Annotated in this window: 38 protein-coding genes; 15 read left to right on the top strand and 23 right to left on the bottom strand. The window is 71.1% G+C overall.

Annotated elements, in window-relative coordinates; genetic code table 11:
* Window positions 1-560 (bottom strand): ATPase domain-containing protein (locus VNT59_RS10870; protein ID WP_325498426.1); only part of this gene is annotated, 560 nt, incomplete at its 3' end.
* A gap of 146 nt (window positions 561-706) precedes the next feature.
* On the opposite strand from VNT59_RS10870, the gene VNT59_RS10865 reads away from it, so the two are divergent.
* Window positions 707-1,219 (top strand): helix-turn-helix domain-containing protein, encoded by a 513-nt coding sequence (locus tag VNT59_RS10865; RefSeq protein WP_325498425.1) that lies wholly within the window; start codon window positions 707-709, stop codon window positions 1,217-1,219.
* On the opposite strand, the gene VNT59_RS10860 is transcribed toward VNT59_RS10865, so the two are convergent.
* The gene (locus VNT59_RS10860) at window positions 1,201-2,136 is read right to left on the bottom strand and encodes a LysR substrate-binding domain-containing protein (RefSeq protein ID WP_325498424.1); all 936 of its coding nucleotides are present in this window, start codon (window positions 2,134-2,136) and stop codon (window positions 1,201-1,203) included. The two genes, VNT59_RS10865 and VNT59_RS10860, sit on opposite strands and share 19 nt — an antisense overlap.
* 110 nt (window positions 2,137-2,246) lie before the next feature.
* Here VNT59_RS10860 and VNT59_RS10855 point away from each other — a divergent pair, with 110 nt between their 5' ends.
* The 4 genes from VNT59_RS10855 (at window position 2,247) to VNT59_RS10840 (ending at window position 6,462) form a co-directional block, all read left to right on the top strand.
* Complete coding sequence (locus VNT59_RS10855) at window positions 2,247-3,212, top strand: tripartite tricarboxylate transporter substrate binding protein BugE (protein ID WP_325498423.1); 966 nt, start codon at window positions 2,247-2,249, stop codon at window positions 3,210-3,212.
* 27 nt (window positions 3,213-3,239) lie between these two features.
* On the top strand, window positions 3,240-4,181 hold the full coding sequence (locus tag VNT59_RS10850) for an N-formylglutamate amidohydrolase (protein WP_325498422.1): 942 nt from the start codon (window positions 3,240-3,242) through the stop codon (window positions 4,179-4,181).
* Window positions 4,182-4,263: 82 nt separating this feature from the next.
* Window positions 4,264-4,938: a response regulator transcription factor gene (locus VNT59_RS10845; protein ID WP_325498421.1), complete on the top strand. Its 675-nt coding sequence runs from the start codon at window positions 4,264-4,266 to the stop codon at window positions 4,936-4,938.
* Window positions 4,939-4,983: 45 nt separating this feature from the next.
* The gene (locus VNT59_RS10840; protein WP_325498420.1) at window positions 4,984-6,462 is read left to right on the top strand and encodes a sensor histidine kinase; all 1,479 of its coding nucleotides are present in this window, start codon (window positions 4,984-4,986) and stop codon (window positions 6,460-6,462) included.
* Here VNT59_RS10840 and VNT59_RS10835 read toward each other — a convergent pair.
* Genes VNT59_RS10835 through VNT59_RS10820 form a run of 4 tightly spaced genes read right to left on the bottom strand, consistent with a single transcriptional unit; the run spans window position 6,447 to window position 9,109 of the window.
* Complete coding sequence (locus VNT59_RS10835) at window positions 6,447-7,106, bottom strand: glutathione S-transferase family protein (protein ID WP_325498419.1); 660 nt, start codon at window positions 7,104-7,106, stop codon at window positions 6,447-6,449. The two genes, VNT59_RS10840 and VNT59_RS10835, sit on opposite strands and share 16 nt — an antisense overlap.
* Before the next feature lie 19 nt (window positions 7,107-7,125).
* Window positions 7,126-7,761: an SPOR domain-containing protein gene (locus VNT59_RS10830; RefSeq protein ID WP_325498418.1), complete on the bottom strand. Its 636-nt coding sequence runs from the start codon at window positions 7,759-7,761 to the stop codon at window positions 7,126-7,128.
* On the bottom strand, window positions 7,761-8,525 hold the full coding sequence (locus VNT59_RS10825) for a biotin--[acetyl-CoA-carboxylase] ligase (RefSeq protein WP_325498417.1): 765 nt from the start codon (window positions 8,523-8,525) through the stop codon (window positions 7,761-7,763). Before VNT59_RS10825 ends, VNT59_RS10830 begins: the two co-directional genes overlap by 1 nt.
* A gap of 53 nt (window positions 8,526-8,578) precedes the next feature.
* Window positions 8,579-9,109, bottom strand: a complete 531-nt coding sequence (locus VNT59_RS10820; RefSeq protein ID WP_325498416.1) for an SET domain-containing protein — start codon at window positions 9,107-9,109, stop codon at window positions 8,579-8,581.
* A 122-nt stretch (window positions 9,110-9,231) separates the two neighbouring features.
* Here VNT59_RS10820 and VNT59_RS10815 point away from each other — a divergent pair, with 122 nt between their 5' ends.
* Genes VNT59_RS10815 through VNT59_RS10795 form a run of 5 tightly spaced genes read left to right on the top strand, consistent with a single transcriptional unit; the run spans window position 9,232 to window position 19,155 of the window.
* On the top strand, window positions 9,232-12,174 hold the full coding sequence (locus VNT59_RS10815; RefSeq protein WP_325498415.1) for a DNA topoisomerase III: 2,943 nt from the start codon (window positions 9,232-9,234) through the stop codon (window positions 12,172-12,174).
* A gap of 55 nt (window positions 12,175-12,229) precedes the next feature.
* A complete protein-coding gene (locus VNT59_RS10810; RefSeq protein ID WP_325498414.1) occupies window positions 12,230-15,796 on the top strand; it encodes a TonB-dependent receptor domain-containing protein in 3,567 nt (1,188 codons plus the stop codon).
* Entirely contained in the window at window positions 15,777-17,618 is a 1,842-nt protein-coding gene (locus VNT59_RS10805) for an adenylate/guanylate cyclase domain-containing protein (RefSeq protein WP_325498413.1), read from the top strand. Before VNT59_RS10810 ends, VNT59_RS10805 begins: the two co-directional genes overlap by 20 nt.
* Window positions 17,619-17,661: 43 nt before the next feature.
* Complete coding sequence (locus tag VNT59_RS10800; RefSeq protein ID WP_325498412.1) at window positions 17,662-18,165, top strand: YbhB/YbcL family Raf kinase inhibitor-like protein; 504 nt, start codon at window positions 17,662-17,664, stop codon at window positions 18,163-18,165.
* A gap of 33 nt (window positions 18,166-18,198) precedes the next feature.
* Window positions 18,199-19,155, top strand: a complete 957-nt coding sequence (locus VNT59_RS10795) for an AraC family transcriptional regulator (protein WP_325498411.1) — start codon at window positions 18,199-18,201, stop codon at window positions 19,153-19,155.
* 181 nt (window positions 19,156-19,336) lie between these two features.
* On the opposite strand, the gene VNT59_RS10790 is transcribed toward VNT59_RS10795, so the two are convergent.
* The 10 genes from VNT59_RS10790 to VNT59_RS10745 all read right to left on the bottom strand — a co-directional run bounded on the left by VNT59_RS10790 (window position 19,337) and on the right by VNT59_RS10745 (window position 31,619).
* The gene (locus tag VNT59_RS10790) at window positions 19,337-20,782 is read right to left on the bottom strand and encodes an NAD-dependent succinate-semialdehyde dehydrogenase (RefSeq protein WP_414708377.1); all 1,446 of its coding nucleotides are present in this window, start codon (window positions 20,780-20,782) and stop codon (window positions 19,337-19,339) included.
* A gap of 35 nt (window positions 20,783-20,817) precedes the next feature.
* A complete protein-coding gene (locus VNT59_RS10785) occupies window positions 20,818-22,728 on the bottom strand; it encodes a thiamine pyrophosphate-dependent enzyme (protein ID WP_325498409.1) in 1,911 nt (636 codons plus the stop codon).
* 41 nt (window positions 22,729-22,769) lie between these two features.
* Entirely contained in the window at window positions 22,770-23,753 is a 984-nt protein-coding gene (locus tag VNT59_RS10780; RefSeq protein ID WP_325498408.1) for a tripartite tricarboxylate transporter substrate binding protein, read from the bottom strand.
* Between the two features lie 77 nt (window positions 23,754-23,830).
* Window positions 23,831-24,847 carry a xanthine dehydrogenase family protein molybdopterin-binding subunit gene (locus VNT59_RS10775; protein ID WP_325498407.1) on the bottom strand — a complete coding sequence of 339 codons (1,017 nt, stop codon included), beginning with the start codon at window positions 24,845-24,847 and terminating at the stop codon, window positions 23,831-23,833.
* Window positions 24,837-26,765 carry a molybdopterin-dependent oxidoreductase gene (locus VNT59_RS10770; protein ID WP_325498406.1) on the bottom strand — a complete coding sequence of 643 codons (1,929 nt, stop codon included), beginning with the start codon at window positions 26,763-26,765 and terminating at the stop codon, window positions 24,837-24,839. The genes VNT59_RS10775 and VNT59_RS10770 overlap by 11 nt, the downstream gene beginning before the upstream one ends.
* On the bottom strand, window positions 26,758-27,672 hold the full coding sequence (locus VNT59_RS10765) for an FAD binding domain-containing protein (protein WP_325498405.1): 915 nt from the start codon (window positions 27,670-27,672) through the stop codon (window positions 26,758-26,760). The genes VNT59_RS10770 and VNT59_RS10765 overlap by 8 nt, the downstream gene beginning before the upstream one ends.
* 4 nt (window positions 27,673-27,676) lie before the next feature.
* The gene (locus tag VNT59_RS10760) at window positions 27,677-28,825 is read right to left on the bottom strand and encodes a zinc-dependent alcohol dehydrogenase (protein WP_325498404.1); all 1,149 of its coding nucleotides are present in this window, start codon (window positions 28,823-28,825) and stop codon (window positions 27,677-27,679) included.
* 186 nt (window positions 28,826-29,011) lie between these two features.
* Window positions 29,012-30,232, bottom strand: a complete 1,221-nt coding sequence (locus VNT59_RS10755; RefSeq protein WP_325498403.1) for an MFS transporter — start codon at window positions 30,230-30,232, stop codon at window positions 29,012-29,014.
* 85 nt (window positions 30,233-30,317) lie between these two features.
* Window positions 30,318-30,725 carry a hypothetical protein gene (locus VNT59_RS10750; RefSeq protein WP_325498402.1) on the bottom strand — a complete coding sequence of 136 codons (408 nt, stop codon included), beginning with the start codon at window positions 30,723-30,725 and terminating at the stop codon, window positions 30,318-30,320.
* Window positions 30,726-30,845: 120 nt separating this feature from the next.
* A complete protein-coding gene (locus tag VNT59_RS10745; RefSeq protein ID WP_325498401.1) occupies window positions 30,846-31,619 on the bottom strand; it encodes an SDR family NAD(P)-dependent oxidoreductase in 774 nt (257 codons plus the stop codon).
* A 97-nt stretch (window positions 31,620-31,716) separates the two neighbouring features.
* Between VNT59_RS10745 and VNT59_RS10740 the strand changes: the two genes are divergently transcribed.
* Window positions 31,717-33,168 carry an amidase gene (locus VNT59_RS10740; protein ID WP_325498400.1) on the top strand — a complete coding sequence of 484 codons (1,452 nt, stop codon included), beginning with the start codon at window positions 31,717-31,719 and terminating at the stop codon, window positions 33,166-33,168.
* An 18-nt stretch (window positions 33,169-33,186) separates the two neighbouring features.
* Here VNT59_RS10740 and VNT59_RS10735 read toward each other — a convergent pair whose 3' ends face one another.
* From VNT59_RS10735 to VNT59_RS10720, 4 genes are all read right to left on the bottom strand, one after another.
* Entirely contained in the window at window positions 33,187-34,563 is a 1,377-nt protein-coding gene (locus VNT59_RS10735; protein ID WP_325498399.1) for an aldehyde dehydrogenase family protein, read from the bottom strand.
* Window positions 34,560-35,360 carry a type 1 glutamine amidotransferase gene (locus VNT59_RS10730; protein WP_325498398.1) on the bottom strand — a complete coding sequence of 267 codons (801 nt, stop codon included), beginning with the start codon at window positions 35,358-35,360 and terminating at the stop codon, window positions 34,560-34,562. The genes VNT59_RS10735 and VNT59_RS10730 overlap by 4 nt, the downstream gene beginning before the upstream one ends.
* Window positions 35,361-35,363: 3 nt before the next feature.
* Complete coding sequence (locus VNT59_RS10725) at window positions 35,364-36,497, bottom strand: iron-containing alcohol dehydrogenase (RefSeq protein ID WP_325498397.1); 1,134 nt, start codon at window positions 36,495-36,497, stop codon at window positions 35,364-35,366.
* Window positions 36,498-36,566: 69 nt separating this feature from the next.
* Window positions 36,567-37,925 (bottom strand): glutamine synthetase family protein, encoded by a 1,359-nt coding sequence (locus tag VNT59_RS10720; protein WP_325498396.1) that lies wholly within the window; start codon window positions 37,923-37,925, stop codon window positions 36,567-36,569.
* Window positions 37,926-38,049: 124 nt separating this feature from the next.
* Here VNT59_RS10720 and VNT59_RS10715 point away from each other — a divergent pair, with 124 nt between their 5' ends.
* On the top strand, window positions 38,050-38,892 hold the full coding sequence (locus VNT59_RS10715; protein WP_325498395.1) for an EamA family transporter: 843 nt from the start codon (window positions 38,050-38,052) through the stop codon (window positions 38,890-38,892).
* Between the two features lie 3 nt (window positions 38,893-38,895).
* On the opposite strand, the gene VNT59_RS10710 is transcribed toward VNT59_RS10715, so the two are convergent.
* Window positions 38,896-39,153, bottom strand: coding sequence for a hypothetical protein (locus VNT59_RS10710; RefSeq protein ID WP_325498394.1), 258 nt, complete (start codon window positions 39,151-39,153; stop codon window positions 38,896-38,898).
* 248 nt (window positions 39,154-39,401) lie between these two features.
* Between VNT59_RS10710 and fusA the strand changes: the two genes are divergently transcribed.
* The 3 genes from fusA to VNT59_RS10695 all read left to right on the top strand — a co-directional run bounded on the left by fusA (window position 39,402) and on the right by VNT59_RS10695 (window position 42,585).
* The gene (fusA, locus tag VNT59_RS10705) at window positions 39,402-41,450 is read left to right on the top strand and encodes an elongation factor G (protein WP_325498393.1); all 2,049 of its coding nucleotides are present in this window, start codon (window positions 39,402-39,404) and stop codon (window positions 41,448-41,450) included.
* A 61-nt stretch (window positions 41,451-41,511) separates the two neighbouring features.
* The gene (locus VNT59_RS10700) at window positions 41,512-41,988 is read left to right on the top strand and encodes a peptidylprolyl isomerase (RefSeq protein ID WP_325498392.1); all 477 of its coding nucleotides are present in this window, start codon (window positions 41,512-41,514) and stop codon (window positions 41,986-41,988) included.
* A 15-nt stretch (window positions 41,989-42,003) separates the two neighbouring features.
* A complete protein-coding gene (locus VNT59_RS10695) occupies window positions 42,004-42,585 on the top strand; it encodes a restriction endonuclease (protein ID WP_325498391.1) in 582 nt (193 codons plus the stop codon).
* 41 nt (window positions 42,586-42,626) lie between these two features.
* Here the strand turns inward: VNT59_RS10695 and gap are convergent, their stop codons facing one another.
* Window positions 42,627-43,640 carry a type I glyceraldehyde-3-phosphate dehydrogenase gene (gap, locus tag VNT59_RS10690; protein ID WP_325498390.1) on the bottom strand — a complete coding sequence of 338 codons (1,014 nt, stop codon included), beginning with the start codon at window positions 43,638-43,640 and terminating at the stop codon, window positions 42,627-42,629.
* Window positions 43,641-43,686: 46 nt separating this feature from the next.
* Window positions 43,687-44,409 (bottom strand): transketolase-like TK C-terminal-containing protein (locus tag VNT59_RS10685; protein ID WP_325498389.1); only part of this gene is annotated, 723 nt, incomplete at its 5' end.

Raw genomic sequence — 44,409 nt, 5'->3', positions numbered from 1 at the left:
AGCGCCTGGCTCATCAGGCGGGCCTGCAGGCCGGGCAGCGAATCGCCCATCTCGCCTTCGATCTCGGCCTTGGGCGTCAGCGCCGCCACCGAGTCGACCACGATCAGATCGACGGCGCCGGAGCGCACCAGGCTGTCGCAGATTTCGAGCGCCTGCTCGCCGGTGTCAGGCTGGCTGATCAGGAGGTCCGAGAGATTGACGCCCAGCTTCTGCGCGTACTGCACGTCCAACGCATGCTCGGCGTCGATGAAGGCGCAGGTGCCGGCCTGGCGCTGCATTTCGGCGATGACCTGCAGCGTCAGCGTCGTCTTGCCCGAGGATTCGGGGCCGTAGATCTCGATCACCCGGCCGCGCGGCAGGCCGCCGACACCGAGCGCGATGTCCAGGCCCAGGGAGCCGGTCGAAACCACCTGGATGTCCTCCAGCTTCTCGCCTTCGCCCAGCCGCATGATCGTGCCCTTGCCGAACTGCTTGTCGATCTGGGCCAGCGCGGCCTGCAGCGCCTTGGCCTTCTCGGTGTCGGCGGCGCCGAGGCGGGTTCCCTTGACTTGCGCGTCCATATGGGTGTTCTCCTTTGGGAATCAACGGGTTGTGTGCGTCTCATCCAGTGGGTTTGTTTCCAGCCTGGATGCTTGACCAGTACTCTAACGGCTCGCCTTGGAAAAAGTAAACGCATATTTTGGTCAGTTTGCCTTACCATCTCGCCGTGCCCCATCCTCCCCTGGACAACGCCTGGCGCCTCACGCACCTGGGCCGCCTGCTCGGCCACGCCATGCGCCGCTTCGACGAACGCGTGCTGGCGCTGATGGCTCACAACATCGACGTGCCGCTGGCGCTGTCCAACCTGGCCGCCCGCGCCCAGGTGAGCGCCGCCCACATCCACATCACCCGCCACCTCGCGCTGGAAGGCTCGCGCCTCACGGCGCTGGCACGCAGCGCCGGCATGAGCAAGCAGGCGATGGGCGACCTGGTGGGCCAGTGCGAAGCCTGGGGCCTGGTTTCGCGCCAGCCCGATCCGCGGGACGCCAGGGCCCGGCTGGTCTGTTTCACGGCCACCGGACTGGCCTGGCTGCAGGCGTTCCGCGACGCGGTGGCGCAGGCGGAAGCCGAATTCCGCCTGGAGGTCGGCGAGCAGGTGGCCACCGTGGTCGCGATCGGCCTGGAAGCATATGCCGGCGGCGCCGACCAGCCGCTGCCGCGCTATCCGGCCAGTGCCTGAGGCCCGCCGGCCGGCTCGACGGTCGCGTCGGCGCAACCGAGCAGCCACCGGCGAAAGCAATCCAGCGCGTGGCGCTGGCTGCGCCGCTCGGGATAGCAGAACCAGTAGCCGAGATCGCTGCGATAGCCGCCGCCCGGCAGCGGCTCGCGCACCACGCCGGCCGTGATCTCGTCCTGCACCAGGCAGCGCGGCACCAGCGCCACGCCCATCCCGGCCATCACCGCGCGGATCATGGTCTGGAACTGGTCGAACTGGGGCCCGGCGAGCGGATCCAGGCCGCCGACGCCGTGGGTCTCGCTCCAGCGCTGCCACGCCTCCGGCACCGTGACGTGCCACAGCAGCGTGTGCTGCGCCACGTCGGCGGGCGCCTCGATCCGCCAGGCGGCGGTGGCCAGCCGCGGCGCGATCAGCGCCACGTCCTTGCCGGTCAGGTAGTGCGCCTGCGCACCCGGCCAGTGGCCTTCGCCGAACAGGATGGAGCAATCGAGTTCCGGCCGCTCGAAGTCGTAGCTGTGGACATAGGGCACGAACTGCAGCGTGATCTGCGGGTGCAACTGCTGGAACATGGGCAGCCGCGGAATCAGCCACTTGGCGCCGAACGTGGGCAGGCTCGACAGGTGCAGCACGCCGGCGCCTTCGTCGCTCGTGATCAGCTCCAGGGTCGCGGCTTCCAGCTGCCCGAGCAGCGCGCGCACGGTCTTCTCGTAATGTTCGCCGGCCGGGGTCAGCGCGAGCCGCTTGCGGGCTCGCCCGAACAGCGGCACGCCAACCCAGGCCTCGAGTTCCTTGATCTGCTTGCTGACGGCGCTCTGCGTCAGGTGCAGGGCCTCGGCCGCGCGCGAGACGCTGCCGAACCGCACGACCGCGGAGAACGAGCGCAGCAGGTGCAGCGGCGGCGAGAGGCGGCGCAGGGACAAGGATTCGCCCTAAAACATTCCGAGCCGGAATGTTATCAGCTCCATCAATCGATTTTCAAGTGGCCGCAAATACAATACTCTTTGCAGTAACTGAGAGGAAATCCCCCCAAATGCAACGCCGCTCCCTGCTCACCGGCATCGCCGCCATGACTGTCGCTCCTGGAATATCCTTCGCCCAGGACGGCAAGCCCCTGCACATCATCGTTCCGTTCCCGCCCGGCGGCGCGACCGACATCACGGCCCGCAGCCTGCAGGACCCGCTGTCGCGCATCCTGAAGCAGCCCGTGATCCTCGACAACCGCGGCGGCGCCGGCGGCTCCATCGGCATGGCCGAGGCGGCGCGCGCCAACCCCGATGGCCTGACCTTTGCCGTCGCCACCCTGTCCACCCACGGCGTGAACCCGGCGGTGTATCGCCGGCTGCCCTACGACCCGATCAAGGACTTCGTCGGCGTGACGGAAATCGTCAAGGCGCCCGGCCTGATGGCGATGAACGCGAATGCGCTGCCGGTCAAGAACTTCGCCGACCTGGTGAAGTACCTCAAGGCCAATCCGGGCCGCGTGTCGTATGCGACGCCCGGCAACGGCACCATCGGCCACATGTGGGGCGAGCTGTTCAAGAGCAGCACCGGCACCTCGATGGTCCACATCCCCTACCGCGGCACCGGTCCGGCCATCAACGACGTGATCGGCGGCCAGGTGGCGGTGTATTTCGACCAGGTGGCTTCCTCGCTGCCGCACATCAAGTCCGGCAAGCTGCGCGCCCTCGCCGTCTCGTGGCCCACCCGCCTCGACGTGCTGCCCGACGTGCCGACCTACGCCGAACTCGGCTACCCGATCAACAACGATCCGTCCTGGTTCGGCCTGGTCGCCCCGACCGGCACGCCGGCCGCCGCCGTCCACCGCATGCAGCAGGCGGTGGTCCAGGCGCTGAAGGAGCCGGCCGTGCGCGAGCGCCTGGCCGGCCAGGGCCTGTATCCCTCCGGCACCACGCCCGACGCGTTCACCGCGCAGGTCGGGCGCGAGATCGCCAAGATGAAGAAGGTCGCGGCCTACGCCAAGGTCTTCCTCGACTGATCCAGGGGCCTCGCGCCCCTTCCTGCCTTGCACGCTGCACTCAAATTGATTCACGAACGCTTCCAGCCCACGCTGCAGGCGGTGGCCGGCGCGCCGGCCGCCGCGTCCGCGGCCGGCACGGTGAGCCGGATCGCCGGCACCACGCCGCTGGTGCTCGATTCGCCGCATAGCGGCACCGACTACCCGGACGACTTCGCGCCCGCCCTCGACCTGGCAACGCTGCGCCGGGCCGAGGACACCCACGTCGAGAAGATCTACGACTTCGCGCCGGCGCTCGGCGCGGCCTGGATCGAGGCGCACTTCCCGCGCATCTACCTCGACGCCAACCGCGACACGACCGAGCTCGACACCAGCCTGCTCGACGGCGAATGGTGCGAGCCGATCGCCACCGACCCGGCGATGCTGTCGAAGATCCGGCTCGGCAAGGGCCTGATCTGGAAATTCACCGACGAAGGCGTTCCGGTCTACCAGCGACAGCTGACCGTCGACGAGGTCCGGCGCCGCATCGAGCGCTGCTGGCGCCCGTACCACGCGGCGGTCCAGCAGGCGATCGAGGCCGCGCACCGCCGCCACGGCTACAGCATCCACATCAACTGCCATTCGATGCCGGCCGTCTCGGCCAGCCACGCCACGAATTTTCCGGGGCTGGTCCATCCGGACTTCGTGGTCGGCGACCGCGACGGCAGCAGCGCCGCGGCGGCCGTGTCGCACCTGATCTGCGATCACCTGCGCGGGCGCGGCTACAGCGTCTCGTACAACCACCCGTACAAGGGCGTGGAGCTGCTGCGCCGCTACGGCGATCCGGCGCGAAACCGGCACAGCATCCAGATCGAGCTCAATCGCAAGATCTACATGGACGAAGAGACGCTCGCCATCAAGCCGGACGGCATGGCCCGGGTGCGCGAGGACCTGCAGGACCTGATGCGCATCCTGCTGGCGACGGATCCGCGCGACGCCGCGCCGCGCTGACCGGCCGGTCGGCGGTCCGCGGATGGCCGCCTAGAATCTCCCGAGGGGACGCCGCCGGAGCGCGCCCCGCCGGGAGGCCGCGATGCGCATTCTCATTGCCGAAGACGACCAGGTTCTCGCCGACGGCCTGCTGCGCAGCCTGCGCGCCTCGGGCGCCGCCGTGGACCATGTGGCCAGCGGCACCGAGGCCGACGCCGCCCTGCTCGCCAACAACAACTTCGATCTCCTCATTCTCGACCTCGGGCTGCCGCGGATGCATGGCCTGGAGGTGCTGCGCAAGCTGCGCGGCCGCGGCTCGACGCTGCCGGTCCTGATCCTCACCGCCGCCGACGCCGTGGAGGAGCGGGTCAAGGGGCTGGACTACGGCGCCGACGACTACATGGCCAAACCCTTCAGCCTGCAGGAACTCGAGGCGCGGGTGCGGGCCCTGACGCGGCGCGGGATGGGCGTGTCCAGCAGCACGATCCGGCACGGCCCGCTGGTGTACGACCAGGCCGGCCGCATCGCCACCATCGACGGCAAGATGGTCGAGCTGTCGGCGCGCGAGCTGGGCTTGCTGGAAGTGCTGCTGCAACGCGCCGGCCGCCTGGTCAGCAAGGACCAGCTGGTGGAGCGGCTGTGCGAATGGGGCGAGGAGGTGAGCACCAACGCGATCGAGGTCTACATCCACCGGCTGCGCAAGAAGATCGAGAAGGGGCCGATCCGCATCGCCACCGTGCGCGGGCTCGGCTACTGCCTGGAGAAAATCCAGTCCTGACATGAGCCAGCCCCCCCGCCAGCGGACCGTGCCGGAGCGCTGCCCGTGAAGATCTTCCAGCGCGAGCAGCGCTCGCTGTTCGGGGAAATCCTGGACTGGATGCTGACCCCGCTGCTGCTGCTGTGGCCGGTCAGCCTGGCGCTCACCTGGCTGGTGGCGCAGAGCATCGCCGGCAAGCCCTTCGACCGGGCGCTGGAATACAACGTGCAGGCCCTGGCCCAGCTGGTCACCGTCAGCCAGCAGCGGGTGGTGTTCAACCTGCCGCAGCCGGCGCGCGAACTGCTGCGGGCCGACGACTCGGACATGGTGTACTACCAGGTGCTGGGCGCGCGCGGCGAGCTGCTCTCCGGCGAGCGCGAGCTGCCGCTGCCGCCCGACGACGAGCCGCCGCACGTGGGCGAGGTGCGGCTGCGCGACGACGAGGTGCGCGGCGTCGAGGTGCGGGTCGCCTACACCTGGGTGAAGCTGGACCTGCCCGGCGCGCAGCCGGCGCTGGTGCAGGTGGCCGAGACGCGCGAGAAGCGGTCGGTGCTGGCCACCGAAATCATCAAGGGCGTGATGCTCCCGCAGTTCGCCATCCTGCCGCTGGCGGTGCTGCTGGTCTGGCTGGCGCTGGTGCGCGGCATCAAGCCGCTGTCGCAACTGGAGGAGCGCATCCGCGCCCGCAAGCCCGACGACCTCAGCCCGCTGGACGAAAAGACGGTGCCGCTCGAGGTGGCGCCCCTGGTCTCCTCCGTGAACGACCTGCTGACGCGCCTGAAGGATTCGATCGCCACCCAGAAGCGCTTCCTGGCGGATGCGGCGCACCAGCTCAAGACCCCGCTCGCCGGCCTGCGCATGCAGGCCGACCTGGCGCAGCGCGAGGCGGCGAACGCCGAGGAGCTGAAGCAGTCGCTCAAGCAGATCGGCCGCTCCAGCATGCGCGCCACGCACACCGTCAACCAGCTGCTCGCGCTGGCCCGCGCCGAAAGCGGCGGCCAGATGATCGCGCGCCAGCCCTGCGATCTGGCGCGGCTCACCATCGACGCCGTGCGCGATTGCCTGCCGCGCACGATGGACCGCCACATCGACCTCGGCTACGACGGCGCCCAGCCCGGCGCGCCCGGCGTCCAGCTCGAGGGCAACCCGACGCTGCTCAAGGAAATGATCCGCAACCTGCTGGACAACGCCATCAGCTACACGCCTTCCAGCGCGCAGCAGCCCGGCGTGATCACGGCACGGGTGCTGGCCGACCCGTTCGGCCACGTGCTGCTGCTGCAGGTGGAGGACTCCGGCCCCGGCATTCCGGCGGCCGAGCGGGAACTGGTCTTCCAGCCGTTCTACCGGGCGCTGGGCACCAACGTCGACGGGTCGGGGCTGGGACTGCCGATCGTGCTGGAGATCGCGCGCCAGCACAGCGCCGAAGTCACGCTGGAGGATGCGCATCCGGGCCAGCCGCAACCGGGCACCCGGGTCAACGTGCGGTTCGCGCTGCACGTCGGCGCCGCGCCGCGCAGCGGGCTCGCCGCTCAGGGCGCCTGGTAGACGTTCAGCTGCAGGCGCTCGCGCGCGATCGCGCGGGCGACCGCCGGCAGTTGCGCGATCCGCTGCACATGGGCCCACAGCACCGGGCATGCCTGCGGGTCGTGGCCGGCGAAGCCGCCCCAGCGCAGCAGGGTCAGCGCGTAGGCGTCGAGCGGCCCGAACCGGTCGCCGCCCAGATACGCCCGGCCGGCGGCGGCCGCCTGCCCGGCCAGCGCCTCGATCTCGCCGAGCAGGGCGCCGTATTGCGCCGCGGCGTGCGCCTTGATCGCCGCCTGCGCCTGCGGGTCGACGGTGAACTTGAACGGCATGAACACGTGCGTGAAGGTCGGATGCACGGTGTTGTTCATCCAGGCCAGGGTCTCCAGCACCCGCACCCGCGCCAACGGCTCGCGCGGCAGGAACTCGCACTGCGGAAAGCGGTGGTCGAGCCACGTCACGATCGCCAGGATCTGCGTGATCACCTCGTCGCCGTCGACCAGCACCGGCACCTGGCCGCGCGGATTGATCGCGCGGTACTCGGGGCCTTGCTGCTCGCCCTTGTGCAGCTTCACCAGCACCGGCTCGAATGGCGCGCCGGCGGCCTCCAGCAGCGCGTGCGGCACGAAGGAACAGGCGCCGGGGGCGAAATAGAGCTTGAGGGTCATCGCGTGTCTCCTTGAGGGGTCAGCGGCAGGGCCGCAGCTTGATGGCCGACAGCAGCGGCCGCACGGCCGCCAGGCGCGGCGGCGCGGCCACCAGCTTGAGCAGCTGCGCGCGCGTTTCGGGATGCTCCTGCAGCACCCGGGCGCTGCGCACGCCCTGCTCGGCGAGCGCCTGCAGCCGGGCGTTGGCGGCCGCCTCGCTGGCGAAGCGGCCGAGCGCCAGGCCGGGTTCGAGCGCGGGGTCGGCCAGCGCTTCGAAGCTGACGCCCAGCTGCCGCAGCTGCGCCCGCTTGCGAGCCAGCTGCTCGCCGTTGTCGTACTTGCCCATGTAGACGAGCCAGCTGCCCGGCTGCACCGCCGGCTCGACCGACCAGGTTCCGGCGGGCCAGGCCTGCAGCGCGGTCTTCACCGGCCCCCATTGCGCCTCGTCGAGCGGGCCGGCGAGCAGGCATTCGGCCGTGGCGGCGGCACCGGTTTCGGGCCGGCGCGCTTCCGGCTCGCGCAGGATCTGCACCGCTTCGGGCCGGATCTGCTGCTGCAAGCGCTGCGGCTCGGCGTTCTGCATCGGCGCCAGGCCCCATGCGCCCAGCAGCCCCTGCGACCACGCGAAGTAGCCGGCATTGGCAAGCAGCAGCGCGAGGACCAGCAGCCGCAGCATCAGGCGGGACGGACGCTCACTTCGGAACTGACGACGGTGTGCACGGCCAGGCCAGTATGCACGATCAGGGCGCCGAACTCGTTGGTGCCCAGCGCCTGGCCCTCGCGGCCGTCGCTCAGGACGACGCGGCGGCCGCGCAGCGCGTCGCGGGCCTCGAAGCCCGGCCGAAACGGCGCGAAGCCGGCCCGCTCGAAGGCGAGCAGGCCGCCGACCAGGGGCGCCGCGATCCGTTCCAGGGCCCCGCCGGCGTCGATCGCCGGCACCAGCGCTCGCAGCCCGGCCGGCGGGGTCGAGAGCGCGTCCGCGGCCGCGGGTGGCTCCAGGTTGATCCCGACGCCGACCACGGCAGAGCGGCCGGTGCCAGGCCCGTTGGAAGCCGTTTCGATCAGGATGCCGGCCAGCTTGCGGTCCTGCAGCCACAAGTCGTTGGGCCACTTCAGCCGGATGTCCGGGTGCAGGCTCTCGGCCAGCGTGACGCCGACCGCCAGCGAGAGGCCGGACCAGTCGGCCGGCGCCAGCGGCAGCCCGAGCGAGCAGGTCAGGGAGGCGCCCGGCTCGCTCTGCCATGCCCGGCCGAGGCGGCCGCGGCCGGCGCTCTGGCGCGCCGCGACCAGCAGCACCGGCTCCAGCCGGCCGGCGCGGGCTCGCCGCATCAGCTCGCTGTTGGTCGAGTCCAGCTCGGGCACGACCTCGACCGTGAAACCGGGCAGCAGCGGCGTGACGGCCTGCCAGATGGCTTCGGCGGCGCGCGCCAAGCTGTTCATGACCGGCCCGGCGGCCGCTGCCGGGTCGGCCGTGGGCGGGAGCCCGCCGGCAATCACTTGCGCTGCCCGCGCTTGGGCGCCAGCAGCGTCCCGCGGCAGTTCTTGGCGCCGCACCAGCAGGGGTACTCGGCCTTGAGCTTGGGCGTGTAGCGCTCATCGATGATCAGGCCGTAGTCGTAGTTCAGCTCCTCGCCCGCCTCGATGTTGCGCAAGGCCTTGATGAACACGCGGCCGCCATCCTCGTCCGCCTCGCAGTTGGGATCGCACGAGTGGTTGATCCAGCGCGAGGAATTGCCGCCGTGCTTGGCATCGATCACGTGCTTGTCGTCGACATGGAAGTAAAAGGTGTGGTTGGGATCCTTCGGATCGTGCGGATGGCGGCGCTGCGCCTCCTTCCAGCTGATCACCTCGCCCACGTATTCGATGATCGTTTCACCCTCGGCGATCGGCTGGACGGCGAAAACGCCCTTGCCGTGCACCCCGGAACGCCTGACCTGGATGCGGCGCGAGCCGGCGCTGTCATTGGGCGCGGCGGCGCGCCCGGGAGCGCCGGCCCGGCGGCCGGCGGCGGTTTTTTCTGCCATGGGTGAAAGTCTGTTAATTTGAATGTGCACACGTACGCGCGTGCGCGCGTACGCGCGTGCGAAGCGCAGATTGTAAGGACGGCGGCGCCCGCAAGGCGGCCGCACTGGCAGGAACCAAGAAGATGGCGAAGACACTGGTCATAGCGGAGAAGCCCTCGGTGGCGCAGGACATCGTCCGCGCGCTCACGCCCGTGGCCGGCAAGTTCGACAAGCACGACGACTACTTCGAGAACGACACCTACGTCGTCACCAGCGCCGTCGGCCACCTGGTGGAGATCCAGGCACCGGAGGAATTCGACGTCAAGCGCGGCAAGTGGAGCTTCGCCCACCTGCCCGTGATCCCGCCGTACTTCGACCTGAAACCGGTCGACAAGACCAAGTCGCGCCTGAACGCGGTGGTGAAGCTCGCCAAGCGCAAGGACGTGGCCGACCTGGTGAACGCCTGCGACGCCGGCCGCGAGGGCGAGCTGATCTTCCGGCTGATCCAGCAGTTTGCCGGCGGCGCCAAGCCGCTGGACAAGCCGGTGCGCCGGCTGTGGCTGCAGTCGATGACCCCGCAGGCGATCCGCGACGGGTTCGAGAAGCTGCGCAGCGACAAGCAGATGGAGGGCCTGGCCAACGCCGCCCGCTCGCGCTCCGAGGCGGACTGGCTGGTCGGCATCAACGGCACCCGGGCGATGACCGCCTTCAATTCGCGCGACGGCGGCTTCTTCCTGACCACCGTCGGCCGGGTGCAGACGCCGACGCTGGCGGTGGTGGTGGAGCGCGAGGAGCAGATCCGCAAGTTCGTCAGCCGCGACTACTGGGAGATCCACGCCAGCTTCCTGGCGGAGGCCGGCGAGTACCAGGCCAAGTGGTTCGATCCGAACTGGAAGAAGAACCCCGACGATGCCGAGCAGAAGGCCGACCGCGTCTGGTCGCAGCGCGAAGCGATGGCGATCGCCGACGCCGTGCGCGGCAAGGCGGCCACCGTCACCGAAGAATCGAAGCCGACCACGCAGGCGTCGCCGGGCCTGTTCGACCTGACCTCGCTGCAGCGCGAAGCCAACGGCCGCTTCGGCTATTCGGCCAAGACCACGCTGGCGCTGGCGCAGAGCCTGTACGAGCGGCACAAGGCGCTGACCTATCCGCGGACCGACTCGCGCCACCTGCCGGAGGACTATCTGCCGGTGGTGCGCAACACCATGGGCATGCTCGCCGGCAGCGGCATGAAGCACCTGGCGCCGTTCGCGCAGCAGGCGATGGACGACGGCTACGTCAAGCCGAGCAAGCGCATCTTCGACAACGCCAAGGTCAGCGACCACTTCGCCATCATCCCGACGCTGCAGGCGCCCAGCGGCCTGTCCGACGCCGAGCAGCGGCTCTACGACCTGGTCGTGCGGCGCTTCCTGTCGGTGTTCTTCCCGAGCGCCGAATTCCTGGTGACGACCCGCATCTCGCAGGCGGTGGGCCACAGCTTCAAGACCGAGGGCAAGGTGCTGGTCAAGCCGGGCTGGCTCGCGATCTGGGGCAAGGAAGCGGCGGCCGAGGTCGAAGGGGCCAAGGAAGGGGACAAGGGCCAGAGCCTGGTGCCGGTCAAGCCGGGCGAGATGGTGCGGGCCGAAACCGTCGAGCCGCGCGGGCTCAAGACCCGGCCGCCCGCCCGTTACAGCGAAGCCACGCTGCTCACCGCGATGGAAGGCGCCGGCAAGTTCATCGAGGATGACGAACTGCGCGAGGCGATGCAGGAGAAGGGCCTGGGCACGCCGGCCACCCGCGCCGCCATCATCGAAGGCCTGATCAACGAGAAGTACATGCTGCGCGAGGGGCGCGAGCTGATTCCCACGGCCAAGGCGTTCCAGCTGATGACGCTGCTGCGCGGCCTCGGCGTGGAGGAACTGTCGCGCCCCGAGCTCACCGGCGACTGGGAATACAAGCTCGCGCAGATGGAACACGGCAAGCTCTCGCGCGACGAGTTCATGCGCGAGATCGCGGAGATGACCAAGCGCATCGTGCGCAAGGCCAAGGAGTACGACCGCGACACCGTGCCCGGCGACTACGCCACGCTGCAAACGCCCTGCCCCAACTGCGGCGGCGTGGTCAAGGAGAACTACCGCCGCTACGCCTGCACCGGGGCCAAGGGCGACGCCGAAGGCTGCGGCTTCTCGTTCACCAAGATTCCGGCCGGCCGCGCCTTCGAGCAGGACGAGGTGGAGCAGTTCCTGCGCGACAAGCGCATCGGCCCGCTGGAAGGCTTCCGCTCCAAGGCGGGCTGGCCGTTCACGGCGGAAATCGCGCTGAAGTACAGCGACGAGGACAGGAACTGGAAGCTGGAGTTCGATTTCGGCAAGGAAGACAACCCGGCCGAGACCGGCGAACTGGTGGACTTCGGCGGCCAGGAGCCGCTGGGCGCCTGCCCCAAGTGCGGCGCGCGCGTGTTCGAGTTTGGCAGCAACTACGTCTGCGAGAAATCGGTGCCCACGCCGCAGCAGCCGGCGCCGTCCTGCGACTTCAAGAGCGGCAAGGTGATCCTGCAGCAGCCGGTGGCGCGCGAGCAGATGGCCAAGCTGCTCGCCAGCGGCAAGACCGACCTGCTCGACAAGTTCGTCTCCATGCGCACGCGCCGGCCGTTCAAGGCCTTCCTCGCCTGGGACGGCGAAGCCGGCAAGGTCAATTTCGAGTTCGAGCCCAGGGCCTCGAAATTCCCGCCGCGCAAGGGCGCCCCCGGCAAGCCGGCCGCCAAGGAGCCGGCGGCCCGCTATGCGCCCGCGGCCAAGGGCGCGGCGAAGAAGGCGCCGGCCAAGAAGGCCGCGCCCGCCAAGAAGGCCGCGGCCAAGGCCCCGCGCAAGCCCGGCGCCGGCCTGAAGCCCAGCCCGCAGCTGGCGGCGGTGATCGGCGCCGAACCGGTGGCCCGCACCGAGGTGATCAAGAAGCTGTGGGACTACATCAAGGCCCACGGGCTGCAGGATGCGCAGAACAAGCGCGCCATCAATGCCGACGACAAGCTGCTGGCGGTGTTCGGCAAGCCGCAGGTGACGATGTTCGAGCTGGCCGGCATCGTCGGCCGCCACTTGTCGGCAGAATAGCGCCAGCGCAGGGAGCAGTTGGCAGGACCGGGCTGGAGGGGCCCGAGGAGAAGTCATGAAGCTCAATCCCGGCCGCGGACAGGTGCCGTGGCTGCTCGCGGCCGGACTGCTGGCCGCGGCCCCGGCGCCGGCGGCCGTACCGGCCGGCGCCGCCGCCGAAATCCTCACGCTGCAGGGCGCCGGCGACCAGCGCCCGGCCGGCCACGAACAGTGGTCGCCGGCCCAGGTCGCGCAGCCGCTGGCGGCCGGCGATTTCGTGCGCACCCGCGAAGCCGCGCGCATGGCGCTGCTGTTCGCCGACCAGACCCAGGTGCGGCTGCACCAGAACACGGTGCTGCAGGTCAAGGCCGTCGCCAGCCCGGCCCGCCCGCTCACCTCGATCCTGCTGGAAATCGGTCGCGCCTGGGCGCAGACGCGCCGCCCGCCGGCCAGCCGGCTCGAGCTGCACACGCCGACGGCGACCGCCGGCATCCGCGGCACCGACTGGGACATCGAGGTCGATCGCGACGGCCGGACGCTGCTCACGGTGCTGTCCGGCAGCGTGACGCTGTCCAACGCGCAGGGCGAGATCACCGTCGGCAGCAACCAGGCCGCGCTGGCCGAGGCCGGCAAGCCGCCGGTGCGCATCCAGCTGTCGCAGCCGCGCGACCGCGTGCAGTGGGTCAATGCGCTGGCGGCCGATCCGCTGCGCATGCTGCCGCCGCAGGACGTGCCGCCGGCGCTCGCGGACGCGCGCGCGGCGCTGGCACGGCGCGACCTGCCGGCGATGCAGCGGGCGATCGAAGCGGCGCGCGGCCACGCCGGCGCCGCCTGGGTGGCGACCTTCGAGGCCGCGCGCGAGATCCTGGCGCAGCGCAGCGACCTGGCTGCCGCGCGGCTGCGCGCGACGCTCGCCGCCGGCGATGCGCCCCCGGCCGCCTACGCCCTGCTGGCCGACGTCCAGACGGTCGACGGCGAGCACGCCGAAGCGCAGTCGACGCTGGCCGCCGGCCTGCGGCGTTTCCCAGGCGTGCCGCAGTTGCGGGCGCAGGCCGCGCACGTGCTGCTGCTGGCGGGCCGGCTGCGCGCGAGCGCGCAGGCGCTGGCGCCGGTGCAGGCGGGCGATCCGGCGGTGCTGTGGCTGGAACGCGGCGCGCTCGCACGGCGCGAGGGCGACGCGGCAGGCACGCTCGCGGCCTACACCCAGGCCACGCGGCTCGCGCCCGACGACGACCGCGGCTGGTTCGGCCTGGGCAGCGCCCACACCGAGCGCGAGGACAGCGTGCCGGCCCGCGCCGCCCTGGACCGTGCGCTGCAGTTGAACCCGCACGGCCCCGGCTACCGCGGCGAGCTCGGCACGCTCGAGACCTTCCGCCATTCGCTGCGCGCGGCCGGCGCCGCCTTCGACGCCGCGCTGGCCGACAACCCGGCCGACTACGTGGCGCTCACCGGACGCGGGCTGCTGCGCGTCAAACAGGGCGAGCCGGCGGCGGCGCTCGACGATTTCCTGCGGGCCGGCGTCATGGAGCCGCGCTATGCCCGGGCCAGGACCTACACGGCCGTCGCCTACTGGCAGCTCGGGCGGCGCGAGGATGCGCTGGTCACGCTGCGGCAGGCGGCGGCGCTGGACGACAAGGACCCGGTGCCCTGGCTGTTCCTCGCGCAGGTCTACGCCGACCTGTTCCGCGCCGGCGAGGCGGTGCAGGCGGCGCGCGAGGCGGGCCGCCGCATGCCGTACCTGAAGTCGCTCAACCAGCTGGCGAGCGACCAGCAGGGGCGCGCCAGCCTCGGGGCCTCGCTGGCGTTCTTCGGCATGGAGGACTGGGCCTTCGAGCTGGCGCACGAGGGCGAGTACCCGTACTGGGGCGGCAGCCACCTGTTCCTCGCCGACCGCTACCCGGGCGAGTTCAACAAGAACTCGGAGCTGTTCCAGGGCTTCCTGGCCGACCCGCTGGCGTTCGGCGGCAGCCCGCGCTTCTCGACGCTGCTGCAGCGGCCCGGCGCCTACGGCGTCGCCGGCTTCACCTTCGACCACGACGCCTACCGGCTGCGCGGGCCGTCGCTGGCGGTGAACGGGCTCGTGCCGGGCGAGACGCCGGTGGCCTTCTTCGCGAAGGCGCAGGGCGCGGCCGTGCGGCGGCTGCCGGTCGATCTCGGCCTTTCCCGCGAAGCCTTCGACGGCCGCGCCGGCGTCGGCACGGTGGCGATCGGCGCCCGCCCGACCGAGCGCCTGGGCACGCTGCTGTACCTGACGCAGACCGACATCCGGCTGTCGAGCCAGCGCCCGGCGGACCTGTTCGGCGACGGCACGCTGGCCACCGGGCAGATCGACAACACGACCCGGCAGGCCACCTTCGGCCTGTCGTACCGCTGGTCGCCGACGGCGCAGACCTGGCTGAAGTTCGGCTCGGGCACGGACCGCTCCGGGATCGACGGCCTGCAATCCCGGTTCGCCAACGAGCTGGGCGCCGGCGCGCTGGGCCTGGTCGGCTCGCTCGCCAAGCGCACCACCGACGTCCAGCTGCGGCACACCTTCGATCCCGACGGCGACAGCCGCCTCGCGTTCGGCGTGGAACACGTTCGCGAGCGGCAGTCCAACCAGATGGCCGGCGCCGGGCCGGTGCAGCTGAACGTGTTCGGCCTGGCGCTGCCCGACACCATGGTGTTCAGCGGCTTCAACGAGATCCGCCGCCGCTTCTCCGCGCTGACGCTGGCCGGCGAGCGGCAGCTCGGGCCCGACCTGCGCCTGGACGCCGCGCTGGCGGCCAACTGGCTGCCGCAGGACGTGCACGGCGAGAACCGCATCGGCTTTCTCGCCCTGGGCGCGGCCGACCGCGCGACTGCCGACCAGCGCGGCACGGGGCGCAGCGTCACGCCCCGGCTCGGCGTCGTGGTCCGCCCGCGTCCTGGCCTGACGCTGCGCACCGCCTACCAGGACTGGGTGCGGCCGCTCAGCGTCAGCACCCTCAATCCGGTGCACACCGCGGGCATCCCGGTGGAAGACCGGCTGGTCGAAGCCGGCGGGCGCCAGCGCCGCCTGGTCGCGCAGGTGGCGGCCACGCTCGGCGAGCGCACCTTCGTGGCGACCCGGCTCGACCACCTGCGGGTCGCCAACCCGGTCTCGCCCGGCGTCGACCTGCGCACCCCCAGCCTGCCGTTCCTCGAAGAACTGCGCAACGCCCAGGTGGTGAACCTGTCGACCGCCGACCTGATCGAGGCGGCGCCCTCGTTCCAGCGCGGCACCGTCCGCGCGGCGACGCTCGCCGTGAACCACATGTTCACGCCGCACGTCAGCGGGCACCTGAAGCTGCTGCGGATGGACACGAGCAGCAGCGACGACGCGGCCGCCACCGCCGGCGGCAAGCAGATCCCTTACCTGCCGCGCTCGACCGTGGCGCTGGGCGCGACGCTCGCCAGCGCGAGCCGCGTCTACCTGAGCGGGCGCCTCGTCCACCGCGGGCGGCGCTTCGAGGACCCGGAGAACCTGGTGGCGCGCCCGGCCGGCACGACCCTGGACCTCATGGGCTTCTGGGAGACCGCCGACAAGCGCTGGGTGATCGGCGCCGCGGCGCTCAACCTGCTGGGCGCCACATCGGATCGCCAGTCGCGGCGGCTGCTGCTCGATGCGCGCTACCGCTTCTGAGGACCGCCGGCGCGAACGCGCCGCGCGCATCGGCGCCGCGCTGGCGGCCGCCGTGCTGGGGTGGGCGCTCTCGCTCACGGCGCCGGCGCGACTGCTCGAGGGCAAGGTGTTTGACCTGTTCACGACGCTGGCCGCGCCGGGCGCCAGCACCTTGCCGATCACGATCCTGGCGGTGGACGAGCCGAGCTTCCAGGAACTGCAACAGCAGTGGCCGTTTCCGCGCAGCCTGCATGCCCAGCTGCTGCGGCGGCTGGCGGCCGACGGCGCCGCGGCGGTCGGCTTCGACATCGTGTTCGCCGATCCGGGCGCCCCAGGCGAGGACGCCGCCTTCGCCGACGCCATCGCGGCCGCGCCGCCGGTGGTGCTGGCGAGCGCGCGCGAGATGCTCGACAGCGCCAGCGCGACGCTGTGGACCCAGGTGCGCCCGCTCGATGCGCTGCTGGCGGCCGGCGCCACCGCCGGCGACATCCACGTGCAGCCCGACCCGGACTACGTGGTGCGGCGGCGCCCGGCCGGCGCGGCCACGATGGCCGAGGCGCTCGCGCGCGCGGTGGCACCCGCCGGCGCGGCGCCGCCGCGCGGTGAGCTGATCGAATACCTGGGCCCGCGCGGCACGATCGACACCCGCTCGTACTACCAGGCGGTGCGGCCCGGCCTGCTGCCGCCCGGCTTCTTCCGCGGCAAGATCGTGCTGGTCGGCCGCAGCACGCGCAGCGCCGCCGAACTGCGCACGGCGCAACCCGACACCTTCAACTCGCCGTTCCTGCTGGGACCCGACAGCGCCTTCCCCGGCGTCGAAATCCAGGCCACGCTGCTGGCCAACCGGCTCGCCGGCGGCGGCATCCGCGAGCTCGATCGCGCCTGGCCGCTGGCCGTCGTGCTCGCGCTGGCGCTGGGGCTGGCGCTCAGCCGGGTCACCGCGCACCCGGTCGCCGGCATGGCCGCCGCGGCGGCAACGGCCGCCGCGCTCGGTGCGGGCTCGTGGCTGCTGTTCGACCGGGCCCGGGTGTGGCTGCCGCCGGTCCTGCCCATGCTGTCGGTGGGCGCGGCCGCCGCGGCCGCCGCCACGGTCGAATTCCTGGCGGTGCGCCGGCGCGGGCTGCACGTGCGCCGCCTGTTCTCGCACTACGTGCCGCCCGAAGTGGTGGCGCAGCTCGTCGAGCGCCCGGAGCTGCTGCGCCCGGGCGGCGAGGCGCGCGAGGTCACCGTGATGTTCACCGACCTGGCCGACTTCACGGCGCTGTCGGAACGGCTCGACCCGGCGCAGGTGGTCGAGCTGCTGACCGCCTACTTCGACGCCATGACCGCCGTGATCCACCGCTGGCACGGCACCATCGACAAGTACATCGGCGACGCGATCATGGCGTTCTGGGGCGCGCCGCTGCCGGACGACGGCCACGCCGAGCACGCGGTGCGGGCCGCCATCGAGATGCAGGCCGCGATGGAACCGCTGCGGCGCGAGCTGCGCGCGCGCGGGCTGCCGCCGGTGGCCATGCGCATCGGCCTGCACACCGGACCGGTGGTGGTCGGCAACGTCGGCTCCTCGATTCGCCTGGCCTACACGGCGGTGGGCGACACGGTGAACGTCGCGGCGCGGCTGGAAGGCGCGAACAAGGCGTTCGGCACCGGCATCCTGCTGTCGGCGGTCACGGCGGCGCGGCTGCCGCCCGGGATCGGCCTGCGGCCGCTGGAGGCGATCGCCGTCAAGGGCAAGGCCGAGCCGGTGCATGTCTTCACGCCGCTGGCCGACGGCGCCCGGGGCGGCCCGGGCGCGGCGGCGCAGCCAGCCGCCGGGCCCGGCCCGACGGCTGGTCAGCGGTGACGTTCCGTAGGATGATCGACTTCCCCACCGCAAGGAGAGCGTGATGACCGGCTTCACACTGATGAGCCCAGACCTCGAGCCCGATGCGCTGATGCCCGCCAGCTTCGAGTTCAACGGCTTCGGCTGCACGGGCGACAACCAGTCCCCGGCGCTGCGCTGGCGCGGCGCGCCGCAGGGCACCAAGAGCTATGCGGTGACCTGCTACGACCCCGATGCCCCGACCGGCTCCGGCTGGTGGCACTGGTGCGTGGTGAACATCCCGGCCGGCACGACCGAGCTGCCCCGCAATGCCGGCGCCGAAGGCGACGCCAACCTGCCGCGGGGCGCCGGCCACGTGCGCATCGACTACGGCGTGAAGGCCTGGGGCGGCCCCTGCCCGCCGCCGGGCGACCAGCCGCACCGCTACGTGTTCACGGTCCATGCGCTGGGCACCGAGCGGCTGGACCTGCCGCCGGACGCGACGGCGGCGCTGGCCGGCTTCATGATCAACGCCAACACGCTGGCCAGGGCCACGTTCACCGCCCGCTACGGCCGGCCGGCGCGGTAGCGCCCCGCCGCAGTCCCTGCCGCTGTCGCACGCATGAAGTCCAGCCTCCGCCAGCAGCCACGGGCCGCCGCCCCTGCTCCCGCCGCCGCCGAGGCGCCGCCGATCCGGACCTACCGGATGGTGGATCGTTCCGACCGGCTCGACTTCGAGATCCGCGATCACAGCGTGCGCCCGCCGGTGGTCACGCCGCACCGCCACGAGTTCTTCCAGATCGAGGCCAACATCAGCGGCGAGGCCCACCACGTGCTGGGCGGCAAGCGCTGCAGGTATCCGGCGCGGTCGCTGATCTTCATCCTGCCGTACCGGGTGCATTACGCGGCGCACGAGCTCGGCAACCCGGACTACTACGTCATCAACTTCGCCACCAACTTCCTGCGGCACGACTTCGACCTGTCGCCGCTCGAGATGGAAGAAGCCTCGATCGCGGAGTACCCGGAGCTCACGCCCTTCCTGTACGAAGGCCACGTCGACTTCGTCTTCGACGAGCGCGATTTCCAGCACGTGCTGGCGCTGCTGCAGCAGCTGACGGTGCTGCACCGCCAGCGCACGCTGGGGACGATGGAGCGCATCCGGGGCACCCTGCTGGAGCTGATCGGCTTCACCGTGGAGCGTTACGCGCAGGAGCTGCAGGCGCTGGCGGGCAGCCGCGTCTACATGCAGGGCCGCACCGATGCCTTGCGCCGGGTCCTCAAATTCATCGACGAGCACCTGGAGCGCGACATCTCGCTCAACGAGGTGGCCGAGGCCGCGTTCCTGTCGCCGAACTACCTGTCGCAGCTGCTGAAGAAGCAGACCGGCATGGCGTACGTGGAATGGCTGACGGTGCGGCGGATGGAACGCGCCCAGCACCTGCTGTCGCACACCAGGGATCGCATCTTCGAGGTGGCGAACGCCGTCGGTTTCGCCGACGAAGCCTATTTCACCCGGCGCTTCCGTCAGCGCTTCGGCCAGTCGCCCAGCGAGTACCGCAAGGCGATGCGGAATTCCTGAAGCGCCAGCAGCGGGAAACCCAACAGCCGAACGCAGAGGACGCCAAGGTGCCGCAGAGAACGCAGAAGACACCCCAGAGAAGTGAACAAGAAGACTTCGGCCTGGCGTCTGTCCCCGAATCCTCTGCGTGTTCTGCGTCCTTTTGCGTCCTCTGCGTTCGGCTGTTGGGTTGTCTCCGCTTTCACAGCAGCCGGGTCTTCACGAACTTCGCTTCCAGGTAGTCCCGGATGCCCAGCGGGCCGCCTTCGCGGCCCATCCCGCTGGCGCCGACGCCGCCGAACGGCATCTCGGCGCTGGCGATGGCGAGTTCGTTGATGCCCACCATGCCGGCCTTGATCGCCTCGCTCGCCAGCGTGGCCGTCGTCAGCGACTGCGAGAACAGGTACGACGCCAGCCCGTACTCCGTGCTGTTGGCCAGGGCGATCGCTTCGTCGAACGTGGCGAAGGGCGCGATCGGCGCCACCGGGCCGAACGGCTCCTGCCGCATGATCAGCGCGTCCTGCGGCACGTCCGCCAGCGCGGTGGGCGCGAAGAAATAGCCCTTGGTGCCGGGCAGGTGCGCCGGCCGCGCGCCGCCGGCCAGCAGCCTGGAACCGCGCTCCAGCGCATCGGCCACCAGCCGCTGCGTGTGCTCCAGGCCGCGGCGGTTCGCCAGCGGGCCGACCTCGGTCGCCGGGTCCAGGCCGGATCCGACCTTCAGGCTCCTGGCCACCTGCGCGAACCGGTCGCAGAACGCCGGGTAGATGCGTTCGTGGACGTAGAAGCGCGAAGGTGACGCGCACACCTGGCCGGCGTTGCGGTACTTGAAGCGGGCGCACTGCTCGGCCGCGTAGGCCACGTCGGCGTCCTCGAACACCAGCACCGGCGCATGCCCGCCCAGTTCCATCGAAACGCGCTTGATGCCGTCCGCGGCCAGCTGCAGCAGCTGCCGGCCGACGGCGCTGGAGCCGGTCAGGCTGATCTTCGCGACCGCCGGCGAGCGCACCAGGTACTCCGAAATGAAACGCGAATCGCCGGTGACCACGTTCACCACGCCAGCCGGGCAGCCCGCGTCGGCCAGCGCCTGCACCACCGCCATGCAGCTGCCGGCGGCTTCGCTGGCGGGCTTGACGATGATCGAGCAGCCGGCGCCCAGCGCCGCGCCGATCTTGCGCGACGGCAGCAGCGCCGGGAAGTTCCAGGCCGAGAAGGCGGCGACGACGCCGACCGGTTCGTGGCGGATCTGCATCCGCACCTGCGGCAGCCGGCTCTCGATGGTCTGGCCGTAGATGCGCTGCGTCTCGCCGGCGTACCACTCGAACTGGTCGGCCGCGTCGCGGGTCTCGCCGCACGCCTGCGCCAGCGGCTTGCCGGTCTCCTGCGACATCAGCCGGCCGATCTCCTGCTCGCGCGAACGGATCAGGTCGGCGGCCTTGCGCAGCACGGCGGCGCGGTCCCATGGCGAGGTCCGCCGCCACAGCTCGAATCCCGCCTGCGCGCTGGCCAGCGCGGCGTCGAGGTCCGCCGCCGCCGCCACCGGGATCCAGCCGAGGATGTCCTCGCTGGCCGGATCGAGCACCTCGCGCACGGCCCCGCCGGCGGCCGGGCGCCAGGCGCCGTCGATGAACAGGCCGTAATGGCGGTACAGACCGAACTCTTCGCGTTTCATTGCTTGCCGTTCCCTCAGATGGCCATGCCCTGGTAGCGCCGCTGCACGTCCTCGCACCAGTTGCCGACGTTCCACGAGCCGTACGCGCCCAGGCCGCCCTCGGGCGCCGTGCCGGCGTACACCGGCACGTGGACCAGCGACAGCCCGTCGTGCCGGTGCGCTTCCTGCAGCGCTTCCTGCAGCGCTGCCGCGGTCTCGCCGCCCCACACCGCCTTGACGCCGCCGATGCTCGATGCCAGCTGCACGTAGTCGACGGGCACGCCGTCGCTGGTGCGGAAGTCGACGCCGTACTGCGCGTGCTGCAGGCCGGAGATGGCGGCCATGCGGCGGTTGTCGAAGATCACGATCATGCCGCGCGCGCCGTGCTGCACGGCATCGATCAGCGCCTGCGGGTTCATCATGAACGAGCCGTCGCCGGTGAACGCGATCGCGTAGCGCGGCTTGGCCGCCAGCGCGGACGCGATCACCGCGCAGGTGGCGAAGCCCATGTACGACGCGCCCGATTCGGTGAAGGTCTCGAACGGCTGGTCGTCCTCCACGGTCTGGAAGCCGTTGGCTTGCACGTCGCCCGCGTCGAAGAACTTCACGGCCCCGATCGCCTTGGCGAAGTCGCATACCTGCTTGATCGCCGCCGGCTGGGTCAGCACCGGCCGCCGCCACACCGGGTCCTCCAGTCCTGCGATCGACTGCCGCTGCGCCAGGAACGACTTCCACTCGCGCTTGGCGCGCGCGCAGTCCTCCAGCCAGGCCTGCCGCCCGGCCGAGCGGTCCGGCGCCTCACCGATGGCTTCGAGCAGCTGCCCGATCACCATCGTGATGTCGCCGGTCAGCGCCAGGGTGCGGTTGTAGTGGGTCGCGTCGGCGAGGTCGGCATTGATGTTGATGACGTGCTGCGCAGCGGGGTAGCCGACGCCGGAGCAGTCGGCCTGGCACACCCCGCGCGAGCCGACGACCAGCAGCAGCTCGCCGCGCTCCATCGCGAAGTTGCCGCTGATGGAACCCTTGCTGCCGCCCACGTGCATGTTCTGCGGGTGCGCGTCCGGCAGCACGCCGGTCGACCCCGGCGACAGCACCACGGCCGCGCCGATGCGCTCGGCCAGCACGCGGATCGCGCCGGCCGCCTCGCGCCCGCCGCCACCGACCTTCATCACGATCTTGGGCGACTGCGCGATCAGCGCCGCCGCCTGCGCCAGCAGCCCGCGATCGCCGATCGCGGCCCTGGGCGCCTGCAGCCGCTCGGGCAGCGACGCCAGGTTGAGGTCCTGGATCGTCCTGGGCTGCGTGTTCAGCGGCAGCAGCAGGTAGAACGGGCCGGCCTTGTACGGATGGTGCACGCACTGGGTGCCGCGCCGCAGCGCGTCGCGCAGCGCCTCGGGCGTGTGCAGCACGTAGGACTGCCCCATCATGGCGGTGATCTGGCCGTACAGGCCCTGCAGCGGCTTGGGGATCTGCTGCATGTTGTAGCCCTCGCCGTGCGTCGTTTCGTCACCGTAGATGTGGTAGACGCCGACGCCGTTGCTGGCCGCCGCCAGCGAGCCGGCCATCGCCTGCAGCCCGCCCGGGCCGATCGACGTCACGACGGCGCAGGTCTCGCGATGCACCCACGCCAGCGCCGTGCCGGCATGGGCCATCTCCACCTCGTTGCGGAAGTTGAAGACCTGGGTCACGCCCGCTTCGCTGTAGACGCGCAGCACCTCCGCCAGGTCGGTGGAGCCGTGGCCGAAGATCGCCAGGTACTTGGTCACGCCCTGCCGCAGCAGGCCCAGCACGAGGCCTTCCGACAGCGACACGCTGGCGCGCGCGGGCAGCAGCCCCTGCGCCAACGCGGCGTTCAGGCTCCCGGCCCGGGCGATCGCGGCGGCACGCATCTGCTGGCCCGCCAGGCCGGGCAGTTCGGCCAGCGGCAGTTCGGCAATCTGGTTCATTGGTTCTCTCGGGGCAACGGGAGCGCGGCGGGGCGCCGCGCTTACTGGGTCTTCCTCAGGCCGGCCTTTTCCATCGCGCGCGCCAGCAGCTGGTCGTCGGCGGCGATGGTCGGGCCGAAATCGGTGGCCGGCTGGAACGCCGGCGCGAAGCCGAGCTTCTCGCCCTGGGCGCGGAATTCCGGCGTGTTGACGGCGGCGCGCACGGCCTGCTCCAGCCTGGCCACGACCGGCTTGGGCGTGCCCCTGGGCACGGCGATGCCGCGCCACATGTCGGCCTGGAACTTCATGCCCTGCTCGATGGCGGTGGGCACGTTGGGGAAGGCCGGCTCGCGCTGCGAGGCGAGCACGCCCAGCACCTTGACGTTGCCGGCCTTGGCCAGCGGCGCCAGCGCGCCGGGCAGCTGCACCACGGCATCGATGTGGCCGCCCAGCAGGCTGGTGACGACCTGCGCCTGCCCGAACGGCACGTGGCTCACCTCCACCCGCTGGTCGTTGAAGAAGCCGACGCCGGTGATGTGGGTGTGGCTGCCGAGCCCGGAGTTGCCGACCTTGAGCGCACCCGGCTTCTGCCTGGCGTACTCGACCAGGTCCTTCAGGCTGTTCCAGGGCGAGTCGCCCTTGACGGCGACCACCGGCAGTTCGACCGTGACCCGGGCCACCGGGTCGAAGGCCTTGTAGTCGAAGGGCGTCAGGCCCGAATAGTGCACCGTCGAGATGGAGTTCGAGTTGAACACCATCGAGTAGCCGTCCGGCTTCTGGCCGTACACGTACTTGTAGCCGATCGCCCCGCCGGCGCCCGGGCGGTTCACCACCGTCACCGGCTGCCCGAGCTGCTTGGACATGCCATCGGCCAGGACCCGTGCCACGACGTCGGCGGACGAGCCGGCGGGAAACAGCACGGTGAGTTCCACCGGCTTGGCCGGGAAGTCCTGCGCGGCCGCGGCCAGCGCGCCGCCGGCCAGCAGCGCCAGGGCCCACCGCTTGATCGAGAGGGACCGTGGTCCGGTCGGAAAGGCGAAGTTCATGTCTGTCTCCTTGTATTCGTGGTCGTGCCCGGGGCACCGGCGCATTCTGTCGCGCGCCTCACGCACCGGGGGCTTGCTCAGGCAACCTTGCGCAGCGGCGCCTTCGCCGCTCGCTTGTCGCGCAGGGCCGCCAGCACCCGCTCCGGGGTCGCCGGCAGCCGTGTCATGCGCACCCCGACGGCGTCGTGGATCGCGTTGACGATCGCCGCCGCGGTCGGCGTGATCGCGGGCTCGCCGATGCCCTTGACGCCCAGCGGCGTCTTCGGGTCGGGCTCGGTGATCAGCACCGAGGTGACCCTGGGCACGTCCAGCGCCGTCGGCAGGATGTACTTGGCGAAGCCCGGCGTCGTGGTCTGGCCCTCGACCTGGATGTAGTCTTCCATCAGCGCGTGGCCCAGCGCCATCACCACGCCGCCCTCGATCTGCCCTTCGACCTGCTGCGGATTGACCACCCGGCCGACGTCGTGCGCGGCCCACACGCCCAGCACCTGCACCTCGCCGGTGTCGTCGTCGACCTCCACCTCGGCGATCTGCGCGCCGAACACGTAGCTTTGCCACGGGGTCGCGGCGCCGGTCTCGGCGTCGAGCGCGGTGTGCTTCGAGGTGAACAGGCCGCTGCCGACGATGACGATGCCCCGCTCCTTCTTGAGCACGTGCACCGCGTGTTCCATCGTCATGCGCTTGCTCGCCGAGCCCTCGACCCACACCTCGCCGGCGAAGGCCTTGATGCTTTCGGGCGTCACGCCCCAGTACTCGCCCATGGCGGCGCGGAACTTGCCGAACGCCTCGCGGCAGCCGATCGCCACCGCATTGCCGATCATGTAGGTCATGCGGGTGGCGCCGGCATGCGCGGCCTCCGGCACCCGCGCGGTGTCGTTGTCGCCCAGCACGATGTCCTCGGGCCGCACGCCCATCTCCTGCGCCGCGATCTGGCACAGGCCCGTCAGCACGCCCTCGCCGATCTCGGTGACGCCGGTGGCGATCTTCACGGTGCCGCCGTCGTCGAGCTCGACCCACACGGCGGCGCGGTCCATCGCGGCGGTGCGGGCGATGCCGTACCAGCCGCAGGCGACGCCTCGTCCCTTATGCTTCATGCGCTTCTCCCTTGGCGTTGGCCGCCTGCTGGGGCGGCAGGCGCGCGCCCAATGTGCAGGGCGCGCGCGTGCCGGCGCCGCCCAGGTCCTGGCGCGGCGGCAGGCCCTGGGCCTGGCGGTGCGGCACGCCGCCGTCCCAGCCGGCCGCTTCGATCACCCCTTCCAGGCACTCGACCGCCAGCACCCGATCGAGCTGCTGGCGGGTGTGGGTGGTGGCGCCGTCGCGCATCAGGTTGACCATCCGCAGCTGCACCGGGTCCATGCCGAGCCGCTGCGCGCACAGGTCCAGGTGCGCCTCGGTCGCGAACTCGGACTGGAAGGCGCCGAACGCGCGCATCGCCCCGGCCGGCGTGTTGTTGGTGTAGACGCCGATCGCGTCGACCCAGACGTTGGGGATCGCGTACGGCCCGGGCCCGAGGATCGCCGACTTGTTCATCACGCCGGGCGTCGACATCGCGTAGGCGCCGCCGTCCGCGATCATCACCATCCTGGTCGCGACGATCCGGCCGTCGCGCTTCAGGCCCATGGTGTAGCGGATCCGGAACGGGTGGCGCTTGGCCGTGACGGCGAAGCTTTCCTCGCGCGTGAACACGTAGCGCACCGGCCGGCGGGTCTTGATCGCCGCCAGCGCCAGCATGCCCTGGTAGATCATGTCCTCCTTGCCGCCGAAGCCGCCGCCGACGGTGCTCATGATCATGCGCACCTTGTTGATCGGCCGGCCCAGGATCTTGGCCAGCATGTGCCGGTGGTGGGTGATGTTCTGGCTGGGCGACTGCACCGTGACGCAGCCGTCGGGCTCCAGGTAGGCCAGCCCCGCTTCGGGCTCCAGGTAGGCGTGCTCGATCGGCGCGGTCTGGTAGGTCTCCTCGACGACGACCTCGGCCTCCCGCAGCGCGGCCTCGACGTCGCCCTTGCGGATCTTGGTGTGCTTGCAGACGTTGCCCGGGGCGAAGTCGTGCAGCTGCACCGCGCCGGCTTCCAATGCCGCCTCCGGATCGAACAGGCCGGGCAGCACTTCGTAGTCGACCTTGATCGCCCGCACCGCGGCGCGGGCGATCTCCACGGTCTCGGCGGCGACGGCGCAGATCGCCTCGCCGACATAGCGCACCACGCCGCGCGCCATGATCGGCTGGTCCTCGATGAACACGCCGAAGTTGTCGATGCCGGGCACGTCGTCGCTGGTGATCACGCACTCGACGCCCGGCATCGCCTTGGCGGCGCTGGCATCGATCTTCACGATGCGGGCGTGCGGATGCGGGCTGCGCAGCACCTGCAGGTGCAGCATGTTGGGCAGCCACAGGTCGGCGGCGTACTTGATGGCGCCGGTCACCTTGGCCGGGGCGTCGAGCCGGCGCGTGCTGGCGCCGACGAAGCTGGCGGCCTGCTCTTCGTCGAGCGCGGACTCGGGCCTGCTGCCATTGAGCACGTCGCGCGCCAGCTCCACCGCGTCGAGTATCTTCTGGTAGCCGGTGCAGCGGCAGATGTTGCCGCCCAGGCCTTCCTTGATTTCCTCCAGGCCGGCGGCCGGATTGCGGCGCAGCGTGGCCGTCGCCGCCATCACCATGCCGGGGATGCAGTAGCCGCACTGGCTGGAGCCGGACTTGTGGAACGCGCGCTGGATCACGGTCATGCCGTGGTCGCGGTCGAGGTCGTCGACGGTCTCGATCCGCGCGCCCTGGATCTTCTGGACCGGCGTCAGGCAGCTCTTGACCAGCCTGCCGTCGACGAACATGGAGCAGGTGCCGCACTCGCCGGCGCCGCAGCCCTCCTTGTTGCCGGTGAGCTTGAGCTCCTCGCGGATGAAGTCGATCAGGCGGAAGTGCACGGGCACGGCGCGCGTGACGCTGCGGCCGTTGACGGTGGCCGTGACCTCGGTCAGCGGCGACCGGCCCGGATGCTGCGTGGCCGGTTCAGACATGGGCGGGTTCCTCCTTGGCCAGCCGCTCCAGATGAACGCCGGCATGGCCGAGCGCGGCCACCAGCGCCCGCTCGACGAAATTCACCAGCACTTCGCGCCGGTACTCCTGACGGCTGCGCGAACGCACGCGGTCGGCCACCCTGCCGGCCGCCTCCCGCACCAGTTCGGCGCTGGGCGCCTGGCCTTGCAGCGCGTGTTCGACGTCGGCCAGCCGCTGCGGCACGGGGCCCACCGCGCCGATCGCGACGCGGCAGTCCTCGATGCGGCGCCCGGCCCAGTCGAGCTTCACCAGCGCCGCCAGGCACACCGTGGAAATCACGAGCGAGCGGCGATGGCCGACCTTCTCGAATGCGGCGCCGTGGCCCGGCACGGCATCGATCTCGATCGCCGTGAGGATCTCCTGCGGCTGCAAGGCGGTCCGGCTCGGACCGAGGATGAATTCGGACAGCGGCAGCGAGCGCTCCAGCACCGCCCCGCCTTCGCGCCGCGCCAGCGTCACCGACGCGTTCATCGCCAGCAGCGCCGGCTGCGAATCGCCCGCCGGCGACGCGTTGACCAGGTTGCCGCCGATGGTGGCCTGCTCGCGGATCTGGTCGTCGGCGAACCACACGGCGCAGCAACCCAGCACCGGCGCCTGCCGCTGCAGCAGCGCGTCGTTCTGGAACGCGGCGATCGGCGTCGCCGCGCCCAGGCGGATGCGCCCGGCCGCCGCCGAAATGCCTTGCAGCTGCGGCACGCGCGTGACGTCGACCAGCGCCGGCAGGTGCACGTCGCCGGCGCGCCCCTGGCGGGCCCACGGCAGCAGGTCGGTGGCGCCCGCGACGATGCGGGCGCCGGGGATGCGCTCGATCGCGTCGAACGCGTCCTCGAGCGTGGCGGGCGTGAGGTACCGGTCGAACGTCAGCACAAGCTCAATGACCTTCGGGATGGTTCATCTTGACGACGACCTTGATGGCGTCGTCGATGCGCTCGCGTGCGTAGCGCAGGGCGGTGGGCACCTCCTCCAGCGGGAAGGTGTGGGTGTGGATCATCTTGGCGTCGAAGCGCTTCTGCGCCATCAGCGCCGCCGCCCGGTGGGTGGCGCTCTTGCCCTCGCCGCGGATGCCGTACAGGTAGATGTTGTTGCGCACCAGGTTGGCGATGTCGACCGGCACCGGCTCCGACGGGAACGCCGCCAGGCAGATGCGGCCGCCGCGCTTGAGCATCTTGGCGGCGTCGTTGACGGCGTTCGGCGCGCCGGAGCACTCCAGCACGTAGTGCGCGCCGCCGTTGGTGTAATGGCGCACCATCTCGACGGCGTCCTCCTTGGTCACGTTCACGGTGTAGTCGGCCCCGAGCTTGCGCCCCATCTCCAGCCGGTTGTCGCGGGTGCCGGTCAGGATCACTTCGCTGGCACCGAGCGCCTTGGCCACCGCCACGCCCATCAGGCCGATCGGCCCCGGGCCCATCACCACCACCGACTGGCCGGCGATCAGGCCGGCCGTGACGTCCAGGCCGTACATCGCGGTGCCGGCCGTGACGATCAGCGTCGCCTCCTCGTCGCTCATCTCCGCCGGCACGTGGGCCAGGGTGTTGATGCTGTTGATCGCGTACTGGGCAAAGCCGCCGTCGGTGGTGAAGCCGTTGGCGCGGTGACCCTTGTTCATCTCGCCGTAGTTCTTGCCGTAGTTCAGGCAGGCCGTGTACATGCCTTCGCGGCAGCGCTCGCAGCGCCCGCACCCGGCGTGCACTTCCACCGTGACCCGGTCGCCGACCCGGTACTCGTCGACGCCGGGACCGAGCTTGACGATCGTGCCCATGTACTCGTGGCCGGGCGTGAAGTTCTTGTTGAACGGCAGGCCGCCCTGGATCAGCGCCGGCGGACCCTTGTGGATGATCTCCAGGTCGGTGGCGCAGACGGCGATCGCGTCGATGCGCACCAGCACTTCGGCCGCGCCGGGCTGCGGCACCGGCTTGTCGACCAGGGTCAGCTGATCCGGGTCGCCCAGCACCCAGGCCTTCATGGTCGGCGGAATCTTGAAGGACTTGGGACGGAAGGCGGCTTCGGTCACGGCGTTCATTCGGGTCTCCTTGAATGTTGTGGGGCGGGCGGCAACGCTCGCGCGCCCGCCCGGCAAGGAGCCGATTACAGGGCCGGCATGCCCACCGTTCAAGGGCCGCCGGCCAGTTTCTTGGATAGTTTCAAGACTTCAGTCGATTTGTCCAAGAACCCTGGCCGCCCTGCTCGAGCGTTGGCCACCCGGCGTTCAGGCGGCCGGCGTCGGCAGCCGGCGCAGCCCGCTCACGGTGGAGGCGAAGATGATCAGCGCCTGCAGCACGAAGCCGGCCAGCGACAACCAGAGGCAGGCCGGCTCGCCCCAGGCGGCGCCCACCCAGGCGCCGAGCGCCGCGCCGACGGGACGGGCGCCGGCATTGACCGTCAGGAACACCGCCGACACCCGCCCGAGCATGGCGCCCGGCGTCACGCTCTGGCGCAGGGTGGTCGAGGTGATGGTCCAGATGATGGGACCGGCCCCGAAACAGAAGAAGGCGAGCGCCGCCAGCACGCCGCTGGGCAGCGCCAGCGTGGCGGCCATGGTGGCCGAGGCCAGCACCGACACGGCCGGCCCGAGCTGGATCGCCCGCCCGAACGGCAGGACCGCCAGCAGCCGCGAGGCGAACAGCGCGCCGACCACCATGCCGGCGCCGTAGCAGGCCAGCGTCATGCCCACCGCTTGCGCACCCAGACCCAGCACGCGCACGGCATAGGGGACGTAGGCGGCCTGGAGCACGAACCAGGCGATGTTCCAGGCCACCGCCGTCAGCAGGATCGGTTGCAGCAGGCGGTCGCGCCAGACAAACAGCGCGCCGTCCCTGATTTCGAGCAGCGGATGGCGGGGCGCTGGCGCCGGCCGCGCCGGCTCGGCGATGCGCCAGAGCCAGGCGACGGCGGCCGCCGACAGCAGCGCCGCCAGCACGAAGGCCGAAGGCGCGCCGGTCCACGCCACCAGCGCCCCCGCGAGCGCCGGGCCGCCGGCATAGGCGGCGCTGCGCGCCAGCTCCAGCCGGCCGTTGGCGCGGGCCAGCTGGCCGGAGCCGACCAGCGCCGGCACCAGCGCCGGCGCGGCCACGCTGAAGCCGACGGTGCCCACCGCGCCGAGGCAGCCCAGCACGGCCAGCCACACGATCGACAGCTGCCCGGACAGCGCCATCGCCAGCAAGGCCAGCAGCGACAGCGCCCGCAGGCCCTCGGCCACCAGCATCAGGCGCCGGCGCGCGATCCGATCGGCCAGCACGCCGAGCGGCACCGACAGCAGCAGGAAGGGCAGGGTCTGGACCGCCGCCAGCGTGCCGATCTCGGCGGCACCCGCGCCCAGCATCAGCACGGCCACCATCGGCACGGCCGCCAGGCTCAGTTGCTCGGCGGATTGGGCGGCGAGGTTCGACCAGGCGAGATCGGTGAAGGGGCGAGGCAAGGCGGCAGGCATGGGAACGGCTCCGCGAAGCCGCGATCATGCCCGCGCCGCCGCCACCGGCTCGCCATTTGCGGACCTGCGAACCGGTGGCCGCCGGTCAGCGGGCGTGCGCCTGCTCGGCGCGCACCCTGGCCAGCACGGCGGCGTGCTTGTCGGTCTCGGCGAACAGGCTGCGGGCGCAGGCCCGCAGCGCCTGCGCCTCGCAGGCGCCGACCTTCGAGGTGAGGTAGCCGTCGTCGGCCATGCCGCCCAGGGTCCAGGTGGCGGCGTAGACCGTGGCGCCGTCGCGCGCCATGGTGGCCAGGTAGATGCCGACGCGCTGCTCGGACGTCTTGACCAGCTGCAGGCGCCGGCTGCCGCCGATCTCGCCGGCCAGGGCGATCGCCAGCCGCTTGCCGAGCGCGTCGCTGCCGCTGTGGTTCAAGGTCACGTCGACCCGAGCCTCGTCGGCGAGCGCGGCGCCGGCAAGCGCCGCCAGCAGCAGCGGCGCGGCCCGTCGGTCCATCCATCGCATGCAGTCTCTCCCCGGTCCCCGCAAGCGCGCGGGGCGGCTTCATTGTGGGACAGGCGGTCGCGCCGCGGGGCCGCCGCGGATTGGCGGAAACCCTTCCCGCCGCGCGCGAACTCAGAGACTGTTGACCAGGTGGCCGCCGTCCACCGGTATCACCGCGCCGGTCATGTAGGACGACGCGTCCGACGCCAGCAGCAGCAGCGGGCCGTCGAGCTCCGGCAGCTGGCCGACGCGCTGCTGCGGCACCCGCGCGATGATGGCCTGGCCGGCCGCGGAGCGCAGCAGGTCGCGGTTGATGTCGGTCTCGAAGTAGCCGGGGGCGATCGCGTTGACCCGGATGCCGTGCTCGGCCCACTCCAGCGCCAGCGCCTTGGTCATCTGCACCACGCCGGCCTTGGTCGCGGCGTACGCCAGCACCTGCGGGCGCACGCGCAGGCCGAGGATCGAAGCGATGTTGACGATCGAGCCGTGCTGGCCCGCGCGGACGAGTTCGCGCGCCGCGGCCTGGGCCACCCGGAAGACGCCGGAGAGGTTCACGTCGACGACGTCGCGCCACTCCCGGTCGGGCAGGTCGATGCTCGGCGCCCGGGCCACCGTGCCGGCGTTGTTGACGATGACCGTCGGCACGCCCATCTCGGCCGTGACCTGCGCGAAGGCGCGGCCCACGCTGTCGGCGTCGCTGACGTCGGCCTGGAACGCCCGCACGTCGCCGGGCCGGCCGACGGCCTGGGCGATCTCGCCGGCGACGATCCGTCCCAGGTCGATGCGGCGCCCGAGCAGCGCCACCCGCGCCCCGTGCGCCGCCAGCACCTGCGAGAAGTGGCGGCCCAGGCCGCTGAAGCCGCCGGTCACCAGCGCCGTGCGGCCGTTCAGGTCGAATGTGATCATGCTTGTCTCCTGTGGCGCGCCAGCGTAACGCAGGCGCCGGCGCGGCCCACCCCTCGCTTGCCCGAGCACCATAATCGCCGCAGCCGATCGACCCACCATGAGCCTGCCAGCTTCCCGCCTCACCGAGCTCGACGCCTGCGCGCTGTCGCGCACCATCCATGCCCGCGAGGCCTCCTGCCGCGAGGTCATGCAGGCCTACCTCGACCGCATCGCCGCGGTCAACCCCGGCGCCAACGCGATCGTCAGCCTGCAGGAGCCGGAGCTGGCGCTGCGGCAGGCCGACGAGCGTGACGCGCAGCTGGCCCGCGGCGAATCCATGGGCTGGCTGCACGGCGTGCCGCAGGCCATCAAGGATCTGGCGAACGCCGCCGGCCTCCCGACGACGCTCGGCTCGCCGCTGATGCGCCACTTCGTCCCGAAGTCCGACAGCCTGGCGGTGCAGCGGATGAAGGCCGCCGGCTGCATCGTCATCGGCAAGACCAACACGCCGGAGTTCGGCCTGGGCTCGCACACCTTCAACGAAGTGTTCGGCACCACGCGCAATGCCTACGACCCGGCGCGCTCCGCCGGCGGCAGCAGCGGCGGCGCGGCGGTGGCCCTGGCGCTGCGCATGCTGCCGGTGGCCGACGGCTCCGACTTCATGGGCAGCCTGCGCAATCCGGCCGGCTGGAACAATGTCTTCGGCCTCAGGCCGAGCCAGGGCCGGGTGCCGGCGTGGCCGGTCCAGGACGTCTGGGTCAGCCAGCTGGGGACCGAAGGCCCGATGGCGCGCACGGTGCGCGACCTGGCGCGGCTGCTCGAAACACAGGCCGGCTTCGATCCGCGGGTGCCGCTCTCGCTGCAGGAGCCAGCGCCGTTGGCGCTGGATGGGGCGTTCGACGCCCGGGGCACGCGGGTCGGCTGGCTGGCGGACCTCGGCGGCTACCTGCCGATGGAGCCGGGCATCCTCGAGGTGTGCGGCCAGGCGCTGCGCCGGCTGGAGGGCATCGGCTGCGCCGTCGCGCCGCTGGCCCTGGGCACGGCGCCAGAGGCGGTGTGGGACGCCTGGCTGGTATGGCGGCGCGCCCTGGTGGCGACCCGGATCGCGCCGTTCCTGGTCAACCCGAAGAACCGCGAGCAGATCAAGCCCGAGGCGCTCTGGGAGTACGACCAGTCGCGACTGCTGACCGGCACCGAGTTCACCAGCGCCAGCGTGCAGCGCACCGCGTTCTACCAGCACATGCTGTCATTGCTGGCGCGCCACGACGTGCTGGCCCTGCCGGTGTCGCAGGTCTGGCCGTTCGATGCCAGGGAACGCTGGCCGCGCGCGATCGCCGGCGTGGCGATGGACACCTACCACCGCTGGATGGAGGTGGTGATCTACGCCACCTTCGCCGGCCTGCCGTGCATCAGCGTGCCGGCCGGCTTCGACCAGCGTGGCCTGCCGATGGGATTGCAGCTGATCGGCCAGCCGCGCGGCGAGCTGGCGCTGCTGTGCCTGGCGCAGGCGTACGAGGCCGCCGCCGCCGACGTCATCGCCCGCCGGCCGCCGGCCGCGACCGACGCCTGAGGCTGCCGGCCTGGGCGCTCAGCACGCGCTTCGCAGATGCCACGCCCGCGGCCGGGTGAAGGCCTGGATCCCGTACGTCGACAGCGTCAGGCCCACGCCCGAATCGCCGAAGCCGCTCCAGGGCAGCCGCGCACTGACGCGGTCGCAGCAGTTCCAGTACAGGCTGCCGGCACGAAGCTGCGACAGCAGCCGCTCGGCACGCTGCCGGTTCGGCGTGTAGACGCCGGCGGTGAGGCCGTAGCAGCTGTCGTTCATCAGGCCGATCGCCTCCTCGTCGCCGGCCACCCGCTGGATGCCGATCAGCGGGCCGAAGCTTTCGTCGCGCATCAGCGCCATGGTGTGGTCCACGTTGCTGAACACCGTCGGCGCGAACCAGTTCCCCGGCCCCGGCAGCCGATGGCCGCCCAGGTGCAGCCGGCCGCCCTTCGCTTTCGCGTCGGCCACCTGGGCCTCCAGCACCTCCAGCTGCGCCGCCCGCGTGATCGCGCCGATGTACGTCTCCTCGCTCATGGGATCGCCGACCTTGAAGCCGCGCACCGTCTCCACGAACGCCGCCACGAACGCGTCGTGGATCCGCTCGTGCACGTAGATCCGTTCCACCGAGCAGCAGCTCTGGCCGGTGTTGTACATCGCGCCGTCGGCCAGCGACCCGGCGGCGGCCTGCGGGTCGGCGTCCTCGCAGACGTAGCTCGGATCCTTGCCGCCGAGCTCCAGCTGCAGGCGGATGAAGCGCGAACCGACGGTCTGGGCGATCCGCCTGCCGGTGGCGACCGAGCCGGTGAAGAAAACGCCGTCGACCGGCTGCGCCAGCAAGGCCTCGCCGACCGCGCCGCCGCCGATCAAGGGCACGAACACGGCGCGCGGCACGCCCGCCTCGTGCAGCAGCCGGGCGATCTCCAGGCCGGTCATGCTGGCGAACTCCGAGGGCTTGTACAGCACCGCATTGCCGGTGAGCAATGCCGGCAGGATGACGTTGCAGCCGACGAACCACGGGTAGTTCCAGGCGGAAATGTTGGCCACGACCCCCAGCGGGACATGTTCGATCCGCTCCTGCAGGCCGCCTTCGTCGAGCACGGTTTCGTCGGCGGTCGACCGGTCCACCGCGTCGAGGAAGAAATCGATGCGCGGCAGCAGCCCGTTCAGCTCGTTGCGCGACATGCGGATCGGCTTGCCGGTCTCGCGCGTCATCGTCACCGCCAGCGACTCGAGGTCGCGCACCACGCCGGCGCGGAAGCGGGCGATGCAGGCCTTGCGTTCGGCCAGCGGCTGCCGGGCCCAGGCGCGCTGCGCCGCCCGCGCGCCCTGCGCCTTGGCCGCCACGCCAGCGTCGTCGTCGGCGGCAAGCTGCGCGATCAGGGCACCGCTGGCGGGGTCGTGCACGGCAAGCTGGGTCATGGTGTTCGGGGGTTCTCTCGTGTGGCGAGCGCCGCCGCCAGGAAGTCGTCGAGCAGCGCCGCGTCGTCGATGGTGTCGGCGCCGGGCCGGTGGAATTCGGGGTGCCATTGCACCGCGGCGACATACGGCTGGCCGGCCGCCGGCCGCCGGATCGCTTCCACCAGGCCGTCCTCGTCGCTGACCGCCTCCACGGCGAAGCCGGGGGCGAGCGCCTTCACCGCCTGGTGGTGAATGCTGTTCACCTTGTACCGGACGGCCGGCTGGTACAGCTGCGCGAGCCGGGTGCCTGGCTCGATGCTGATGGTGTGGAAGTTGCGGTCGTAGCTGGCCGCGTCGCGATGCACCAGCGCCTGCGGCAGCTGGGTCTGGATGTCCTGGTAGAGGGTGCCGCCGAACGCGACGTTCAGCAGCTGCAGGCCACGGCAGACGCCGAACACCGGCTTGCCGTGGCGCTCGAAGGCGCGCACCAGTTCGATCTCGTAGTCGTCGCGCAGCTTGTCGCCGGCCCAGCGCTCCTGCAGCGGCTGCTCGCCGTAACTGAGCGGCGAGACGTCGGCGCCGCCATGCAGCACCAGGCCGTCGAGCCACTGCGCATAGTGGTCCAGCGTCACGTCGCCGCGCTGCGTCGGCCCGGTCGGGCTGGGCACCAGCACCGCCAGCGCGCCGGTCGACATCACCCAGTGGGCGATCGACTGCTCGAGGTACTGCAGGGTCTTGATGGCGAAGGTGGTGCGGGCCGGGTCCGGGTGCATGAAGCACGCCGAGATGCCGATCTTCAGGCGCGAGGCGGCGTCCACGGGCTACATCGCCTCCTCGAAGAACGCCTCGAAGTCGGCGCGCGTGCAGGGCCGCGGATTGGTCTGGTGGCAGCTGTCGGCCAGGGCGACCTCCACCAGCCGCGGAATCTGCTCGCGCTTGACGCCGTGCGCCGCCAGCTTGCCCCGGATGCCGACCCGCGCCTTCAGGGTCCGCAACCAGGCGATGAACTGCTCGCCGCCGCCCGACACCTGGCACACGTGCGCCAGTTCGTCGAACTTGTCCGGCACCGCTTCCTGGTTCCACTCCAGCACGGTGTCGATCATCAGCGCGTTGGCCAGGCCATGGTGCATGTTGCAGACGGCGCCCAGCGCGTGGGCGCAGGAATGGACCGCGCCCAGGTCCTTCTGGAACGCGATCGCGCCCATCATGGAGGCCATCATCATGTCGCCGCGCGCCGCGATGTCGCCCGGCTCGCTGACCGCGCGCAGCAGCGACCGGGCGGCGATCCGCGCGCCTTCCAGGGCGATCCCGTCGCACAGCGGATGGTACGAGGGCGAGAGGTAGCTCTCGATGTTGTGCGTGAGCGCGTCCATGCCGGTGGCCGCGGTCACGTTCGGCGGCAGGCCCAGGGTCAGTTCGGGATCGGCGAACACCGCCCGCGCCAGGATCTTCGGGCTGAAGATCACGCGCTTGAGGTGGGTCTGGTCGTCGCTGATGACCGACGAGCGGCCCACCTCCGAGCCGGTGCCGGCCGTCGTCGGCACGGCGACGAAATACGGCAGGTCGCCCTCGATCGCCCGCACCTGCGGATGGTCCCACGCGTATTCGATGATGCCGCCCTCGCGGGTCGCGGCCAGGCCGACCACCTTGGCGACGTCCAGCGCCGCACCGCCGCCCAGGCCGATGACGCCGTCGGCCCGGTGCGCGCGGAATGCCTGCGCTCCCGCGGCCACTTGCGCGGCCGTCGGGTTGCCGGCGACGCCGCTGTAGACACCGACGTCGAGGCCGGCCAGCAGGCCGCGGAACTCGGCCAGCAGCGGCAGGTCCGCCAGCGCCTGGTCGGTGACCAGCAGCGGCCGCTGCAGCCCCCGCTCCCGCAGGTGGCCGGCCACCTCGCGCCGCGCGCCCGGCCCGAAGCGGATCGCCGTGGGGAAGGAAAAGCCGCTGATGCTCATGTGCAATCGCCTCCTGCAAGTCCTCATTGTCGGCCCGGGCGGCAGCGCGCGGGCCCCTGGTGCCGCCGCTCAGATGACTTCCAGGTAGCGCTTCAGCTCCCAGTCGGTCACCCCGTCGAGCCACTGGCGCCACTCCCAGTCGCGGGTCGCGGCGAAATGGTCGACGAAGGTGTCGCCCAGGAAGTCGCGGGCGATGTCCGACTGCTGGAAGATGCGGGTGGTTTCGATCAGCGTGCGCGGCGCCCGCGGCACCTGCTCGGCGCCCTGGTTGGTGCCGGTGATCGGCGCGGCGGTGAGTTTCAGGTTGCGCTCGACGCCGTACAGCCCGGCCGCGACCACGGCGGCCAGCGCGAGGTAGGGATTGATGTCGGCACCCGGACAGCGCGTTTCCAGCCGCGTCGACTTGGGACTGCCGGCCAGCACGCGAAAGCTCGCGGTGCGGTTGTCGATGCCCCAGGTGGGCTTGACCGGCGCCCAGAAGCCGTCGACCAGGCGCTTGTAGCTGTTGATCGTCGGCCAGAACAGCGGCGCGAACTGCAGCAGGCAGGCGACCTGCCCGGCCACGTAGCTCTCGAACAGCGCGCTCATGCCGCGCTCGCGCTTGGCGTCGTGGAACAGGTTGGTCTTGCCGTCCGACAGACTTTGATGGACGTGGCCGGAGCAGCCGGGATACTGCGCGCTCCACTTCGCCATGAAGCTCGGCATGATCCCGAAGCGGGCGCCGATCTCCTTGGCGCCGGTCTTGAACAGGATCGCGCGGTCGGCCTGCTCCAGCGCCTCCGAGAACGCGATCGCCGCCTCGTACACGCCGGGCCCGGTCTCGGTGTGCAGTCCTTCGATCGGCACCCGGAAGGCGAGCATCTCGTCCAGCAGCGCGTGGAAGAACTCGCGGTGCTGGTTCACCCGCAGCAGCGAGTAGCCGAACATGCCGGGCGTCAGCGTCTGCGGTCCCACCCCCTGTTTCGCCGCCCAGCTTTGCGGCGTCTCGCGGAAGTTGAACCATTCGAATTCCAGGCCGGCCATCACCTCGAACCCGAGCTTCCTGGCCCGCTGCAGCACCCGCTTCAGGGTCTGGCGCGGACAGACCGGGTACGGCGTGCCGTCCGGATTGACGAATTCACCGAGAAAGAAATCGACGTTGCCGTCCCACGGCACCTGGCGGTGGGTGTCCAGGTCGAGCCGTGCCAGGGCGTCCGGGAAGCCGTGCTGCCATCCGGTGACCTGCGCGTTGTCGTAGGTGTGGTCGTTGCAGTCCCAGCCGAACACCACGTCGCAAAAGCCGAAGCCGCCGTCGGCGGCGCCGTCGAACTTGTCCTTGTGCAGGTACTTGCCGCGCAGGATGCCGTCGATGTCGCTGCACGCGACCTTCACCTTGGCGGCCCCCGAGGCGCGGATGGCGGCGAGGGCGGGATGGACCTGGTGTGGCATGGCGCTCCTGTGTGACCTTGTGTCACAGTCTGCAGCGAAACGCCTGGCGGCGGCGGGCATCGCTACAGGATGCAACGGCGGCTGCTCTAATGCAGCCCATGCGTTGCCCCCGCCCTCCCCTGCCATGGTGCTGACCTGGACCGTCGCCGCGGCCGTGCTGGTCGGCGCGTTGCTGCACGCCGGCTGGAATGCCCTGATCAAGTCGAGCAGCGACAAGTCGCTGGACACCGCGCTGCTGCAGTTGCTCGGCTGCGCGCTGGGGCTGCCGCTGGTCCTGGTCGTCGGCTGGCCGGCCGCCGCCTCCTGGCCGTTCCTGGCCGGCTCGACGGCGATCCACCTCGCCTACTACGCCGCCCTCAGCCGCGCCTACCACCACGGCGAGCTCGGGCTCGCCTACCCGCTGATGCGCGGCACGGCGCCGCTGCTGGTTGCGCTGGCCACCGCCGCCACCATCGGCGAGTCGCCGTCGGCGCTGACCTGGGTCGGCGTCGCGGGGATCAGCCTGGGGGTGCTGGCGCTCGGCCTGTCGCGCCAGGCGCTGGCGTCGCCGCGGGCCGTCGCCTTCGCGCTCGCCAACGCGGTGGTGATCGCGGCGTACACCATCACCGACGGGCTGGGCGTGCGCGCCAGCGGCAGCGCGCTGCAGTACGTCGCCGCGCTCTTTGCCCTGCATGGCTGGCCGTTCGTGCTGCTGGTGCTGGCGCGGCGGGGCCGCAGCTTCTGGCCCTATGCGCGGCGGCGCTGGCCGCTGGCCACGCTGGGCGCGCTGGCGTCGTTGGCTTCCTATGGCATCGCGCTGTGGGCGATGACGCGGGCACCGGTGGCCACCATCGCGGCGCTGCGCGAGACTTCGGTGCTGTTCGCCGCGCTGCTGGGAACCTGGCTGCTGAAGGAATCGTTCACGCCGCAGCGCGCCGCCGCCACGGCCCTGATCGTGGCCGGGGTGATGGCGCTGCGCCTGGGCTGAAGCTCAGCCCGCGCGGTCCTCCCGCGGCGGCTCCTCGCGCCCTTCGCGGGAAGCCTTCTCCTCGCCGTGGATCGAATTGGATGCCGCCGACACGCCGTTGCCGTCGCTGAACTCGTTGAACCGGCGCTGCAGCAGCTTGCGCTGCAGCGGTCGGCCCAGTTCCTTGGTGTAGTAAGCCACCTCGAATTCCTCTCGCGCCGCCTGCCCGTCCTTGCCGTTGCCCTTGCCCTTGCCCTTGTCCGTGTCCGTATCGCTTGCCATCCGCACGAGCATAGCGAGCGAGCACTCACCCCCTGTAGGACGGCACTGATGGTCGCCTTCGGACGGCGTGCACTCAGCCGATGCGCGGTCGCTGACCGGCGTCAACCGGCGAACTGGTGGGCCGGCCACACGTTGGCTTACCATGGCGTCACCATTGCAGCGTCAGGAGAGAACATGCGTTCCAGCCACCGCCGTACAGCCCAACCGTTCCAGGAGGGCCGCGCGGCGGCCCGCGGGGAGGCCTGACCATGGGCACCCCCGCGGACATCGCCGAGCTGCGCACGCTCGCCCTCGTCGGCCCCGGCACCGCCGGCAAGACCACCCTGGCCGAGGCGCTGCTGTGGAAGGCTGGCGTCATCGGCACCCCGGGCAGCGTGGAGCGCGGCTCCACGGTGAGCGACTGCGACCCGCTCGAGAAGAAGGCGCAACGCTCCCTGAACAGCTCGATCCTGCATCTGCGCCACGACGGCGTGCGCGTGCATGTGATCGACACCCCCGGCGCGCCGGACTTCGTGGGCCAGTCGCTGCCCGCGCTGGAAGCGGTCGAGACGGCGGCGGTCGTGATCAGCGCCACCACCGGGGTCGAGCCGATGGCCGAGCGCATGATGCGGTGGGCCGCCCAGCGCGAACGCGACCGGCTCATCATCGTCAACAAGATCGATGCGCCCGACATCGACCTCGAGGCGCTGGTCGGCGAGATCCAGGCCGCCTTCGGCCGCGAATGCCTGCCGCTGAACCTGCCGGCGGAAGGCGGCGCCAAGGTCGTCGATTGCTTCTTCACCCGCGAGTCGGCGACGCCGACCGACTTCTCGTCGGTCGAGAAGGCGCACCGCGCCCTGGTGGAACAGGTGGTGGAGGTGGACGCCGGGTTCGTCGAGCGCTACCTCAACGACGGCGACATCGATGCCAGCGAACTGCACGCCCCGCTGGAGCAGGCGCTGCGCGAGGGGCACCTGGTGCCGATCTGCTTCGTCTCGGCGCGCACCGGCGCCGGCGTGCCGGAGCTGCTGGACGTGATCGCCAAGCTGCTGCCCGATCCGAACGAAGCCAATCCGCCGCAGTTCCTGCAGGGCGAAGGCGCCGCGGCCAAGCCGCTCGCGGCGCAGCCCGACCCGGCCAAGCACGTGCTGGCGCATGTGTTCAAGATCACGCAGGACCCGTACGTGGGCAAGATGGGCGTGATGCGCGTGCACCAGGGCACCCTCAAGCCCGGCATGCAGCTGTACGTGGGCGACGCCCGCCGGCCGTTCAAGGTCGGCCACCTGCTGACGCTGCAGGGCAAGGAATTCGCCGACCTGCAGAAGGCGGTGCCGGGCGACCTGTGCGCCATCGCCAAGGTCGAGGAGCTGTGCTTCGACGCCGTGCTGCACGACTCGCCCGACGACGACCACATCCACCTCAAGCCGTTCGAATTCCCGGTGCCGGTGCACGGCCTGGCGATCGAGCCGAAGCGCCGCGGCGACGAGCAGCGGCTGCACGACATCCTGCAGAAGCTGGTGAGCGAGGACCCGTGCCTGCGGGTCGAGCACGTGGCGGCGACCAACGAAAGCGTCGTCTACGGGCTGGGCGAGCAGCACCTGCGCACGGTGCTCGACCGGCTGACCGAGGTGCACAAGTGCGAGGTCAACACGCGACCGCCGCGCATCGCGTACCGCGAGACGATCACGGCGCCGGCCGAAGGCCACCACCGGCACAAGAAACAGACCGGCGGCGCCGGCCAGTTCGGCGAGGTGTTCCTGCGGGTCGAGCCGCTGCCGCGCGGCGCCGGCTTCGAATTCGTCGACCAGGTCAAGGGCGGCGCGATTCCGTACAACTTCATGCCGGCCGTGGAAAAGGGCGTGCGGCAGGCGCTCGACAGCGGCGTGGTCGCGGGCTACCCGGTGGTGGACCTGCGGGTGATCGTCTACGACGGCAAGCACCATCCGGTCGACAGCAAGGAAATCGCCTTCATCACGGCCGGCAAGAAGGCGCTGATGGCGGCGGTGCAGGCGGCGCGTCCGAGCGTGCTGGAGCCGATCGTCAACGTGGAGATCTCCGCGCCGGAACAGAACATCGGCGACATCACGGGCGACCTGGCGTCGCGGCGCGGCCAGGTCAGCGGCACGACATCGGCCAGCGGCGCGCTGGCGGTGCGGGCGCAGGCGCCGCTGTCCGAGCTGGCGAGCTACCAGTCGCGGCTGAATGCGCTGACCGGCGGCCAGGGCCGCTACACCATCGAGTTCAGCCACTACGAGGCGGTGCCGCCGAACGTGCAGCAGCAGCTGATCTCGCAGCACAAGGTCAAGGACGAGGACTGAAGCGCGACGGTGGCCGTGACCGGCCGGCCCGGCCGGCGCGCGGCCTGTCAGAATCGGCGCCATGAAAATCGAAAAGGACACGGTGCCGACCGTGCAATTCAAGGTCGCCGACGCACAGGGGCGGCTGATCCAGGACAGCCGCGAGCCGATGGTGTACCTGCATGGCGGCTACGACAACACGCTGCCGGGGATCGAGGCCGGGCTGGAAGGCAAGCAGGCCGGCGACCAGCTGGTGCTGACGCTGGCGCCGCAGGACGCCTTCGGCGAGCGCGACGAAACGCTGGCGCGCACCATTCCCAAGAGTGAATTCCCGCCCGGCATCAAGGTCGGCGGCCAGATGGACGGCCACACCGACGACGGCCAGCCGCACACGTTCTGGGTGATGAAGGTCAAGGGCGACAAGGTGCTGCTCGATGGCAACCACCCGCTGGCCGGCCAGACCGTGCGCTTCCATCTCAAGGTGCTCTCGGTGCGGGCGGCCACGGCCGAGGAAATCGCGCACCGGCACGTGCACGGGGAGCACGGCCATCACCACTGAGCCGGAGGCGCGGCCATGCGCCTGAAGATGGCGCAGAACTCGCTGTTCGCGGTGCTGCTGCGCTCGCGATGGTGGATCAGTCTCCTGGTGGCCGTGGCCGTGGTCGCCGCGGCGCGCGCGCTGCTGCCGCCCCAGTACTGGGTGTTCGGCGCCATGGGCGCGTTCCCGTTCCTGGTGATCGCCGCGATCGCCCTCGTGAAGCAGTGGCGGCGGCCGAGCGAACGGCAGACGCAGCAGGTCGTGGAGCGGGTGCGGGCGATGGCATGGCGCGAGTTCGCGCAGCTGCTGGAGCAGGCGTTCGCGCGCGACGGCTACCAGGTCCAGCGCATCGAGGGCGCGGCCGACCTGGCGGTGACGCGCGCCGGCCGCACGGCGCTGGTGGCGGCGCGCCGCTGGAAAGCGGCACGCCATGGCGAGGAAGGCATCGCGGCGCTGCACGCGCAGATGCGGGAGCGCGATGCCAGCGGATGCACCTACATCGCGCTGGGCCAGCTGAGCGCCAATGCCCAGGCCTTCGCCCGTGCGCACGGCGTGCAGGTCATGCAGGCCGAAGGGCTGGCCCAGCTGCTGCGGACGCTGCCTGGGCGCACCGGCTGAGGGTCGGCGCGCCCGCGGCGCCCGCCGGCCGGGGCGCCGGCTTACTTGGCGACGACCCGGACCATCTCCAGGCACTTGTTCGAGTAGCCCCACTCGTTGTCGTACCAGGACACGATCTTCACGAACGTGCCGTCCAGCGCGATCCCGGCGTCGGCGTCGAAGATCGACGTGCGCGGGTCGCTGCGGAAGTCGGTGGCGACCACCTTGTCCTCGGTGTAGCCGAGCACGCCCTGCAGGCCGCCCTGCGCCACGGGCTTGGCGCTCTGCGCCTTCATCTCCGCGCAGATCTGCTCGTAGCTGGCTTCCTTCACCAGTTCCACCGTCAGGTCGACCACCGAGACGTCGCTGGTGGGGACCCGGAAGCTCATGCCGGTCAGCTTCTTGTTCAGCTCCGGAATCACCTTGCCGACGGCCTTCGCGGCGCCCGTGCTCGACGGGATGATGTTTTCCAGGATGCCGCGGCCGCCGCGCCAGTCCTTGTTGCTGGGGCCATCCACCGTCTTTTGGGTCGCCGTCGCGGCGTGCACCGTCGTCATCAGGCCGCGCTTGATGCCCCTCTTGTCGTTGAGCACCTTGGCGACGGGCGCCAGGCAGTTGGTGGTGCAGGAGGCGTTGGAAACGATCGCTTCGCCGTTGTACTGCTGATGGTTCACGCCGTACACGAACATCGGCGTGTCGTCCTTGCTGGGGGCCGACATGATCACCTTTTTGGCGCCGGCGGCCAGGTGCTTCTCGGCCGAGGCCTTGTCCAGGAACAGGCCGGTGGACTCGATCACCACCTCGGCGCCCACTTCGTTCCACTTCAGGTTGGCCGGATCGCGCTCCTGCGTCAGGCGGATGCGCTTGCCGTTGACGATGAGGGTGTTGCCCTCGACGGCGATCTCGCCCTTGAAGCGGCCGTGGACCGAGTCGTACTGGAGCATGTACGCCAGGTAGCTCGGCTCGAGCAGGTCGTTGATGCCGACCACTTCGATGTCGCTGAAGTTCTGCACGGCCGAGCGCAGCACGTTGCGCCCGATGCGGCCGAAGCCGTTGATGCCGACTTTGATGGTCATGGAGAGATACCTTCCTGGTGGATTGAGAAAGCGGAACCTGCAGGCGTCATTGTGAAACGCGTCCGGCCAGAACGGCGCGGACGGTGTCGGCGACGTTCTCCGGCGTGAACCCGAAGTGCTTGAACAGCACGTTGGCCGGGGCCGACTCGCCGTAGCTGTCGATGCCGACCACGGCCGCGCAACCGTACTTCCACCAGAAGTCGGTCACGCCCATCTCGACGGCGATGCGCGGCACGCCGGCGGGCAGCACCTGCGCCTTGTAGATCGCGCCCTGGCGGTCGAACGCGGTGGTGCTGGGCATCGAGACCACGCGCACGGCGATGCCGTCGCCGGCCAGCTGCTCCTGCGCCTTCAGCGCCAGCTGCACTTCCGAGCCGGTGGCGATGATGACGGCCCGCGGCGCGCCGTTCAGGCCGACCTCGCTCGCGTCGGCGAGCACGTAGGCGCCCTTGCTGATGTCCTCGAGCCCGGCCTTGGGGGCGTACGGCAGGTTCTGCCGCGACAGCAGCAGCGCGGTCGGCCGGTTCATGTTCTGCAGCGCGACGGCCCAGGCCACGGCGGTTTCGGCCGTGTCGCAGGGGCGCCAGACGTCCAGGTTCGGAATCAGCCGCAGGCTCGCAGCGTGCTCGATCGACTGGTGGGTCGGCCCGTCCTCGCCCAGGCCGATCGAATCGTGGGTGAACACGTGGATGATGCGCTTGCGCATCAGCGCCGCCATCCGGATCGCGTTGCGGCTGTAGTCGCTGAACGTGAGGAAGGTGCCGCCGTA

This window comes from Ramlibacter sp., assembly GCF_035554825.1.
Classification (GTDB): Bacteria; Pseudomonadota; Gammaproteobacteria; order Burkholderiales; family Burkholderiaceae_C; genus Ramlibacter.
Note: the sequence above shows the minus strand (reverse complement) of the source record. Positions and strands in the feature narration are given on the sequence as shown.

Bases quoted from the DNA above. Each gene is read 5' to 3' on its own strand.
- VNT59_RS10750 (WP_325498402.1), bottom strand. From the start codon at position 30,725: ATGGACCGACGGGCCGCGCCGCTGCTGCTGGCGGCGCTTGCCGGCGCC.
- VNT59_RS10770 (WP_325498406.1), bottom strand. From the start codon at position 26,765: ATGTCTGAACCGGCCACGCAGCATCCGGGCCGGTCGCCGCTGACCGAG.
- VNT59_RS10815 (WP_325498415.1), top strand. From the start codon at position 9,232: ATGGCGAAGACACTGGTCATAGCGGAGAAGCCCTCGGTGGCGCAGGAC.
- VNT59_RS10795 (WP_325498411.1), top strand. From the start codon at position 18,199: ATGAAGTCCAGCCTCCGCCAGCAGCCACGGGCCGCCGCCCCTGCTCCC.
- VNT59_RS10785 (WP_325498409.1), bottom strand. From the start codon at position 22,728: ATGAACCAGATTGCCGAACTGCCGCTGGCCGAACTGCCCGGCCTGGCG.
- VNT59_RS10825 (WP_325498417.1), bottom strand. From the start codon at position 8,525: ATGAACAGCTTGGCGCGCGCCGCCGAAGCCATCTGGCAGGCCGTCACG.
- VNT59_RS10725 (WP_325498397.1), bottom strand. From the start codon at position 36,497: ATGAGCATCAGCGGCTTTTCCTTCCCCACGGCGATCCGCTTCGGGCCG.
- VNT59_RS10835 (WP_325498419.1), bottom strand. From the start codon at position 7,106: ATGACCCTCAAGCTCTATTTCGCCCCCGGCGCCTGTTCCTTCGTGCCG.
- VNT59_RS10820 (WP_325498416.1), bottom strand. From the start codon at position 9,109: ATGGCAGAAAAAACCGCCGCCGGCCGCCGGGCCGGCGCTCCCGGGCGC.
- VNT59_RS10830 (WP_325498418.1), bottom strand. From the start codon at position 7,761: ATGCTGCGGCTGCTGGTCCTCGCGCTGCTGCTTGCCAATGCCGGCTAC.
- VNT59_RS10700 (WP_325498392.1), top strand. From the start codon at position 41,512: ATGAAAATCGAAAAGGACACGGTGCCGACCGTGCAATTCAAGGTCGCC.
- VNT59_RS10715 (WP_325498395.1), top strand. From the start codon at position 38,050: ATGGTGCTGACCTGGACCGTCGCCGCGGCCGTGCTGGTCGGCGCGTTG.
- VNT59_RS10805 (WP_325498413.1), top strand. From the start codon at position 15,777: ATGCGCGCTACCGCTTCTGAGGACCGCCGGCGCGAACGCGCCGCGCGC.
- fusA (WP_325498393.1), top strand. From the start codon at position 39,402: ATGGGCACCCCCGCGGACATCGCCGAGCTGCGCACGCTCGCCCTCGTC.
- VNT59_RS10745 (WP_325498401.1), bottom strand. From the start codon at position 31,619: ATGATCACATTCGACCTGAACGGCCGCACGGCGCTGGTGACCGGCGGC.
- VNT59_RS10855 (WP_325498423.1), top strand. From the start codon at position 2,247: ATGCAACGCCGCTCCCTGCTCACCGGCATCGCCGCCATGACTGTCGCT.
- VNT59_RS10845 (WP_325498421.1), top strand. From the start codon at position 4,264: ATGCGCATTCTCATTGCCGAAGACGACCAGGTTCTCGCCGACGGCCTG.
- VNT59_RS10810 (WP_325498414.1), top strand. From the start codon at position 12,230: ATGAAGCTCAATCCCGGCCGCGGACAGGTGCCGTGGCTGCTCGCGGCC.
- VNT59_RS10760 (WP_325498404.1), bottom strand. From the start codon at position 28,825: ATGAACGCCGTGACCGAAGCCGCCTTCCGTCCCAAGTCCTTCAAGATT.
- VNT59_RS10780 (WP_325498408.1), bottom strand. From the start codon at position 23,753: ATGAACTTCGCCTTTCCGACCGGACCACGGTCCCTCTCGATCAAGCGG.
- VNT59_RS10720 (WP_325498396.1), bottom strand. From the start codon at position 37,925: ATGCCACACCAGGTCCATCCCGCCCTCGCCGCCATCCGCGCCTCGGGG.
- VNT59_RS10755 (WP_325498403.1), bottom strand. From the start codon at position 30,232: ATGCCTGCCGCCTTGCCTCGCCCCTTCACCGATCTCGCCTGGTCGAAC.
- gap (WP_325498390.1), bottom strand. From the start codon at position 43,640: ATGACCATCAAAGTCGGCATCAACGGCTTCGGCCGCATCGGGCGCAAC.
- VNT59_RS10710 (WP_325498394.1), bottom strand. From the start codon at position 39,153: ATGGCAAGCGATACGGACACGGACAAGGGCAAGGGCAAGGGCAACGGC.
- VNT59_RS10800 (WP_325498412.1), top strand. From the start codon at position 17,662: ATGACCGGCTTCACACTGATGAGCCCAGACCTCGAGCCCGATGCGCTG.
- VNT59_RS10740 (WP_325498400.1), top strand. From the start codon at position 31,717: ATGAGCCTGCCAGCTTCCCGCCTCACCGAGCTCGACGCCTGCGCGCTG.
- VNT59_RS10775 (WP_325498407.1), bottom strand. From the start codon at position 24,847: ATGAAGCATAAGGGACGAGGCGTCGCCTGCGGCTGGTACGGCATCGCC.
- VNT59_RS10735 (WP_325498399.1), bottom strand. From the start codon at position 34,563: ATGACCCAGCTTGCCGTGCACGACCCCGCCAGCGGTGCCCTGATCGCG.
- VNT59_RS10695 (WP_325498391.1), top strand. From the start codon at position 42,004: ATGCGCCTGAAGATGGCGCAGAACTCGCTGTTCGCGGTGCTGCTGCGC.